Genomic DNA, 54,503 nt, shown 5'->3' with positions numbered 1-54,503 from the left:
TTTTTGGGCGAGGCTTTGACCGTCTGTGGCGCGTCCAAAAACAACAGCGTGTCCACATAACCCATGAAGCGGTTGAGGTAGTCGGGCGAGAGGTCGCGCATCAGCCCCAGCGAGCGCAGCACCAGCGAGTGCGAGTTGATGGGCCCGGCGTTTTGGGGTGCTTGGGCGATGGCTTGGGTGACTTGCTTTTGCACACTGATCTTGCCCAACTGCTGGCGAAAGGCCACGATGTGCGGCTTGTCCATGCGCCCATGGCCGCTTGGGTTCAAGGGGCGCTCTGGCGTAGGTGCTGTCATGTCCCGCAGCAATGCAGACAAGGGCGATGAGTTTGCTGTTGCTTGGCTGTGGGCGGGGGTGTTGGCGTTCTGTGGCGCAGGCAGCCTGGCCTGCAACTGAGCCAGAGCGGTGCTGAGCTTGGCCTGCAGCAGCGTTTGGGCTGGTCCTGTTTGGCTGCGGGTGCGTTCGGCCAGCACCAGGATGTAATGCCAGCCCACGGGGTCGCGTTGGGCCGCTTCTGCGGCCCAAGCAGCGCCTTCGGTTTGCAACAGGCTCAGCGCATCTGCGGGCGCTGGCTGTGCGTCAGGCGGACAGGGCGTGATGTGGCTCATGGTGCAGTTTTAGGGGCCGCGCCGGACGATGGTGTGGCCGCTGTGGTCGCATTGCTGGCTTTGGGCACCGGGGCCATTTCCACGCGGCGGTTTTGGGCCCGGGCTTGTTCGTTGGTGTTGGGCACCAGGGCTTGTTCTTGGCCAAAGGCAGCGGCGAACAGAATGGACGCAGGCATGCCTTCTTCGATCAAGGTGCGCGTGACGGTGAGGGCCCGCTGGGCCGAGAGTTCCCAGTTGTCCGCGAACCCGCGGTTGCGGCTGGTGACCGCCCGGTCGTCGGTGAAGCCGCTGACCATGAGCATTTCATCACGCGTTTGCAGATAGCTGCGCAGCGGCGGCACCAGGCTTTTGAGCAGCTGTCGGCCTTCGGGTTCGAGTTGGTCCGAGTTGAGCTTGAACAACAATTTGCCGCTGATGCCGATGCGGCCATTGTTCAGGGTGATGCGGCCACTGGCCAGCGGGATGGCCAGGGCGTTCTCAAGCGAGAGCCGTTTTTGCTCTTCAATTTGGCGCTTTTGCACCTCCACCTCCAGCTGCGAGGCCATGTCCAGCTGCGCGGCCATAACACCCACCAGCAGCAGCACAAATGCGCCCAGCAGGCCGGTCATCAGGTCGGCAAACGAGATCCAGGTGGCCGATGTGGATTCGACGTCGGCGTCGTGCTCCAGCATCATACGGCTCCTTCATTGGCCAGGTCGGTGCGGCGCTGCAGGGCGTCGAGCACGTCTTTTTGGCTGCCGATGCTCAGGTCAATGATTTCGCGGGCTTGGGCCACGTAATAGGCCAGTTGCTCGTCGCTGCGCGTCATCGATTTGCCCAGCGCCTGTTCGATGCGCTGCAGTTGGGCCATGAGTTGCTCATTGGTCTGGCTGAAGGCCCGCACGGCAAAGCCCAGGCTCTCGCCGAGGCTGGCGACGTCCACCGCGCTGGCGGTGACTTGTGCGGCGATGCTGCCCAATTTGTCGGTCTCTTGCGCGACGTGTTGCTGGAACTGCTCGCTGGTTTGCGCCAGCGAGGCCTGGCTGCTCACCAGCAGGGCGTCGATCACGCCGCGTTGCTCGGTTGACGCGTGGTTGATCGCATCCAGCAAAGTGCTGAGTGTGCCCAGAATGCGGGTGCGCTCTTCGAGCAAGGCGTTGTCGCGTGCCACGCTGACCGAGATTTCCTGGCGCAACTGGCCAATGACTTCGGCCGCCGCTTTGGGCGCTTCGGAGGCGGTTTCGATCAGGCGGGTGATGGGCGCCTCTAAGGCGGTGCCCAGAGTGCTCAGGTGGGCCGTCACGGTGCTTTGCAACTCCGCCAGGCGGGCCACGGCGGCTTGCCCGCGCGCGTCTTCGGCGTGGCGCAGGGCCGACAGTTCCTCGCGCAGCAGTGCCGAGAGTTCTTCGGCGCGCTGGCTGTGCTGGGTGGTCCACTGCGCCTCGGCGGCTATGCGTGTTTGCACCAGCGCTTCGCTGCTGGCCAGCAAACGGGTGATGTCGGCCAGGGTTTGGGTGGCCTGTGTTTGGCTGTGGGTGCTGATGTCTTGCGCGGTGCGGGCCAGGGTGTAGCAAATGCTTTGCTGATGTGTCAAGGTTTGCGCGCTGGCGCTTTGCCACTGTTGACCCAGGTTGGCGGCGGTGCTCTCCAGTGATGCCTTCCAGGCATCCAGGCGTGCTTGATCGGCGGCAGCTCGTTCATCGTGCAAGCGTGTGATGTCGGCCAAGGCCTGTTGGCTGTGCGTTTGGGCGTTCGCTTGAATGGCCTGGGCGGTCTGGTCCAAGCGGTCACAAATGGCTTGCTGCTGGGCCAGAGTCTGCGTGCCCGAGGTTTGCCATTGCTGCTGCAGCCCATCGGCCATGCGCTGCAGTGCGGTTTGCCAGCTGGCCAGGCGCTGCTGGTCGGCCAGGATTTGTTGGGCTTGCTGCTGGGTTTGGGCGCTGCCCACTTGTTCGACCAAGGCTTGTGCGCTGCGCTCGAAATTTTGGCCGAAGGCCTCCAGCGTCTGGCCTACGCGCTCGCTCATGCGGGTGCTGCTTTGTTCATGCAGGTTCAGCGTCTGGGCGCTGGTGTTGGCCAGCGTGGCGGCGGTGGCCGTGAGCTGCGTGTGCACCTCGGCCAGTTGTTGCTGGGTGTTGTGCAGCAAGCGCTCGTTCAGGGCTTGGGCCTGTTCGGCCAGTTGCGCCATGGTGTCTTGCACCACGGGGCGAATGCCGTCGCTGGCCAGTTGCAGGCTTTGGCCAAGGCTGGTGCGCAGCGATTGGTCCACCGATTGCGCGAGACCCGTGTAGGCGCTGTGCACTTCACGTTGTACCTGTTGCTGAAAACTGTGCTGGCTGGCCAGAAGTTGGGTGTGGGTTTGTTCGGTGTTGCTGGCGATCTGGCTCATCAGGGCTTGCAGCTGCTGGAGCACTTGCGGCAGGGCTTGGGCTTGCTGCTCCAGCGCCAGGTAACTTTGCTGCTGCTGGTGCGCGAGCGAAAACCGCTGCAGCTGGGTGTGGGCCAAGGTGTCCAGCTGCTGCGAAGACAGGGCCCGTTCACGCCGTGCCAGGCTGCTCATGAGGCCCAGCATGGCCGAAGTGGCCACACCCGCGACCGAGGTGCCAAAGGCCAGGCCCAGGCCTTTGATGGGTTCAGAAAACGCGGCACGCATACCCGCAATGGCGTTGGCGCCTTCGAGCGCAAACACCGCGCCGTTGAGGGTGACCACCATGCCCAAAAAAGTGCCCAACATGCCCAGCATGACCAGCAGGCCTACCAGGTAAGGAGTGAACACCGGGCCCGGCAGAGCCACGCGCTCGCCTTGCACCCGCTGGCGCACCGGGTTTTGCAAGGCCGCGGGCAAGGTGTCGAGCCAGTCGCTCAGCCGGGCCAGATCAGCCGGCACCAGGCCCAAGGCGTGGTCGAGTGCGCGTGTGGTCGCGCGGTATTGGTGCAGTTCCCAAGCGCCAAAACCATAAACAGCGCCAATCATCAGCGTCATGACCAGCACCAAAAAGTGGCTGCTGGCCACGGCCGCCGCCACCCAAATCAGGGCCAATGCGCCCAGGCCCAATGCGATCGAAAAAGAAAAGCGTTTCATTGTTTTTGTGTGGCGATAGAGGTGAGGGCTTCGAGCAGGCCGAGGGTGGGCTGCAGCCGTGTGTCGAGTTCGGCCAGCAAGGCTTGGCGAATGGTTTGGCGCAAGGGCATCAGCCAGCTGCTGGGGTCGGCCTTGGGGGTGTCGTTTGGGGCTGAGGCCATGGCGTCAATGGGGTCAGTGTCCTCATCCGTGGCCATGGCGGTTTCGGCAGCCAGAGTGACTGCCAAGGCTTGGGCCTGAACCTGCATGTGCGCCTTGAGGGCTTGCACAAAGCGCTTTTCGAGCAGCTTGGAGGTTTTGCCCAGCAAAGCCGCTTCGCGCTCGGCGAGGATGTTTTCAAAAGCTCCATCCAGTGCGGCCAGTGGCTGACCTGCGCTGGCGCGTTGACTCAGCTGCAGGCGCAACTGAGCGCGCAAGCTGCGCAGCGTGCTTTCCATTTGCCGCTGGTGTGCGGAAATAAAGCGTCGGTAGGGCTCGAAGGCGGTCTTGATCTCAACGGGTTCGTCCAAAACCGGGGCCGGCATGTCGATGCGCGCCAAGCCCGAGCCTACGGGGGCGCCCCGGGTGATGGACTCGACCAGTTGGGCACGCACTTTGTCGACATGCCTGGCGAGCGCTTCGGGGGCGATGAGTGCCATGCGACGCACATGGGGCGGCGTGGCGGCGCTTGGTTGATGGGGGGCTGTCTCAGGGTTCAGCACGCCGTGCAGGGCAATGGCCTGCCGAAAATCCAGCCAGTCGCCGAGTTTTTGCCCAACATCCTCAGCTTGACGGGCAGGGGCGAGCATGGCGTTTTCGGTCAGAAAACGCACCAAGCTGGCGCTGTAAAGGCTGGCACGCGGCAGGGCTCGCGTCATGGGTGTGTGAGGGTGTTGAATCGGACAAGCAGAGCCGAAGGCTCTTGTGGCAACGGGCGCCAAGCGCTCGCGTCAAGGACTGCGCCGAGGCGCAGAGGGCTTGAATTTTAACTGTGCGTATTGAAGTGGATTCGGGTGTTTCGAAAACCAAATGCCGCAGAAAAAAAGACGGTCAAAGTGTTTTTGGCTTGAAATCGCAAAACGCCGCCACCGCACATTGCCCGCAAAGCGGTTTGCGGGCCTGGCACACATAGCGCCCGTGCAGGATCAACCAATGGTGGGCATCGACCAAGTACTTGGCAGGAATGCGTTTGAGCAGTTTGAGCTCTACAGCCAAGGGCGTCTTGCCCGGGGCCAGCCCGGTGCGGTTGCCCATGCGAAAGATGTGCGTGTCGACCGCCATGGTGGCCTCGCCAAAGGCCGAGTTGAGCACCACATTGGCCGTTTTTCGCCCCACGCCGGGCAGGGCCTCCAAAGCTTCGCGGGTGCGGGGCACCTGGCCGCCGTGCTGCTCCACCAAAATGCGGCAGGTTTCCAGCAGGTGCTTGGCTTTGCTGCGGTACAGGCCGATGGTTTTGATGTAACTTTCCAAGCCTTCCAGGCCGAGGTCCAGAATTTTTTGCGGCGTGCCCGCCACCGGGAAGAGGCGGCGCGTGGCCTTGTTGACCCCCACGTCGGTCGCCTGGGCCGACAGCAGCACGGCGGCCAGCAGCTCGAACACGCTGGTGTATTCCAGCTCGGTCACGGGCATGGGGTTGGCGGCTTGCAGGGTGGCAAAGAAGGATTCGATCTGTGCGGGTTTCATGGAGGTTGTGAGTAAGGGTGCAGATCTTGGCAAAATGTCGGCGAAGTCAACCCGGGAAGATACACCATGCCTTTGCAATTTGCCGACCGCCTGAACAACGTCGAGACCTCCGCCATCCGCGAGCTTTTCAAACTCTTGGGCAAGCCCGGCATCATCAGTTTTGCGGGCGGCTTTCCCGACAGCGCCATGTTTGACGTGGACGGCATCCGCGAAGCGAGCAATGCGGCCCTGAGCCAAGACCCGGGTGCGGCTTTGCAATACGGCGCCACCGAAGGCTTTGGCCCGCTGCGCGAGCAACTGGCCCACTTCATGGCGCAAAAGGGCGCCAAAGATGTGGCCGCAGACCAGCTGATCGTGACCACTGGCAGCCAGCAGGGGCTCGATTTGATCGGCAAGACCATGATCAGCCCCGGCGACAAGGTGATCGTGGAGGGCCCCACATTTTTGGCCACCATCCAGTGCTTCCGTTTGTATGGGGCCGAACTCATCAGCGCCCCGGTGGACGGCCATGGCGTGAAAACCGACGAGCTGGAAAAGCTGATCGCCGAGCACAAGCCAAAGTTTGTGTACCTGATCCCCACCTTTGGCAACCCCAGCGGCGCCTTGCTCAACGCCGAGCGCCGCAGGCAGGTGCTTGAAATGGCCGTCAAGTACCAGACCCTGATCGTTGAAGACGACCCTTATGGTGATTTGTATTTTGCCGAGGCACCGCCGCCCAGCTTGCTGGCCTTGAGCAGCAGCGTGCCTGGCAGCCGCGAGCTGCTGGTGCATTGTGGCTCTTTGTCTAAAGTGCTGTCGCCCGGTCTGCGCGTGGGCTGGATGATTGCGCCAGCCGAATTGCTAGGCAAAGCCACCATGTGCAAGCAGTTCAGCGACGCGCACACCAGCACCTTTGCTCAGGCCACCGCCGCGCAGTATTTGAAAGCCGGCCGCATGCCTGCCACCCTCGACAAAGTGCGCGCTGTGTACGCAAAGCGCGCTCAGACCATGGGCGATGCGCTGCGCCGCCAATTGGGAGATGCGGTCGAGTTTGTACAGCCCGAGGGCGGCTTGTTCGTCTGGGCGCGCCTCACAGGCGCTGGTGGCAAAGTGAATGACGGTAACGTGTTTGCCAAACGCGCCATCGACAACGGCGTGGCCTTTGTGCCAGGCACGCCGTTCTTCTGCGCTCAGCCCGACCACGCCACCTTCCGCCTGAGCTTTGCCACCGTGGGCGAAGACAAGATCCTCGAAGGCGTGGCGCGTCTGGCCAAGGCGTTGTGAGCACCATCACCGTCAACGGTACCGAGGTCTGGCTGCAAGGGCAGGGCGATGAAGTCATCCTCATGCTGCACGGCTGGCCCGATACCCGCGCCCTGTGGGATGGCACTGTGGCGGCCTTGCAGGACCGCGCCACCTGCGCCCGACTGACGCTGCCCGGTTTTGAAAGCGGCCCTTCGGTCACCAGCTTGGACGACATGTGCCAGCTGCTGCGCCAGATCGTTGACCGCATCAGTCCCGATCATCCTGTGACGCTGATGCTGCATGACTGGGGTTGTATGTTTGGTTATGAATTCGCCATGCGTCACCCCGATCGGGTGGCCCGCGTGGTGGCGGTGGATGTGGGGGACCACAACTCGGGTGCCTTGTTGCGCAGCTGGGGCTTCAAAGAAAAGCTGTCTGTCTTCGGCTATCAGGTTTGGCTGGCCTTGGCGTGGAAGTTGGGTGGCAGCTTGGGCACTCGCATGACCCGCGCCATGGCTCGGTGGCTGCGCTGTCCATCCGACGCTGGTCGCATCACCCACAAGATGAACTACCCCTATGCCATGCAGTGGTTCGGTACGGCGGGCGGTTTGAAGCATGCGGCGCCCGTTGATTTGCCCATGCCGCTCTTGTTTGTCTATGGCGAGCGCAAACCCTTCATGTTCCATTCGGTCAGATGGTTGGAAAAAGTCGCTGCCCAGCCTGGCAGTGCGGTGCAAGGCTTGCCTTGTGGTCATTGGGTCATGATTTCGCGGCCCGAAGCTTTTCATGCCCGGGTCCGCAGTTGGCTGTGGGGCGAAATGTGAGGGCTGCGCCATGAAGCCCGAAGACCTGGTCAAACTGGTCACCACGCCCATGCCCTACGGCAAACACAAGGGGATGTTGATCGCCGACTTGCCTGGCAACTACCTCAACTGGTTTGCCCGTGAAGGCTTCCCCAAGGGTGAAATCGGTCAACTTTTGCAGCTGATGCAGGAGATCGACCACAACGGTTTGAGCGATTTGCTCAAACCGCTGCGTGTTCGGCCCTGACACGACCAATGGCTCTTCGACGCACTTTCATATGGAAATCGCCCGATCTCCTGGGCTGGGATGTGGCTGAGGATGTCAGGGCCGAACAACTTCAAGCAGTCGGTCGAGTCCCCCTTCATTGATCGCCACCATCGCTTGTTCGCGTACTTTCGGTTTGGCGTGGTAAGCGACTGACAAACCCGCAACGCCCATCATGGGCAGGTCGTTGGCACCGTCACCCATGGCTATAGCCTGATCGGGCGAGATACCCATCATCAGGCAAGTTTCCAAAAGGGTCTTGCGCTTTTCTTCACCGTCACAAATGTCTCCCCAGGCTTGATCCACCATACGGCCTGTGAGTTCGCCATTGGCCACTTCGAGCACGTTTGAGCGCGTCCAGTCGATGCCCAGTACATCGCGCACATGGTCAGTGAAGTAGGTGAATCCACCCGACACCAAGAGCACTTTCATCCCCGCCGCCTTGCAGGTCTTGACCAAGTTGGCAGCGCCCGGGTTCAGTTGAAGACGCTCCTGCAGCACCTGCTGCATGTGGGCCACCGTCACACCCTTGAGCAAGGCCACACGTTGCCGCAAACTTTCTTTGAAGTCGGTGATCTCGCCGCGCATGGCCGCCTCTGTGATGGCGGCCACTTCGGCCTTGCGTCCGGCCGCGTCGGCAATCTCGTCCACACACTCAATGTTGATCAAGGTGGAGTCCATGTCAAAAGCAATCAATTTGAAATGTGACAAGCCAAGGGGTGCTGTGAAGCCCTGAATGGTCAGGCCGGGGGCGTATTCGGTGGTAGGTGTCATGGGCGATAAGTGGATATCTCTGGTCTCAAGGCCCTCGATTTTGCAGCAGATGGCTTCGCATTGGGGCTGTCACTGACGGAGCCTGAGCGGCAGGGCCGGTGTTCGCCCGTCCTTGCCCGGACTCGCTTCGCATGCAGTGAGCAACAGGCGTGTCCAAGGAGCGGCAAAAACTTCTACGCCAGCAGAGGAATGTGGGACTGAGCGGACGAACATCTTCTGAAATGACACTTTTATTCAAAAATAAATAAAAAACACCATAAAAAATAGGTAAATAGTTAATTTTATAGTCATAAAATACGCCAAATAGCCAGTTTACAGGCGGCGCTGATCAAGCATCATTGCGACATGGGGTTTCAGATCAATTTGCAGCTCTAAGTTTTTGAATTCATGAAAGTTTTGGGAGGTCAACGTGGAAAAAACAAGTCGTCAGGGTTCAGCATTGCGGTCTACACATCAGATGGTTGCACGAACCTTACTTGGGGGATTGTTTTGGGTCTGTCTTGCCCCCAATGTGGCCGCTCAGTCGTCTGCCTCACCGGCCAACATCGATGCCTTTGGTGAGGTCTACACATCGGCTTTGCCTGCCCCGAGCTCCCAAACCCGAGTATTTGTGTACCGCAACCGTCAAGCTCCCAACGCCTTGCCGGTCAACATTTACCTCAATGGTCAGTACCACGCCTCCTTGTTGCGTGGCGGATTCACCGAATTTTGCGCTTCACCTGGCTCGGTCAATATCAAAGCCGCACAAGATGATTCATCGAGACTGCACACCAGCAAGCTCGATGCAGGTCAGCGCTTGGACCTCAAAGCCGGTCAAACGGTGTTCTTGAGAGTTGATGAAAGCACGCCACAAACCGTGAATCTGCTCAGTGGCACCGCTGAGCAAACCAAAGAGGATTTGCAAGCGACGCGTCGACAAATTCACACCATCTCCAGAGCCAAGGCGGCTGTGAACTGTGCCGAGCCGGCAGCAGTTGCGCCGCCTCCGCCTCCGCCGCCTCCCGCGCGCAAGCCGCCTGTACCGCGCGAGTACGCACTGGAAACAGATGCCTTGTTTGAGTTCGGCAAGGCTGAACTCCGGGCTTCTGGCTACAACGCCATTGAGTCCTTGATGCAAAGATTGCTGCAGGACTTCTCCTCGGTTGAGCGCATTCGTGTCGTGGGGTACACCGACCCGATCGGGTCGCCTGCTTTCAACAAAAAACTTTCGAAGGAACGTGCCGACGTGGTGGCGCGTCAAATTGCTTCACGCAACATCCCAGTCGAGCGAGGCATTGAAGCTGAAGGCCGAGGACCTGTCGAATTGGCGAAAACCGGTTGTGGCAACACGCCCACACCCGAAAACAAGAGTTGTCATGCGCCAAACCGCCGTGTGATGGTTGTCATCACCGGTGCGCGCCGTTGATCGCTTCTCCTTGAAACCCATTTTTGAGAGATTCACATCATGAGCAAGTCATACAAGATCAAAGTCAATCAGGGCCCAGGTGAGGCCAAGTTTGTGGACATTCCCCAAGCTGGTGCGTCGGGGAAGGCGCTTGCTGTCAAGGCAGTGCCTGGCGGCAAATACCAACTCTTGGACGCAGGCACGGGTTACGCGCCTGAAAACATCAGGGCCAGCCGGTCGGGTAAAAATCTGCAAGTCTTTTTTGAAGGCCGCAGCCAGCCAGACCTGATCATCGAAGACTATTACGAAGTCACGCCCGAAGGTTTCAACGGTCTGATCGGCGAGTCCGAATCGGGTCGCTTTTATGAATACATCCCAGAATCCGCCACGGCCAATTCGACCGTGCCATTGTTGGCGGATGGTTCTAACTTGGTGGGTATGGCCCTGGGCGGTGCAGAGATCAATGCATCCGGCGCTGCTGTGGGGGCGTTGGTGGCTGCTCCAGGCTTGAACCCCTTGCTGCTCGCTCCGCTGGCTTTGTTGGGGGGCGGTGGCGGAGGTGGAGGTGGCGGCGATAACGGAGGTGACACCCCAAACAACAACTCCGCGGGCATCAAAATCACCAAAGCCACTTTGGATACCGGTGTCAGTGACAGTGATTTTGTGACCAAAGGACCGGTGAATGAATTCAGCGGTACCTTGAGCTCATTCACAGGCACGCCAGGTGACAAGGTCAAACTCGAGTTGTTGGACAAGGATGGCAAGCCACTTGATCCGGTAATTGAGGGGACCGTTACACCAACTCAAGTCAACGGTATTTGGTCCTGGAAGTGGGTCCCAGTAGATCAAGATACAGCTACCAATTTGCCCGAGATTTTGAAGGACGGCAACTACACCCTCAAAGCCACCATCGTCACCGCTGCTGGCGTTGCATACACACACGCCACAGCCAGTACAACCCAAGCGCTTGACATTGACACTTCGCCCAATGAAGGTGACAACAACCATGATGTTGTCCTCTCCATCACCAGCGTGAGTGCCGACACCGGCACACTCAACAACGATTGGGTGACCTCAGACACAGCGCTAGTTTTCAAAGGCACGTTGAGCAAGTTTTCGCCTGCTCTGGGTGATCTGGTCATGTTGACACTGGACCCCGTCGCCGAAGGTGCCGCAAACATAGTCCAATACGTGACGCCGATTCAGAAAGACAATGTTTGGGGCTGGGAGTGGGATGCACAAACGACACCGTTTCCTGAAGGCACCTACAAATTGACAGCGACTTTGGTGGACAAAGCGGGTAATCCCTTCACCCAGCAAGGCGCTAAGGCTGAAGAGGTTTTGATCATTGATGTGACGGGGCCTGAGGGGGATAAGGGCTTGAGCATTGAGTCCATGTCGGTTGACTCAGGCGTGGGTTTAGCCACTGATTCAAGTCGCACAGACTTCAAAACGAATGACAACACACCAGTCTTTACCGGCACTTTGACTGATGACTTGCCAGAAGGCGAAAAAATTGCCATCCAGTTGATAAAAGATGGTGTCGTGGTGGAGTCCGGTTTTGCTGATGTGTCAGGCAAAGAGTGGACTTGGACCCCCAACGCACCGTTGGCTGATGCGACTTATAAATTGAACGCACAGGTGGTTGATGCAGCGGGCAACCCTGCATCTAAAGTTGTCAATGGCGATACAACGACGATCGCGCCTGCGAGCAAAGATGTCCTGATTGATACAAAAGGATCTACTGATCCAACTGACCCTAACAGTAAGTTGAAAATATCTACTATCGGCATTTCCAACGATACGGCAGCTAACGATGTCAGTAATAACGATTTCGTGACATCAGACGGTGGCAATAAAGATAAAAGTTCAGACGTCAATGACGATGACAAATTGACATTCAATGGCACTTTAAGTGCTGGTTTTACAAAAAATGGTGGAAAAGTATTGGTTCAGATTGTGGACTTGGATGGAGAAATAAAATCCAGTCGTTATGTTGAACCAACTGAAAATAAGTGGACTTATGAGCATATTGGAGCATTGGCCGAAGGTCAGTATGTTGCAAAGACGATTTTGTTTGACCATGTCGGGAACATGATCAGCGCTAAAGATCAGTCTTTCTTCATTGATGTCACTCCGTCAGAAAATATTTATTCTACAGAAATGTCAACTTTAGGTTCGGAAAAAATTACAAAATTTGAATTTGGCAATCTGGTGTCAATAGATGGCTCAAACGATTCGATGGTTTACACATATGGGACATATGAATTTAAAGGTATTACTGGTAATTATTTTGGCGGCAATTTAAATCTGAGTATTGAAGATGGTACCGTCTTTGAAAAAGGTGAATTTGTAATGACATTTTGGGATCAAGCTGGAAATAAAACAGATATTGAAAATGCAAAACAATGGGTATTTAGTAATGCCAATACAGCTTCTCTAACAGAAACAAGCGCAGGGGCTGCTTTACCGAAAGACTTTAAAGGTGGTCAACTTATTGACTCTGTCGGTGCGCATAATGTTCCCGTCAATTTTGACATGGCTACTTTGTATGATGGCATTGACACATTGGCCAATCCGGAAAAGGCCGTTACAAATCACGTGGTTTTGTCCAAAGACTCGGGAGTGACCTTGGATGTGAGCATGGGCGATGTTTTGGCCTTGGGCGTGACAAACAGCTTCAGCATTGCATCCGTTAATGGTGGCGCGCAGCACAAAGACCAAATCCAAATGCGGATTGATGGGCAATCGGACGATACGCTCAACCTAGATGGTCTAGTCAATGGCTTAAATATGACCTGGGAGAAAAGCAGTACATTATTCAAATTGAATAATGGACCAGAAGAATACGATGTGTACACCAATACTGTGCTGGGCGTGGCCTTGTTTGTTGATGATGATATAAAAGTCATTAACATTCTTTAATAACTTTCCGGGGTGAACGCATGAATAGCACCATCTGCCATGCTGCCCTGCTGATCAGCGCCATGCTGGCCGCCCTACCTGCCATGGCTGACCGTTTGCTCGACTTCACCCTGTTCAGCCCGCCCGAGGTTTCGCAGCGGCGTATTGCGGAGCCGGTGGTCAGTTGGTTGGTGCATCCGCAGGCCAGTGGTTTTTGTCAGCAGGCGAGCCCCAAGGATGGTTTTGTCAGCCGTGCTGAGGGCTGTGTTTATTGGCAGACCCAGGCCTCGCGCTGCACCATCGTGACCACTGAGCAGACCACACACTCGCAGCTGGGGCACTTGTTTGTGCATTGTTTACAGGCTCGCTGATGTTGACCTTGGCCTTGGGACCAGCTTGCCAAACCCTGCGCCGATTTGTCGGGCGGGGTTTGTTGCTTTGTGGCGTGTTCTTATTGGCCGCTTGTGAAACGACCACCATGCGCCCGCCCCAGGTGGATATGGCGCGTTTTGTGCCAGCTCCCGAATCCAAACGGGTGATTGTGCGGCCCAAGCTCAAGTATTTGGTGCGTACAGATGGCTATGAGTATTGCGCCCGCATCACGGGTATCAAAATCACGCCCATTTCGCGGCCCATGGCTTGCGCATTTTGGAATGTGCGCCGCAGGGAGTGCACCATCGTGACGCCGACGGTCACGGGCTACAACTATTTGGGTCACGAATTGCGGCATTGTTTTGAGGGGGCTTTTCATGACTGACCGGCCCGTTGTGTTTGGGGAGTTCATGACCCGCCGAAATTTTTTGTCCACGCCACTGGCTTTGTGCGCCTGCGCCACGGCTTTGCCCGTTCTGTCACAGGTTCCGATGCTGGAGGGGGGTGTGTTGCGGGTGGGGGTGTTGACTCACTACAAACCATTCAGTTTTGTGGAAGGCCAGTTGCAAGGTTTTGATGTGGATGTGCTGCGCCGCTTGGCGGCTATTTTGAAGGTGGAGCTGCAGATCCACACAGAGGGCATGGCCGTCTTGCAAAGAAAGCTGGCGGCAGGGGATATTTCGGTCATCGCCAACCAGTTGATCGCTACCCCTGAAAACCGACGCCAGTTCGATTTTGTGCGCGCCTATGCGTCCAACCAATTGGTGTGTGTGCAGCACGAGGACGATAACCGCGACTTTTTGAGTTTGGATGATTTGTATGGCAAGAAACTGGGGGTGTTGGCCAACACTGGCATAGAAGAGCAGTCGCGTGGTGCTTTGGGGAAAACCGTGTTGCCTTTTGCTTCGATTGACGTGGCGTTCAAACAATTGTCTGAAAAGAAGCTCGATGCAGTTTTGGAAGAAAGTTTGATTGCAGACTATTACATCGAGCGCGATGCTTTGCCCATCAAGGTGACGGCACCGTTTGCACCACCGTTGTCAGCAGGTTGGGCGGTTCAAAAGGGCAATAAGGCCTTGGCTTTGCGTTTGTCGGAAGCTGTGCAGATGTTGCTTCGTGATGGCAGCTTCAATCCGATTTCTAAACGGTGGTTTGGTTACGATGTGAGCCGACCTAATGTCAGCCACACATCATTGTCCCGGTAGCTTGTCTGAGGGCCCAGCGCGGGGTGGCTCGAAAATGTCCAAAATCCGGCGATCACCATCCATGACCAAGTCCAGCAGTTCAGAAAGACAAGAGCAGCCCATTTTTTCCAATACTCGGCTTCTGTGCAGTTTGACGGTCGATGGTGCTGAGCCGTTCAAGGCGGCGATCTCCTTGTTGCCATAACCTTTGACCATCCAGCTGCAAATTTCGCGTTCTTTGTCTGTCAAGCTCGCAAAACGTTCTTTGGCATTTTTGGCTTTGATTCTTTGACCCAAGGCAATTTGGTCTTGTTCAAGGGCAGAATCGATCGCTTGGACCAAGACGTTCAGTCCAAATGGTTTGATCAGAAAGTCAACTGCGCCATTTTTCATGGCCTCTATGATTTCGTTGGGTCGGCTTTCCCCCGAAATGAAAATGATGGGCGTGGTGCGTCCTTGACGGATGAGCTCAGTTTGTAGACTCAGACCGCTGGATTGCGGAATGCGAACATCCAGCAAAAGAACGGCTGGGCTGATGGGCAGAGCATCTCTTAAAAACGCTGCCGGGTTCTCAAAACTTTGAATGGAATAGCGTAATGTGCTGAGACTGAAAGTCAGACTTCTGCGGATGGATGGGTCGTCATCAATCAGATAGATGTGACCTTTGAAGTCATCAAAATTCATTCATCACCCATGCTGGATTGGTTTATTCGGAGTAGAAATTTTATCTATGAACACCTTTTGTGCTTGTTTTGTGATTACTAAAGTGTTAACAAATGCAAGCCTTTAAATTTCCTTTTCCAATTTAAAAATAGATATCTCAAGGGGGTCGTGGGGGATGAGGCTGCCAAGACTGTGGGCGCATGGTCCTGGACGTGTGGCATGCGGCATACGGCATACGGTTGTTCAGTCATGAAAAAAACGCTGCTAATCCTTGTCGGTGAAGCCCAGAGACCGACAGCCATCGCATCGCTAGGCGACCGATTCAATTGCCGTAAGACTTCATCATGCTTTCGAAGGTGCCTTTGAGGCTGGTGCGCATGCTGTTGCTGTTGCCCACAATGCTTTCCATGACGCTGAACTGGTTCATGTAACGGGTCATGAGCTTTTCCATGCGCTCTTCGAGTGCCGACATTTCGTCCTGGTACTTGGCAATTTGGGTGGTGGCGCTTTTGCTTTGGGTGTCGATGAGGCCTGTGGAAAGCAGCATTTTTTCAATGCTGTTGATGGCCCCACCGGCCAGGCCGGCTGGGGCAGGGCTGTAGATGCTTTGGTTGTTGGTGCCCGCGCTGAACATGGTCGAGACTTCGCCAAAGTTGTTTTGCAAGGCGTTGTCGAGCTTGGTTTCGTCAAGGGTGAGTTTGCCAAACCGGTCGATGCTCAAACCCACATCGCGAGCGGCTTTGATGGTGGTGCCGGGAGTGGATGAGTTGTTGGTGATCATGGCCCGCACTTGGTTGCGCACCGATTGCAGCAGGCTTTCGCCGGCCAGAACACCGCCAAACTCTTCCACCTCGCTGGCGCGGTCGCCCAGAATTTTCAGGGTTTCTTCAAAGTCGTTGTAAGCGGTGACCAAACCTTGAATGTTGTCCTTAATGCCGGCGGTGTCGCGGTTCAGGTCCAAGCGCGCCGCCAGCGGTTCGTTAGCCGCGTCTACGGCGGTTTTCGCGAAAAGCTCCAGCGTGACGCCATCGATCACGTCGTTCACGGTGTTGGTGCTGCGGGTGACGGGCAGGCCGTTGACCGTGAAGCTGGCATCGGTTGCAGTTTGAAGCGACTGTGAGAATGTGATGTCGGTGACTGGGGTAGTGGGGTTGGTCCCCGTGGTGGTCATGCTGAAGGTATTGGCCACACCCGTATCACCCGTCAACACAATTTGATGCCCGTTTCCGGTGTTGATCAGTTGAGCCGTCACGCCCAGTTTGGCCCCGTTGATGGCGCTGACCATGCCTGCTGGGGTGGTCGTTGTGACATCGATCGGGTCTTTAGACTCTGTGCCAATGGTTAAGTTCAGTTGAAAAGCCACGCCACCGTTGAGTGTGGTGTCGCGCGCCGCAAATGAGCTGCTGGCCGTGCGTTGTGCGAGGGCCGTTTGCGTCACAGCGATGCTGTAGTTGCCTGCTTCGGCACTGGTGCTGGCCGTCACACCAAAGGCCCCGGGTTGCGTGTTGCTGGCTTTGATCGAGCTGAAGTCGCTGGCGTCGTTGAGCTTGCCAAAGGCGTTTTTGAGCTCGGACAGCGCGTATTTGACGGCGCTGTAGCCAGTGATTTTGGCCTCGGACTTGGCGATCTGGGCTTCGATGCGTTCTTTGCGGGGCGTTTTTTCGGCGTCCACCAGGCTTTGGGCCAAGCTTTTCACGTCGATGCCAGAGCCGGCGCCTAGGGTGTTGACAATGCTGCTGGTGGACATGGGTGGGGGTTTCTATGTGGGAAGAAGGGTTCTCATCTCAGGCATCGGCTGCAGGCCTCAATACTTGAGCCGAGGTACCCCATCAACCCCGGATGTAATCAAAAAGTGAGAGGCCGGAGATCTTGGCAAAGCTGCCCATGGCCGCTTCCATGCCCATCATCTCCTTGTTCATGCGGGCCACGGCCTCGGCGTAGTCCAAGTCTTCGATTTCAGACAAAGTCGATTTGATGCGCAAGGTGTTCTCATCCAGCACATCGAGTTGGGACTGCACCACCACTTGGTCTGAGCCGTTTTGCGCTTGCGACAGCGTCAGGCTGTTGTGCATCTGGGTGATGTCGGCAATGCCTTGCTGGATCTTGCCTGTGCTGCTGGAATTGATGCCTTCAATCATTTGATCGAGGGCGTCAAAAAAGCCCACGGCCTGGCCGTCATCGCGCACCACGCGGCTGAACACGTCCGTGCCTGCGCGGGTGAATTGAACCGTGCGCTCCACGCCTGCCGGGATGCGGGTTTGCGTCTGGTCGCCCTGGTAGACCACGGTGCCGTTGGCGTCTTCGGCAAAGGCGGGCGTGTTGACCCGGGTGCCCGAAAACAAAAAGTTGCCACTGTCATCGCGTGTGTTGCCCAAGCTCAGCAACTGGTCGCGCAGGGCTTTCATTTCCACGCCGATGGCTTTGCGGTCGTCCGGGGCCAGGGTGTCGTTGGCGGCCTGGATGCCCAGCTCTTTCATGCGGATGAGCAAATCGTTGGAGGACGACAAAGCTGTTTCTTCGGCGGTGTAGCGGCGCATGGCCACGTCCAGCGTGCGCATGTGGCTCTCTTGGCGCTGCACTTCTCCCTTGAGGCGCTGAATGGCAGCGGCCTGGTCTGGCGCGGCGCTGGGGGCCAGGATCTGTTTGCCCACGGCCATTTGCGCTTGTGTGGTGGCCAGCTTGTTTTGGATGGTGCTCATGCGCTCGGTGGCACGGTCAAACAAAAAGGCGGTGGAAATTTTCATGGTTCAGGCCCTCAGCGCACTTGCAAGATGGTGTCAAACATGGACATGGCGGCCTGCATGACCTTGGCATTGGCTTGGTAGGCCTGCTGAAAGCGCACCAGCGCCGAGGCCTCTTCGTCCAGGCTCACGCCCGAGATGTTGTCGCGTGCTTCTTGGGCTTGGCGGTACACCACCTGCAGGGCCTGATCGGCAATGGCAGCTTGGCGGGCCACATTGCCCACCTGGTTCACGCGCTCGATGTAGGCCTCGGTGATGGTCAGCCCGCCGGGCATGAGGCGCTCGTCCTCCAGCGCCACCAGACGCAGCATGGTTTCGTTGTTGCCGATGCCGTCGCGGTTGCCGTCGATGGTGAACTGATCACCCGACTTGGGCGCAGTGGAAAACTCCAGCTTCAGGCCCCGGTAGCTGAGGCTGGGCGTGGCCGACAGCGGGTCGGGGATCAGGCTGCGCTTGGCCAGCAGGGTGTTGGTTCGGCTGTCGGTGATCTCATAGTCTTGGTCGCTGGTGAACTTGACTTGCAAGGCCGAAGTTCGCAACGCTTGTTTCATGTCGCCCTGAATGCCACTGAATTGGGCGGTGATGTCGACCACGCTGGCGCTGTCTCCGGGGCCAAGGCTGGTGTCTGTGACGAAAAGCAGCAGATCATCGGTTGTGGCGCCTTCAATGCTGATGGTGGTGTCAAACCCCAGTCGTTGCAAGTCAGCAGGGGTGCCGGATCCCATGCCCAGGCGAATGTCATCTGTGGTGTTGCCAGACGGGCGGCTCAGGACCAATTTGCCGTTTTGCGTGGATGCGGTGATGCGGCTGCTGGCTGCGTCGGCGGCTGTGGCGTTGTTGATCCAGTCGACCACATCGTCCAAAGTAATGTCGCCAGCGAGGGGGGGCATGTTTTGGCCGTTGAGGGTGAAGGCCCCATAGGCAAAGTCGACGTTGCTGCCTACAAAGGTTTTGCTGGTCAGCGAGGCGGCGGTTTTGAGGGGGGCTTGCGCCTCACCAGTCACGGAGTTGAACTGTAGGCTCAGGCCAACGCTAGCCTTGGCACCCATGAAAACATCCATGTCCAAATAGGTGTCCGGCAGCTTTGCATTGAGCGTTGCGTTGTTGTATGTCGCGCCTGCCTCCATGCCATTCGATTGTTTGACCAGCAGGCCTTGTTGTGTGCTGTTCAGGGTGCTGCCTAAAACATGGCTTCCATCGCGGGTCAGCACTTGCAGGGTTTGACCAGGGCCCGGAGATTGCAGAGTGAGGCTCAAATTTTGGGTGCCAATTGGGATCAGGCCCAGGCTGCTGAATCCTTGGCTGGAGTCGATGGAAACGTCGGTTAGGGTTGCAATCAAAGGCACTTGCGCCCGCGCCAGGTCGCCACGCAATTCAGTGGGGCCAGAGAAGTTGGGCTGGCCATAAAGAATACGGGCTTGGGCTGTGCCGCTGTTCAAAGGGTTGTCGATGACCCTGAACTGACCTGCAGCGGCCACGCGGTTGGCGTCTTGAATGAGCATAGTCATGCTGGTGGCTTTGGCGGCATGACTTTGTTCAAAGCCAAACAAATCGCTGCCCAGTTGGCCTTCCGCATCGACGCCGTCTCGGTGAACGCTGTTGATGCTCTCCACCATGGTCTTGGCCAAGCCATCCAGCGCATTGGCAGCAGGTTTGAGTACTTGGTCCCTGAAGCTCATCACGCCACCGACCTTGCCACTGGTGATGCCCGGCATGGTTTCGGGGATGCCATAGGCGTCAATGACGAATTCCAATTTGCCTGGCTCAATGCTGGACTCAAGCACACTGATGGCGCGTGAGGTGGTTTGGCTGACCAAAATGCCCTGGTCCAATGTGTCGCCAACGCTGACGGTGACGGCGCCATTGGGCTCAAAGCGGGTTTTGACGGCCACGAGGCTGGAGAGTTCGCGCAACAACAAGTCGCGCTGGTCCAAAAGTTCCGAGGGTTGGTTGGCGACGCTGCTGTGCTTGGCCAGTTGCTTGTTCATTTGAGACAACTGCTGGGTCAGCGCATTGACTTGACCGATATCGGTTTCGACCGATTGGCGGGTTTCATTGCCCAGAATTTCGAACTGTCCGGCCAGTTGCCGAAAACGGGCGGCCAGGCCATCGGCGTCGCGCAAAAAGATGCTTCGCGAGACCACCGAGGCTGGGTCGCTGGAGAGATCGCGGGCCGATTCAAAAAATCGGTTCATGGCCGTGGTCAGGCCAATGCTTTCGTCGCCCATCACATCGATCAGGCGGTTCACGTATGACAGCAGGGGCTTTTGGCTTTGCAGGTCGCTGTTGCTGTTGCGCAGGTTGGACTCGACAAAAGCGTCGTATTGGCGTTGCACCGAGTCAAAGCGTGCCCCAGTGCCCAAATAGCTGTTGCCAATTAGTCGTGGCTGGTTCGCGGTCAGCGATACATCTTGGCGGGTGTAGCCGTCGGTGTTGACGTTGGCGATGTTGTTGGACACCGTGGCCAGGGCGCGCTGGTAAGCGGTGACGCCCGAGCTGCCGATGCTGAGCAAGTCACTCATGGCTTATCTCCGAGCTTGAAGCCGCTGGGGCGATCCAAGCGGTAGGCCTCAACTGCGGCTGGTTTGAGCGACATGGGCTCGCGCGCCGGATTCAAGGGCAGGGCGGGAGCGCTGAGGCTGACAGGTTGGCGCTGGCGCAGCGCGTCTTGTGTGCTCATGGCCTGGGCTTGGTTCATCTGGCGCTCCAGCATGTCGGCCAGGCCCATGCCCCCGCGTTTGGCCATGCTCAGCGACACTTCCTTGTCCATCAGGTCCTGGTACATCTCCATGTTGCCGCCTTCGACCAGATCGCTTTTTTCGATCGAGTCGCGCATGGTCTTCATCATTTGCTGGATGAAATACGCCTCAAATTGCTCGGCGGTTTTGCGCACCGCCTTGCTGGGGTCACGCGAGGCATCGCCCTTCAACTGCGCCAGGGCGTTGAAGTCCAGATAAGAGCCAGAAGAGGTGATGTCGTTCATGGGGGGGGGCTGCGCGTTGGTGGCGTTCAAGCCATCAAATGATGATCAGCTCGGCGCGCAGGCTGCCGGTACTTTTGAGGGCTTCGAGGATGGCGATCAGGGCAGAAGGCGTGGCCCCCACTTGGTTGACCGCGTCCACCACCTGGCGCAAATCCACGCCGGGCTGGAACAGGAACATCGGGTTCTTGGGCTCGGTCACGGCGATCTCGGCGTTTTGAACCGGGGTCGTTTGGCCCTGACTCAAGGGGTTGGGTTGTGAGACTTCATTGGTGGCGGCAATGGCCACAGAGATGGTGCCGTGCGCCACGGCGGCGGCAGTCACACGCACATTGCGGCTGATGACCACGGTGCCCGTGCGCGAGTTGACCACCACGCGGGCTGGGGGCTCACCGGGCACCACGTCCAGGTTTTCCACCAGACTCATGAAAGCCACGCGCTGCGACATATCGGTCGGCGCGCGGATGGCCAGCGACATGCCGTCGATGGCGCGGGCCGTGCCTTCGCCAAAACTTTTGTTCACGGCATTCACAATGGCTGTGGTGGTGGTGAAGTCCGATTCCCGCACGTTTAAGACCACATGGTCAGAACTCTCAAAAGGGGTTTCGACCATGCGCTCGACCGTGGCGCCGTTGGGCACGCGCGATGAGGTGGGCACACCGATGCTGACCTTGGAGCCTGCTGCGTTGGCGTCGATGCCGGTGGCCGTGAGAGCACCTTGGGCGATGCCATACACCTCACCGTCCACGCCGCGCAAACTCGTCAAGAGCAAATTGCCACCGCGCAAGTTGGTGGCCTTGCCAATGGCCGAGACGTTGATGTCAATTTTCTGACCGGGCTTGGCAAATGGCGGCAGCTCGGCGGTCACCATCACGGCGGCCACGTTTTTGATGTCGATCTTGCCGGCGCTGGCGCCTTGCTCGAAGTCTGACAGTGGGCCGTCCAAGCTCACGCCCATGCGGCTGAGCATGGATTTCATGCTTTGTGCGGTGAAAGACACGTCGGCTCCGTCGCCCGTGCCTTGCAAGCCGACCACCAAACCGTAACCGATGAGTTGGTTGGTGCGGCCAGCCGCCACGCTGGCCAGGTCTTTGACGCGGTCAGCCCAGGCGCTGGCGTTCAGACCAAGCAGCAACACAAGGGTTAAGAGGGTGGTTTTCATGGGGGTCTCTTCAGGTGTCTACGACTCAGAATGGCCAGATCTTGAGCAAGGCTTTGGTGCCCCAACCGGCCTTGGCAGCGTTGGCCATGTCGCCCGTGCCTCGGTAGGCGATCTGGGCATTGGCCAGGCGGCGCGACTGCACCTCGTTATTGGGTGAGACATCGTCGGGGCGAATGATGCCGCTGACCTGAATCACCTCGGCACCTTCGGTCAGGGCCAATTGTTTTTCTCCGCGCACCATGAGGTTGCCATTGGCCATCACCTCGACCACCGTGACCGAAACTGCGCCTTTTAAGCTGGCGCTTTGACCTGCAGTCCCTGAACCGCTGCTCTCGATGCTGGATTCGTTGAGGTTGATGCCGTTGAGGACGCCACCGAGTCGGGTGCCCAGAATTTTGGTGGGCAAGGAGAAGTTGTCCACCCGCGAGGTCAGTCCGCTGGGGACGACATTGTTCTTGGCTTCACGCGCAACGCTGCCGCTGAGCTCGCGGCCTGCGCGGGTCGATTCGTCGAGCATGACTGTGATCAAGTCGCCCACACGGTAGTTGCGGCTGCGGCCAAAAAAATTGTCGCTGTGGCGGCCGTTGTAAATCGCACCCGTGGCGATGCGCGGCTGCGTGACAGCCACGGGTATAACTGGCGCAAATTCGGGGGAGTGCGCCAGTGGGGCAGAGGGCGTGGCACAACCGACCAAGCCCAAGGCCAGCAAACTGGGCACCAACAGGCGCGTGATGAACGTGGTGTGAGGTGTCATGGGGCTCTTACATGTTGTTGTTCAAGAAGCGCAACATGCCGTCCACGGCAGAGATGGCTTTGGAGTTGATTTCGTAGGCGCGTTGGGTCTCGATCATGTTGACCATTTCTTCCACCACGTTCACGTTAGAGGCTTCGAGTGCGCCTTGCATGAGCTGGCCCGCACCGCCTTGTCCCGCTTGCCCCACGATGGGTGCACCGCTGGCCGTGGTTTCTTTCAACAAGTTTTGCCCCATGGCCTGCAAGCCGGCCGGATTGGCAAAGCGCGCGATCTGAATTTGTCCCAGCACCTGTGCACCGCCACCGGCTGCGGTTTCGATCGACACGGTGCCATCTTGTCCAATTGAAATGCTGGCCACGTTGGGCGGGATGGTGATGGCGGGCTGCAAAGGTGCGCCGTTGGGCGTCACCAGCTGTCCAGTTGCCGACAGTTTGAATGCGCCGTCTCGTGTGTAGGCAATCGTGCCGTCGGCTTGCGCAATTTGGAAGAAACCTTCCCCTTGAACGGCCAGGTCCAAAGCGTTTTTTGTCGTGACCAAGCTGCCCTGGGTATGGGTCTTTTCGGTGGAAACGATGCGCACACCCGTGCCCAGCATCAAGCCCGTGGGGGCTTGCGCGTCGGCGCCTACCTGGGCGCCTGGCTGGCGCAGGTTTTGGTAGAGCATGTCCTCGAAGCTGGCACGGTCGCGCTTGAAGCCCGTCGTGTTGACGTTGGCCAAGTTGTTCGAGATGACCGACATGCGCGTTTGCTGCGCATCCAGGCCGGTCTTGGCAATCCACATTGAGGCATCCATGGGGTGCTCCTGTCAGGTTTAAGCGGCTTTCATCATGGAAGAGCCGGACTCGTCGAGTCCCTTCATTTCCTTGATGACGCGAATTTGGGTTTCAAAACTGCGCGAGTGATCGATCAAGCGGGTCATGGCTTCAATGGCGCTGACATTGCTTCCCTCCAGGGCTTGCGGAATCACTTTGGGCAGTTGGTCAGTTAAAGCAATGTCTGTGCCATCGGGTTTTTCCGACACCTTGAACAGGCCATCTTCTCGGCGTGCCAGGCTCACGTTGGAGGCATCACGAAGTCGCAGTTGACCCACCAGAACGTCGGCGGCGGCCCCCACCTGGGCGGGGTCGCGTGCGTAAATGCTGCCATCGGGGTTGATGCTGACCTGCAGACCCGGCGGAATGGCAATGGGGCCGCCTTCGCCCAACACCAAATGGCCAGAGCCGTTTTCGAGCTGCCCTTGAATATTGACCTTGAGGTCTCCACGGCGCGTGAAGGCCTGGTCGCCATTGGGTGCTTGTACCGTGAGCACGGCGCTGCCAGCCATGGCCACGTCCATGGGGCGGCCCGTGGCCATGACGGGGCCGGGGTCCATGCGAATCAGGTCGCGCGCCAAGCTTTGGGCTTGGTAGCGGGTGTCAAAACCCGCACCCTCGACCTTGACCGATTGCAATGCCACGTCGTAACTGCTTTTGAAGCCTGTTGTGGACACGTTGGCCAGGTCGTTGACCAACACCTGGCGTGCCGTGGCCTGCTCTTTGATGGTGGCGTTCGATGTAAAGACAAGGCGGTCCATGGTGGTGCTCTCAGGGTTTCAGTCAGGTGAAATTCAGGGGATCAAGAACGGATGTTGATGATGGCGCTGGTCATGGTGGAGCTGGTTTCAATCGCTTTGGCGTTGGCCTGGAAATTTCGTTGTGCGGTGATCAGGTCGACCAGTTCTTGGGTCAAGTCCACGTTGGCACGTTCGGTGGCACCCGCACGGATCGAGCCGAAGCCAGCAGAACCGGCTTCACCGATTTTTGCAATACCCGATGTGGCTGAAGAAAGGTAACTTGCGTCACCTACTTGTCGCAAACCAGAGGGGCTGGAGAAGTTGGCCAGCACGATCTTGCCCAACGAAACTTGAGAGCCGTTGGAGTAGGTGGCATTGACCAGGCCGTCTACCCCGATGTTCAGGCCCATCAGTTCACCCTCAGGCGCACCATCTTGAGATTGAGAGAGGACAGCAAAGGCGCTCGAATATTGCGTCGATTGGGTGAAGTCAATCGACATGGTCAGAGCACCTTTACCACCGTCCAAGAAGGCTGTCTCGAAAGGCATTTTGGTCAAGGGTGACAACGGCTTACCGGTCAGGTCAAAGCTCAGCTCGCCTCGGTCCAGGTACACGGGCCACCATTGGGTTTTTGTAGAAAGGTCGGTGATGTCTTCGGTTTGCTCTCCGTTTTTAACGTATTGAGGCACGCCGTTTTGTGTGAATTGCTTGAGCTCAATCCATTGATTGTTGGCGCCGTAAGCCATTTCTGTATTCGCGAGTCCCCAGTCGGGTGAACCTGAAATTTGAAGCGATACCGCCTCACCGGTTTCCCCAGTTGTGAAGCTCAGGCGTTTGGCTGTAGAGTCCCAGCTCACACTGATGCCACTGACTTTCAAGCCGGTGGTGGTGTCTACCAAGGTGTTGATGGCGTCTTGTAAGGCGACGGCAAATTTCTCCATGCTGGCATAGCTGCCAGGGTCCAGCTCAACCGTTCCCGAGATGTTCCCTACCGTGACAAAGAAGTCTTTGTTGGTTGAGCTGACGCGAACAGCCCCCGAGGTGTTGGAAGTCATCACGTCACCCTTGAGGATGGCGGGCGAGCTGGCTTTGCCGCGGATAGCTTCTGTGATGCTGGGGTCAACGCGCAATTCAGTGGGCAACGGATCGGCGGCGTCAGGGTCGGGCAAACCCAGAATGGCCTGTGCATCTTCTGAGGCCTCACCAATGACGATGGCTGAGTTGTCACCCGTGGTGCCCGATGAAAACTTGAAAGAGTTGGTTTCAGCTTCGAAAGAGACCCTGACCCCGTAGCGAGGATCGGAGTTAGTGCTTTTACCCAGCTCATTGTTGATGAAAATACCCAGATTTCTCGCCAAAACAATGGGGTCGCTGTCATCTTCCAACAGTTCATATTCGATTCGCATGGCACTGCCCATTTCATCGATGTTGATATCAAATGCCAGTTTGTTTGCTGATGAAAAAGCACCATCTCGCACATCTATCAAGTCATCGCTGAGGTCACCAGTGGTTCCTGTGCCAGTGGTCTCTATCAGGGTCACGCCTGTCCGGTTTGAGATTTGGAAACTAGGGCTTCTCGCAGGTGCGGCAGCAGGATCACCGGAATCCCATTCGAGTTTCACGCGCGCTGTTTCGCCTTTGGATATCAGCTTGTCATTGATCAAGTTTTCAATGTTTTTAGCCAGTGCCTCTGGGTAACGGTCGGCCACAGTCATGTTGTAGGTGACGGTATAGACCGAAGTGCCTTGGGTGATCTCAAGACTGATGGACCCTTCACCTGAGGCCGCTCCTGCACCAGTTGTTTTAGCAGCCAGTTCAGCCGAGTTGTAGGCGGCACCTGTAACACTGGCTGTCTCAGAAATCTTCTTGTTCGACTGCTGGTCCAGAGAGTACATTTCCATCGTGCCAGAGGAGGGGATCACACGAGAATCGCTCTTTGGCAAAACATCGCCGTATTTATTCACATAAAGTGGACTCCCGGTCATATTGGTCGATTGCTGCAGCGCAGGGTTAACCAGGGTGTCACCTACGTAAAAATAGGTCTGCCATTTACTTTGTGGGCTGGCCTGGCTGGCATTTTGTGTCTTGACGTAGTAGACAGTTGCCAGGTAACCGTTGCCACCGCTGTCGTAGACAGTCAGTGCCGTGCTTTTGTTAAAAGTGCTGGGATTGGTGCGGTCAAAATCTGCATCAATCACTGCCGAATCGGCGGGCAGGTTCAGCCCCAACTGAATTTGTGTTGTCTCGACCGCTTCGCCGGATGTTTTTGGCGGAATCGTCAAGGCATTCAGATTTGTCAAGTCGGCCTTGCCGGACGAGTCGACCGATGCAGCCATCAGGCGTTGGCCGGTGGAGTTGACCACGTTGTTTTGGTCGTTCAGGGTGAAGGAGCCGTTGCGGGTATAAATGTCTTGCAGACCGTCAGGCGTTTTTAGGGGGAAGAAGCCGTCACCTGTGATGGCCAAATCGAGCGAGTTGCCCGAGGTGGAGATGTTGCCCTGGCTGAATTCCTGGCTCACTTGCTTGAGCGAAACGCCCTGGCCGATGTTGCTCGACGACTTTTGCAAAGGCGAGGTCGAGAAGATGTCGCCAAAGTCGGCCCGTGAGCGCTTGAAGCCCGAGGTGCCCACGTTGGCGATGTTGTTGGAGGTGACGGCCAATTGGGCCGTGGCCGAGTTCAGTCCGGTGAGCGAGGTATAGAACGACATGCTGGATGGCTCCTGTTTGAATGGGGGTGTTGGGGGCTGCGGCGGTTTAGATGCCGACGCGTTTGACGTCTGTCAGCAGCATGGTTTTGCCGCCGTCAACTTCGACGCTGACGCTGCCATCGGCTGGGTTGCTGGAGATGGCGCGCACGGTGGACAAGGTACTGACGGGAACCGGTGTGTTTTGGCCGTTGACCACGGCGGTGGCGCTCAGTCGGTACAGGCCGCTGGGCACGGGGTTGTCTGCGGCGTCCTTGCCGTCCCACGAAATTGGGGTCGTGCCAGGCATTTGTGGTCCAGCGATCAGTTCTTGCACCAGGCGACCTTGGCTGTCGAACACACTGACCTGAACCCCACTGGCGCCCATGGGCAGGTCGATGCTGCCATCGATCGCGCCGCCCGAAGTCAGCTGGGTGGGGGTGTCGGTCACGGCGACTTTTTTTCCGATGAGCGAGGCACTGCCCAGCATGCGCTCACCCGACATGGAGGTGACAAAACTGTCCAGCGAAGACTGCATATTGGTCAGCGCTTCCAGTTGGGAGAACTGCGCCAGCTGGGCCACAAAAGCTTCGTTCTTCACGGGCTCCAGTGGGTTCTGGTTTTGCAGTTGCGCGGTGAACAAGGTCAGGAAATCCTGCTTGCCCATGTCCTCGCTGGTTTTCTTGGCGGCGTCTTTCACGTCTTCGTAGCGCGAGACGTTTTGAAGCAGGCTGGACGATGTCACGTTAGGGGTGGCCATGGGTTGCTTTCAGGTCAGGCCTTGGAGATGTCCAGCGTGCGCATCATCAGTTGACGCGCCGTGTTGATCACTTCGACGTTGTTTTGGTAGGAGCGTGCGGCGGCCATCATCTCGACCATCTCGGTGACTTCGCTCACGTTCGATTGGTAGACATAACCGTCCTTGTCGGCTAAGGGGTTTTTGGGGTCTGAGACGCGGCGCGGTGGAGAGGCGTCGTCGGCCATGCGATCAATCTTCACGCCGCCTACGTAGGGCGCCCCGTTGTGTGTCATCTGCTCGTCAACCAAAGCTTTGAACACCGGGCGTTTGGCGCGAAAAGCGTCTTGCTCGTTGGTGGACACCGTGCCTGCGTTGGCCAGGTTGGAAGCGGTGGCGTTCATGCGGGTGAGCTGCGCGTTGAGCGCCGTGCCCGCAATGCCAAAAATATTGTCCATGGCCATGGTCAGTCTCCTCTAAGGGCTTTGCGCACGCTGCTCACGCGGCTTTCCAGAAAGTTCAGCGTGGCCTGGTAGTCGGCGGCGGCTTTACCGTACTGGGCTTGTTCGACGCTCATCTCAACCGTGTTGCCGTCAAAGGCGGTGTTGAATGGGGTGCGGTAACGCATGCCATCGGCGTCGAGCCCCTGGCCCACCGCAAAATGCCCTTGGCTGGTGGTCTTCATGGCGCTTTCTTGGTGTTGCGTCTCTTTCATCACGGCCTTGAAGTCAATGTCCCGCGCTTTGTAGTGCGGCGTGTCCGCGTTGGCGATGTTTTGCGCCAACACTTCAAGGCGGCGGCTTTTGACTTGCAAAGCTTGTTCGTGCACGCCGAGTGCCTGGTTCAACAAATTCATCTGGACTCCTGTGGTCGCGGGTTGAAGGGACAAGGATCGTCAACTTTTTGACGAAAGGGGCTCAAGTTGAGCGGCTTGTGGTCGATAGCAGCAAAAGCCGTGCCAGTTGAATCTGAACGCTTTGGGGGTAAGCCCCATCCCGCTTGCCGGGGGGAGCGGCAATTTGCCGTCAGCGGCAATGTGCTGCGGCCAAAATTTGCCGATGCTCAGCGCAAGGCCGTGGGCAGAGTGCTGGCCACTTCGTCGTACAGACGGGTCAAGTTGCCTTTGCCCGCAGAGCCGACGGCGGTTGTGGCGGTTGTGGCGGCTGTGGCGGCTCGGGGGGGCAGCAGGGCGTTGGTCAGGTTGTGCAGCCCGGCCAAAATGGAGTTGCGCGTGATGGGGCCGCGCGTGTCTTGCCCCACATGGAGGTAGCGGGCCTGGGGTCCGGCAATCGGCAAAGGCGCATCGGGCCGGGTTTCTTGGCGGGCGGCTGGGGTCAGCACGGTGAGGTACAAATCATCCAACCCGACAGGTGGGCCTTTGACGCGCAGACCGGCTTGCGAGAAGTAGCGGTCCACCAAGTCCAGTTGCTGCAACAGGCCCATACCCAAAATCGCACGCGGGTTGTCCTTGAGGCCCACAGAGGCGGCCCCGCGGTTGGGTCCATCACAAAACTGGATGATGCCGTGGCAGTTGCCATTGCTGGCTTGGGGGTTCATGCCGCCGCTCTCCATGAGGCTCAGGCGTGCAAAGTCGTCAGGTTGAAAGTTGAAGCGGTCGGCCAAGGCCAGGATCCTGTCCTTCACGGCGCTCACTTCGGCCGCCGGGACAAAGCCCTTGGCCACGGCCCGTTCCAGCGTTTTGTCCAGCACTGGGTGCTGACCCGATGCATCTGGGGCGCGGGTCCAGGCCACAGGGCGGCTGGCCAAGGCATTGGCCGTCAGGGGGGCAGGGCTGGCCAGTTGCGCGACCGAGCGTGCGTTGCGCGGGTTCAAGTCCAGTGGTCCGGCGGACTCGCTGCGGGCCAGGGCAGGCATTTGCAGGCTGGAGAAATCAATTTTTTGACCGGTCAGGATCAGGTTCGGGTCACCAATTTGGTTGCGCGCGGCTATTTGGTGGGCCAGGCGCATGGCCTGCTGCTCGGTGATCGGCTGCTGGTTTTGTCGGTAATGGGCCTTGACCAGACCAATCAAGGTGTCACCTTCCTGTGCTTGCACCGTGCCACTGCGGATGGCCACATCGGCCAGCATTTGGCCGAAGGCCCCTGAGCGGCCTGACGCATGCAGCAGCGCCCCGCTGCCCGATGGGGCAGTGGGGCTCAGCGCGGGCAGGCTGGGCAAGGGGCTCAACAGGTTGCTCATGTCACAAGCGGGTATTTCAGTGGGCTGGTCTCGTTTTTGCTTGGTAGATGGAAATGATGAACACTGTCAAAACTTCCACACTTATGAAACCTTCCATGCAAATGCTGTGCCGACTTCTGGATCAGCTCACCATTCGTGGCCTTTGGTTCGGAGCGGTTTTCTGTTTGAGCAGCGCGTCTGCCTTGGCGGCGGCCCCGGCCACGCCTGCCGCGACAATGCAAAAAGCCGTGGTTGACTGGGTGGTGCAAACCCAATCTGTGCCCGCCGAATCGGTGGTGCTCGCCCCGATGGACCCACGCCTGCAAGTCAAGGCCTGCGCCAACCCCTTGTCCATGGACCTGCCTTTTGCCAGTCCCGACACGATCCGAGTGCGTTGTGCCCAGCCGATGTGGCAGCTGTTTGTGCGCGTGTCCGTGAGCGGACGTGCGGCCACCGCCGCAACGGCCAAGGCTGAACCTGCCCCGGTGGAAAAACGCCAGGTTCTGGTGGCTGCGGTTCCTTTGCAGCGCGGCATGACTTTGACGCCGGCTCATGTTCGGCTGGCCGAGGTCGATACATCGGGTGTGCCAGTCAATGTGCTTGAACAAGTCTCCCAAGTGTTGCACGCTGAGGTGGTGCGCGATGTGCGCCCCGACACACCGCTGCGCAGCCAAGACATTCGGCCGACCATCTTGGTCAAAAGGGGGCAAATGGTGCTGATGTCGATCGGACAAGCCCAAGGCTTTCAGATTTCGGCCCGCGTAGAAGCCCAGCAAGATGGTCGCTATGGCGAGCAAATCAAGCTCAAAAACCGCGATTCTGGGCGTATGCTTACAGGATTGGTCAAAGGCCCGAACCAGGTTCAAGGCCTTTGAAACACCAGATCATGAAATTCATGAAAATAATGACCTGTTGGGCTCAAGTTCTAGAATCAGCTGTCGATTCTGAATACGAGCAAGGTCTCAGCTCATTGATAAGAGACCAGAAAAGAGAACCATCATGACTGATCCCATCTCTAGTTTTCGCCGGGTTGCCCAAATGGACTCGTCCAATCGCCAAGCGGCTGCGAAGGCTCAAGAGCGCACGTCTGACGCTGCGCCAGAAGGCCTGACCAAGGCCCTGGCGCCCCAGACCGACGAAGTCAAACTGAGCGCCGTTGCGCAAAAAGCCATGCAAGAGCCAGAATTCGACCGGGCCAAAGTCGAGGCCATCAAGCTCGCCATTCAACAGGGTCAATACCCCTTGGATTCGCGCCGAATCGCTGAAAACTTCTTGGCCATCGAAAAAATGATCAAGGAATAAATCTGGCATGAGCCTCATCCCGCCAACCCACGCGATCCCTGCCCATGACGGCAGCTTGGATGCCGTGTTTGCCGAAGCAGCCCAAGATACGGCTCGCCTGGGTGAGTTGCTTGCGCAAGAATTTGAAATGCTCAAAACCCGCGATATGGCGGGTTTTGAAACCTTACAAGACGAAAGAAACCAGCTTTTGCAGCGACTGGCCCAAGTCGCCCAATGGGCCACAGCTCAAGACCCCGTGCCGGTGCCGTGGCAAAACCTGCAACCTCCGCTGCTGCAGTGCAAACAAGACCACTTGCGCAACATCCAGTTGCTTCAGCGTCAATTGCAAGCCGTCAAGGGCGCCTTGCAAGCTCTTCAAGGTGAGTCGGCCTCCACCATCGACCTCTATGACCGCCTCGGTCAAGTTTCACGCCGCCACAGCATCAGTCCCTTTTTGGACGCCTGATCGGCCACCCCGGCGTCTGTCTGGGTCTGGCCGGTGCCGGACTTCAGGTTCGATAGGCCCAATGGCGCCGCTTAAAAATATCGCTTCATAAAAAAGGCCCTCGGACCGCAAGGTATCGACAACGCCCATTACATGCTTGTTGATCAACTCTTTGCCTTTACTGTGCTTTGAGCAGGGTGAACGAAAAGTTCATATTTTCTCGTCGCCTGGTCGCATGCCCTTGAGCCAATACACCCACGACAGGATCACCGCCACGGCGGTGTAGAGCTCGGGGGGGATTTCCTTGTCCAGATCGATGCGGCTGAGCAGGGCCAGCAGCTGGGGGTCTTCGGCCACATACACGCCGTGGCGCTGAGCCTCGTCGATGATGCGTTGGGCCAGTTCGTCCTCGCCTTTGGCGCTGATGATGGGGGTTTTGCGCTTGCCGTACTCCAGGGCAATCGCTTCCTTGAGCGGTGCTTTCATGTTTTGACATCCAGCAAGCTGCCGGTCTCGGGGGTGTTCCAAGGCATGGGTTCGCTCGGGCCGGGGCCGTGGATGACTTGCAGCCGGGTCATGTTCAGGCCCGCACTGTCGAGTTCTTCGGCCAGGTTGGGCGACAGGTCACGGGCGCGTTTGACCACGTCCTCGCGCAGCGCCCACATGACCATGTCGACCTCGGTCTCACCGCTGATGCGGGTTTGCAACCAGACTTCGCCCAAGTCGCGGTTGCGTGTGTGCAGATGGATGACCAGGGGTGCTTTTTCTTCACCTGGTTGGCGGCGGCCGCGCACAAAGCGCAGGGCCACGGGCTCGGCATCAGAAAACGGCAGCATCATCGACAGCACCCACTCACGGCCTGTCACGGTTTCGGCCGCAGTCAGCTGTCGCGACTCGATGTCGTCGATGGCGTCTTGCACGCGGCCAGAGGCTTCGTGGCTGGTGGTTTGCAGCAAGCGAAGCAACTGACGCAGGCCCGATTTCAGGTCCACAACGCCACTGCCTTGTCCTTGTGCCAGCAAGGCTTCGGTCATCAGCCCGCTGCGCTGCATGAGTTGCTGGAGTTTTTCTGGGGTCAGCTGCGCCATGCTGGGGCGCAGGCGTTGCCATTGCTGGAGTGCAGCCATCTCTGGCGAAGCCGAGCCCAGGCCTTGCAGCAAGCTGTCGAGGCCGCCCGGTCGCAGCAGCATGGCCAACGCGTTCATGTCTGGTGGCCTAAAGCTCAGCTGTTGCAGCCGGTTGGGCATTTGCGCCAGTGGTGCGGCCGCCGCGGCTTGGGCCGCGTTTTGGGCTTGCAGCGGGCGCAGCCAGATCGAGCCATCGGTTTGCAACTGCACCCGGAACAAGGCCGTGTCGCCTGAGGCCAGGCGCAGTCCGGCGGGCAGGTCTTTGGGCAAGTCGATGAAACGCCCGGCTTGGGCGGGTTCTTGCAAGTTCAGTCGCAGCCGGTCCAGTCGCGCCTCAACCGTGGCTTGGACCACTTGGCCGTCGCGCAAACCCAGATCGGCGGCGGTGCGCTCGACCACCAAGGGCAAACGCCCCTCCAGATAAATGGTCGGGGTTTTGGGGCTGAGGTGGGCAGTTTCAGCCCCAGTGATCATGCGGCGGCCTGCGCTGCGATCAGGGAAAACGCACCCAGCTGCGCTGATCGCTCGGATCAACCGAGCCAGCGTGGTTGGCTCGTGCATCGCCGCCTTGCAGCAAAGCCGCCGAGCTGGGGTGCTGGCTCAGCATCATCTGACGCAAAGCGGCCATGCTGGGCACTTGCATACTGGCCCCCGCAAGCATCCTGTTGGGCGATCCCGAGGGGAAGACCCGCGGGTTCAAGCTCACAAAGGCCTTGCGCAAAAAGTCGGGGTGCAAAGGCACGCCAGGTAAGGTGCGGCGAATCAGACGGTCCAGCGTCTCGCCGCGCTGCACCGTGACTGTGCTGCCCACCATGCCAGAGGCCGAGGACAAGCCCGTAGAAGCAGCCCCGATGGCCGAAGCGCCAGCGGGATAATGTGATCCGGCCGAGTGAGCAGGCGTGGGCGGCAGCCCTCCTGATTGCTGAAACGCTGCTTGCGGACCCAGCAGCGCCTTGAGTGCCAAGGCTGCAGCGGTGTCGGCCGACCAGGCCGCCGCGCTCCAGCTGGCCAGCGCGCAGCCGCCGAGCAACCAGATGGCCAATCGATGTGGGGTGAAAACGGCAATGTTCATGGTGTCATTCTGTTGCAGGTTGAGCGGGCTCACAAGGGCAGGGCCATCCAGGCACCATGCGAAGCCAGTGCTGGGCCGGCCAGTTGTTGCAGCTCGGTGCGGTGCGGACCGACCTTGACCACTTGGGCCAAAGCCAGGTGCTGGGCCACACCGGGCTCCAGCATGCGGGCAGGCACATGGGCGGGGTCCATCAAAAGAACACGGTCACCGGGGCGCAAGCCGCTGCCATAGCCAGCTTGCAATTCCAGCGCAGGTGTGCCCTGGCGACGCACATGGAACTGCACCGGCTCGCACTCAGTCAGTTTGTCCAGTTGGGCCACCCATTGGCGCATGCGATCTTGCAGAAGTCCTTGCATCTGCTGCGCCCAAGCCGAGGGGCTTTGGACCAGCGCCAAAGGGTCAAGCGAGACGATCTGTTCAATGTGCCACTGCGGCACCAGGCGCGCAGTGGGGCTGAGCTTTTGGCCCAGGCGCACGCTCAGCGTCCAGCGCCACGGCGGGGCGGTTTCGCTCAGGCTCTGGCTCACGCGCTCAGTCCACGAACGAGGGGCCTCGGCCGGCGCGTGTGGCTGCAGCGAGATCTCGGCCATCCAGCCACTGCGCTCCTCGGTCTGGCCTGTCAGGGCGCGCAGGTAGGCGTTGTCGGACTGTGGCGCGGGCTGCGCCACGCTGTGCGTGCGCCAGCGCTGCGACTGCTGCATGTTCTGGCCCCAGGCCTCTTGGGCCAGGTCCAGCAGGGTCTGGCTGGCAAACAGCTGCGGGCCGCTGAACCCCTCGGGCATCACCAGTTGCACGCCCAAAGGCAAACGCCAAGGCCGGGGTGGGGCCTTGCAGCTTTGGTTGGCCCCTACGGCTTTCCAGCCCCAAGGCAGCACCTCGGCACTGACCTGGGTCACGGGCTCATCGCCTTGCAAATAAGACAAGACCCGCACACCGCGCACCTGCGCCTCGGAGTGGAAATGGGCGCTCTCATGCAAAGCGCCCTTGTCGTCCACCCAGGCCGTGCTGACCACCCGTGTGGGTCGCTCCAGCGTGGCGTCCAAAATCGCCTGGCGGATGGCGGCCAACTGCGCGTCGTATTCTTTTTGCGGGTTTTTTGCGCTCGCCTTGGCCGATTGGCCTTGGGCGCTCAAGAGCGCTTGCACCGGGGCCGAAGCCAGTGCCTTGGCCGCCAACTCGGCGGGGCTGGGGCTTTGGGCGGCCGCCGTGGTGACCAGAGCACAGCCCACCACGGCGGCGCTCATGCGCAGCCAAGCCAAGCCAGCGCCACAGTGGCCGGGCAGGGCAGGGCGGGGCAGGTTCACAAGGGCCAGCATGGGGTCATCCAATCCGAGTTGATTTGAAAGAGGCGATCAGCGGCGACGCGAAGCCATCTGACCCAGGTACAAGGCGCGCAAATCGCGCACCAAATGTTGGTCCAGCGACAAGGTGGTTTCGTAAGTGTCGTCACCCACAGGTGTGATGCTGACCATGGTGGCCCCATAAATCACGCCTTCGACCTTGGCGCGAAAGGTGTCGCTCATCACCGTCATGTCGGCCACTGTGGTGCTGGCGTCCAGCTGCTGGCCATACACCTGCTCGGTCAAGGAGCGGTAAGCGTCGAGCTTCGAGGCGCGGATGGCCAGCAAACGCTGCTGAGCCGGGTTTTTGTGATTTTGCACGCTGATCACCGCATAGCCAGTGGCCACAAGGGTTTCGCGCTTTTCGACCAAGGGCCCGATCATGGAGGGCGCCTGCGCTGCAGGTTCTGTTTTATCTTGCGCCATGCTGTTCACGGGCAAGGCGTGGCAGCCGGCCAAGGCCAAGCTGGCTAAAAGCGCTGCAGTCAGTGATCGGGTACGGGTCATTGTGCTTCTCCATGAACGGGCACCCACGTCTGCCAAAGCGGCGCGTGGATGTGGTGTGACTTGTTGCATACATCGGCAGCATGGACCAAGTCTTGAGCTGAAGACGCGCATTCCCGTTGGTTTTGAAGACCTCTGCAAAATAGTGAAACCCTAAATACGCAAATAAATTGTGAAATTTGATGATAAAACTGTATTTTTCAGTAAATACTTGCTAAGATCGCATTTGTTAATTTATAAACAGACAAGTGGATAAATTAACAAAAATTTTTCAATTGCCCCGTGTAGACACCAGCGCCACCTGCCCGATCGGCATGGCCTGAACGCCACAGGGCCTCACCAGACACCGGATGGACATGAAAGCCAGCGCCAAAACCCAAATCATTGGACAAAGCCGAGCCACGCAGTTTCTGCGCGAGCTCATCCAAACTTTGGCGGCTTCATCCTCTACGGCCTTGGTGACAGGCGAAAGCGGTACAGGCAAAGAGCTGGTGGCCCAGGCCCTGCATGCCCAAGGCCCCCGCGCCAGCGGCCCCTTCGTGCCCATCAACTGCGGTGCCATCCCCCGTGAGTTGATCGAAAGCGAACTGTTCGGACACCGAAAAGGCACCTTCACCGGTGCCGTGGCCGACCGCCTAGGCCGCTTTGAGCTGGCCCACGGCGGCACACTGTTCCTCGACGAAATCGGCGACCTGCCCATGGACATGCAAGTCAAACTGCTGCGTGTCCTGCAAGAGCGCTGCATCTTGCCCGTGGGCGCCTCGCGCGAAGTGCCGGTGGATGTGCGCGTGGTCGCAGCCACCCACAAAAACCTCGAAGCCGAGGTCGCAGCCGGGCGCTTCCGTGAAGACCTGTACTACCGCATCAACGTCCTGCCCATCTCCACCACCGCCTTGCGCGAGAGGCCCGACGACATTGCATCCTTGCTGCAGTTCTATGCCGAAAAGCACACCTTGCCCGGCAACCGCCCCCTGAAATTCGCACCCGACATGCTGCAGATGCTCAAGGCCTATGCTTGGCCTGGCAATGTGCGCGAGCTGTCCAACCTGGTCGACCGTTTCTCGACCCTGTTTCCTTCGCAAACCCTGCAAGTGCACACCGTGCCTGCATGCATGATGCCCTCGGGTTTGGCCGCGCTGCAGGCCCAGTGCCTGAGCCAAATGCCTGGCCCAGCCCAGCAGCCGTCTTTGTTTGGCAGCGCCAATGCCGGCGCAGTGCCGCAAGCGGCCGTGGCCTTGGACGAGCCCAGCTGGAGCCCTGCAGCCACGGCCTCAACCGACAGCCCCTGGGCGGACAGCGACCCCCTGAGCCACTTGTTGGCCAGCAGCGACAGCGACGCCGCCGCGCGCACAACGTCCCGGCCCGCCATGGCCCCCATGCCCCTGTCCGCCTCGAATGATGAGATGAGTTCGGTAGAAGAGGTCATCTTGCTCGCTCAAGGCATTCAAACTCTGCCGCCGGACGGCATCTCGCTCAAGCAACACCTGATCGACATCGAGCGCAATCTGATTGAGCAAGCGCTCAGCCGCACGCAAGGGAACGTTTCGCAAACGGCCCGTTTGCTGCAACTGCAGCGCACCACCTTGATCGAAAAAATCAACAAGTACGAACTGCGTTCCTTCGGGTGAACATCCAGTGCACGTCCACTTCAGGGCTTGGCATCCATGACCAACAAAAAGGGGCGTTTTTGCGTCACCACCTCTTTGCAAATCGAGTTGCCATTGAAGGTGTACACGGTGCAGCCCATCGAGGGGCCATTGAGGCTGGTCGACGAGGTCCAGTAATTGGTGATCTGAATGCTCGGAAACACACGGGTGTCCAGCGCCGGGTTGGTGCAATGGTCTTGCTTGAGCGTGGCCATCTCACCCACCGTGGGCAAGCGCCAAGGCTGGCCCGCACGGGCGGCAAACTCGGTGGCATAAGCCAGCGCTTCTTGGCGCGGCAACTCGATGGCATCGCCCACACACTGTGCGTTGGAAAAGCGTTGCCCTGCGCTGCAGCGGTACCAGCGCAGGCCCTCGGCCTTGTCCAGGGCGCTGCCGTTGGGGTCGAGTTGCAGGGTTACCGGGTGCCCTGTGTCCAGAAAGCTGCTGCACTGGGGCAAGCTTTCATAACGCTCACAGCCAGCCAGCAGCAGCAGGGGCAGTGCGGAGACGGTCAGGATTTTGAACATGGATTTGAGCAATGCAACTGAATAGAAGGATCGACATGAAACACCACAACTTGAGTGCGCTTTTCTTGCAGCATACCGTCAAGAAACTTGCGCTGCTGCCGATACGCTTTATGCCATGATGCCCACCACGCGCAAACAGGGTTTGCGCTGAGCCTCAACCGAATCAATCACTTACAGACAACATCAATATATGGACCTCGCAACCATCGTGGGCTTTGTGGCCACCTTCGCGCTGATTTTTCTGGCCATGGGCGACCCGGGGCCGTTCATTGACATGCCTTCGGTTTACATCGTGATCGGTGGCACTTTGATGGCCGTTTTGGCCCGAAGTTCATTTCCTGAGTTCATAGGCTCCATCGGTGTGGCGCTCAAAACCGTCAAGTTCAAAATCGACCCACCCGAGACCCTGATCGAAAAGCTGGTCGAATTGGGCACCATCGCACGCAAGGACGGCATGATCGCCCTCGAAGGTCAGGACATCGCCAACAAATTCATGGCCAGTGGCATCCGCATGCTGGTTGACGGCTCCGAGCCCGCCATGATTCGCGCCACCTTGGAGCGCGAGATGGACATGATCAAAAAGCGCAACACTGAAGGCATGGCCTTCATCGCTTCGGCGCAGGAAATCGCGCCTGCCATGGGCATGATTGGTACTTTGGTCGGTCTGGTGCTGATGCTGGGCAACATGAGTGACCCCAAGGCCATTGGTCCGGCCATGGCGGTGGCCTTGCTCACCACCTTGTACGGCGCGATCATCGCCAACGTGATCTGCATCCCCCTGAACCAAAAATTGGCCAAACTCGACCTGGCCGAATCGCTCAACCACGAGCTGATCATTGAGGGCGTGATGTTCATCCAAAGCGGCGGCAACCCCCGTATGCTGCCCGACCTGTTGATGCCTTTCGTCAACCCCAAGGCCCGCGCCAAAATGGAAGCAGCTGCTTCTTGATCGAAGGGGTCAGACGTGGCTGATAACAAACCGGCAGAAGGCGAAGAAGAAGCCGCCCCCGCCAAACCAGAAAAATCCTTTGGGCCGGACGACTGCCCCAAATGCGAAGAATGCCCGCCCTGTAAAGCCGGAGCCCCCGGCTGGATGGCCACCTTCGCCGACATGGCGACCCTGCTCATGGCCTTCTTCGTGCTTTTGCTGTCCTTTGCCGAGATGAACGTGCCCAAGTTCAAGCAAATCAACGGCTCCATGAAGAACTCCTTCGGAGTACAGCGCATCATCCCCACGGTGGAGCCGCCCAAGGCCCAAAGCCTGATCGCGCAACACTTCACCCCCTCGGTGGCCGAACCCACGCCCATCAAAACGGTGCAGCAAGAAACCACCGACGACCGCAAGGAAAACGTCGAACTCAAAACCGACGTGGCCCCGCAAGCCCAGCAAGCCCTTGAAGCCACCAAACAAGCCTTGGCTCAGGAAATCAGCCGAGGCGAAGCCCAAGTCAAGATGGAGGCAGGCAAAGTCGTGGTCGAAATGACCGCCACGCCATCGTCTGGCGGCGGTGCAGGGCCCTCGGGTCAGCAAAAAGGCGGCGCAGGATCATCGGGCACCAACCAAGGCGGTAGCGCATCTTCGGGCTCGCAAAGCGCTGGAGCCTCGGCTTCGGGTGCCGCAGCTGGCGGCGCATCAGCCACGGGTTCTGCCGCAGGCGGCGCGTCTGCCTCTGGCGCTCAGGCCTCGGGTGCGGCGGCACAAGGCGCCAAACAAGCGGGCACCGTGTCGCAAGGTGAGATCGAATTCTTTGCCAAAGTGGCCGACGTGCAATCCAAAGTGCAAGCCCCGGTGGAAGTGCGCGACGTGCGTGCAGGTGCAACCGACAGTGCAGGCGGTGCTGGCAAAGCCGGTAGCGCAGGTGGTGGCAGCGGCAAAATGGACGCCGACGCCGAACTCCAACGCATTCGCCAGGACCTGGCCAAAGAGATCAATGCTGGTAAAGCCGAAGTCATGCGCGACGGCGCCAAGATCATCATCCGCTTGGCCGAACAAGGCTCCTTCCGATCGGGCAACGCCGACCTGCAGCCTGGCTTCATGTCCCTGCTCGGCGAAGTCAGCAAAACCGTCAGCAGCAGCAAAGGCCGCGTCTTCATTGAAGGCCACACCGACAACGTGCCGGTCGTCTTCAACGAACGGTTCCGCTCCAACTGGGACCTGTCCGGTGCCCGGGCTGGCGCAGTGGCCGACTACATGTCCACCCAAGGTGGCCTGGGAGCAGGGCGTCTGAGTGTCTCCGGCTTTGCCGACACCAAACCGATTGACAGCAACGATTCCGCTGCAGGCAGAGGCCGCAACCGCCGCATCGAAATCATCATCGACGGTGCAGGCTAAGCCAATGCACGTTCAGCGTATCGGGCGTTGTTGGGAAAAGAGGCCGGCCTTGATCTGAAGGGATCGGGGGAAACAAGCGCTGTGAACAGCCACGGGTCACCGTGAAAGTTCACAGCAATTGGATTTGAAGCTGCAAGCCAACAAGATCGAGGTTTGCAAAAGTCACCGTCAGCGGGATGAGCATCCTGATTTGAACGCCAACGGCCCCTTGCTTGGCGTTGCTATTTCTGCGCAGCCAGGTGTTGAAGCCGCTGGTGCGTTCTCGCCCACTTGTTTGGGTTTCTGCGCCTTTGCCTGGGCGCTGAGGAAAAGCAACGCCACAAACAAAACCCCACACGCAATCCGCATACCCACCAAAACAGATCTCATGGTCAATTCTTGCTATGGGACCTCAACGGGCCCGTCAAATTTTTTCAAAATTCTAGTGGCAAAAAATCCATGAATTGAATGGATATGTGTCGGTATGTTTCTTTGACGATGCATGTGGCATGCTGGTTTGAGGGTGAGCTGGCCAGTCTTGCGTTGGGGCGTGGGTTAGCATCAAAGCAATGAGCACCCAATACGAATGTCTGAAAAGTCCTGACCTTTACGCGGAGGCCTTTGGTATCGACCCACCCGTCGTCCTCTTGGGTCAGGAAGTCTGGCCACGCCAGCCGGGTTTTTTCATTCGAAAAGCCGTCTGTGCGGCTGAGTCCATCCCAGTCCCAAAGGGCGATGACGTGGCCTCGACCCACACAGAGGACGAGCGGGTTATTCCCGTGGCCGAAGCACCGCTGTCGATGGAACTGATGCAAGGCCAATTTGGTCTTGTGCCCACTTGGGTCAAATCGGCATCCGACGCGAAACTGCGATCGACCAAACTGGCGGTGACCCGCTACGAAACCATGAGCACCGCCACGGCCACGCGTGAAAGTTGGCTCAAAGGGCAACGGTGCATCATTCCCATGCAAGCTTTTGTGGAAGACGACTGGCGCAGCCGCAAGGCCGTGCCAACCCGTATCGCCCGCGTGGATGGAAAGCCCATGGGCGTGGCCGGTTTGTGGGCGCAATGGATCCAAGGCGATGAAGAAATCATCAGCTTCACGCTGCTCACGGTGAACGCCAACAGCCATGCGCTGATGAACCGCTACGGACAAAATGGCAACGAAAAACGCATGCCAGCCATCCTCAACGAAGGCGCTTATGGGGCTTGGCTCAGCGCCCCCGTGGACAAAGCGCGGGAGTTCATGCGGGCCTATCCGGCGCAATTGCTCCTGGCCAATCCGATTCAAAAAAAGAAATAAGTGGGCATTTTTCGCCTGTAACGCCTCGCTCCGAAGGGCCACATACCCCGGGTGCTGTTTTGGCGATGGCTTGCACACCTGGCTTTTTGAATGGGTGGTGTCAAGGTCTGTGGTCTTTCGTGGTGCTGGATCAGTGGGTTGTATTGTTAAAAATTGTTAATGAAAATGATTTTATTTTTTTGATCGAATCATAATTTTTTGATTGTTACGGATAATTAAAAAACCTATCGATGGGGTGTGCTTACCCCCCTATATCCGGAACCGACTGCCATGACCGACCAGACACACAGTCCTTTTGACGCCTCGCTCAGCGCTGCATTCTTGGACATCTCCGTCAAGTTCGAAGTCGGTTGCCGGTTCAGCATCCGCGGCTCAGCAATGGGTTTTGCCAATGGCACTGAAGTGGCCATCCAGGTCGTTGACACCCAAAGCAACTACAAGACTTTGACGGCCACCGTCACAGACGGCGTTTTCGAGGTGCGCCATCTGGACGAACGCGTTTTTGCGCCCGGTATTTTGACCATCACAGCCAGCGCTGGCGATCAGATGGCGCAGCAGTCTTTGGTGCTGCAGGCCAGGCCCGATCTGGACCCCATCGTCATCGACCAGCAGCCTGTGCTCAATGCGCTCAACCAACTCAGTATCCAGGGCAAAGCGCCTACCCTGACGTCTCGTGATGAACTGCAGCTGGTGATCCGCGACGTCGATGGCAACAGCGTCTTCGCGTCCGCGGTGGTGCAGTCCGATGGCCGCTTCAGCGTGCACGGCATCAGCACAAATGGCCTGATGGACGGTACCTTGTTCATTGATGTCAAGGCCCAAACCCATGCTGGTGCCATCAGCGTGGTGAATGCGTCCAACCTGGAGCAGCTGAGTACTGCGCCCGAGGTCCCTGTCCAGAACTTGGCGCCGGCCGAGGACTCATCTTTGGCGCTGACCATGGCTGTAGCCGATGCGGCCTTTGCGCACCATGGTGTGCCGGAGCTGGACTTGGCTGGATTTGTGGCAAAAGTCAGGTCAGACAAGGCCAAGGAGGCGTCCTTACTGGATGCGCAAGGCAGCGTGAAGGTCTTCCTCTACGACACGCTCCAAGACGAACAGACGGCCGTGCACGAATTGTTTGCCACAGCTGACAGTGGCGTCACGGCAGACCAGGGCTCAGTCATGCCGGGCTTGGGCATGGATTTGCTGGCCGAACACATCATGCGACAGAGCCAGGGTTGAGCTTCTGGGCGGTGTCCGTCAGGGGCACCCTGGATTGACGCTGAGCCTGCTCAGGCTGAGAGCAGGGTTGGCTTCAGAGGCGTTCAGCCCTCAGTGCAGCGTGCCGAGAGGGTGGTATCAATGACCCCAGCGCGCACGGTGCCGCGCGATTTGCGAGCGCACCTGTGCTGGCGCTGTGCCGCCCAAGGTGTTGCGGGCGTTCATCGAGCCTTGCAGACTGAGCGGCCCAAACACATCGGTTTCGATGCGGTTGTCGAACTTTTGCAGGGTTTCCAGGGGCAGCTCTGACAGGTCTACACCCAGGCCCTGCGCGGTTTTGACCGCGTGGGCCACCACCTCGTGGGCATCGCGGAAAGGCAAACCTTTTTTCACCAGGTAGTCGGCTAAGTCGGTGGCGGTGGCGTAACCCTTCTTCACAGCCGCTTCCATGGCCGCGGCGTTGACGGTGATGCCGCCTTCTTTGACGCCCGTGGCGGGGTTGACCTGACCGCCCACCATCTCGCAGAAGATACGCAGCGTGTCTTTGAGCGTGTCCACCGTGTCGAACAGCGGCTCTTTGTCTTCCTGGTTGTCTTTGTTGTAGGCCAGGGGCTGGCCCTTCATCAGGGTGATCAGGCCCATCAGGTGGCCGACCACACGACCGGTTTTGCCGCGTGCGAGTTCGGGCACGTCGGGGTTTTTCTTCTGCGGCATGATGCTCGAGCCGGTGGTGAAGCGGTCGGCGATGCGCACAAAACCAAAGTTCTGGCTCATCCACAAGATCAACTCTTCCGAGAAGCGGCTGATGTGGACCATGCACAACGACGCGGCGGCGGTGAATTCGATGGCGAAGTCGCGGTCGCTCACGCCGTCCAAGCTGTTTTGGCTGACCTGTGGGTGGCCGTGGTCATCGACCATGCCCAGGGTGCGGGCCACGCGCTCGCGGTCCAGCGGGTAGGTGGTGCCGGCCAAGGCGGCGCTGCCCAGCGGCAGGCGGTTGGTACGGCGGCGCACATCGACCATGCGCTCGGCGTCGCGGCTGAACATTTCCACATAGGCCAAGAGGTGGTGCGCAAAGCTCACGGGTTGCGCCACTTGCAGGTGGGTGAAGCCGGGCATGATGACCTCGACGTTGCGCTCGGCCACATCCACGAGGGACTTTTGCAGGTCGGCCAACAACTCGATGATCAGGTCCATCTCGCCGCGCAACCACAGGCGCACGTCGGTGGCGACTTGGTCGTTGCGGCTGCGGCCGGTGTGCAGGCGCTTGCCGGCGTCGCCCACCAGCTGGGTCAGGCGCGCTTCGATGTTCAGGTGCACGTCTTCCAGGTCGAGCTTCCATTCAAAAGCGCCAGATTCGATCTCTTGCCAGATTTGCGCCATGCCGCGCTGAATGTCGGCCAGGTCTTGGGCGGCGATGATGTTTTGCGCGGCCAGCATCTCGGCGTGGGCCAGGCTGCCAGTGATGTCGGCTTGCCACAGGCGCTTGTCAAAGAACACGCTGGCGGTGTAGCGCTTGACCAACTCGCTCATGGGTTCAGAAAAGAGGGCGGACCAGGCTTGGGATTTTTTGTCGAGTTGGTTTGTCATAAGCCGGCAATTTTATCGGGCTTCGATTCGGCTTGGATTTCAAGCCCGCAGGCCAGCAAGGCGAGCGCCAAGGGTGCGCAGTCTTGGGCCGCAGGAAGTAAATTCATCTGGGGTGAAAGCTTGCAGTTTGGCTGGGTTGCCGGTTCACGACCGAGTTAAGACCGGTTTGGGGCGCGAGGCGCTCTGTAGGCCTCAAAGGCCTGGGCACTCGACTTGTTGGGTGTGTAGCCAAAGTGCGTTTTGAGTGCCGTGTTCAGCAGCACAGGCCGGTAGCGTAAGAAGTCCAGTTGTTCGGGGCCGTAGCGGCTCAGTCCTAATGTGCTGCCCAGCCACAAAGCGGTTTTCAAGAGCCAAGCGGGCAGCACTCGGGTGGGTTTGTTCATGCGTTGCGCGATTTCACGCACCGTCAAAGCCCCGTCACCCGCCAAATTAAAGCAGCCGCTGGGTGCCTCGCCGCTCAGGGCGTGCGCGATGGCCCCTATGACGTCTTCGTCCCAAATGAACACGAAAGGGCTGTCGCTGCCTTGCACGGCCAGCAGGCGGGGTTTTTCAAACAGGGCGGTGATCTGGTTGTTGACGTGCTCGCCCAAGATGGTGCCAATGCGCAGCACGGTTTGCTGCAGCTGCGGGTGAGTTTGGCGGTATTGCGCCAGCATTTCTTCGACCAGACGCTTGTGGTGCGAATAGGCAAAGCTTTCGTTGCCGCGCAGCGGCATGTCTTCGGTGAGCCACGCGGGGTTGTCGGCGTGGTAGCCGTAGGCTGCGCCGCTGGAGGAGACCACGATGTGCTGCACGCCATGCGCCACGCAGGCCTGCAATACGTTGCGCGCGCCCTCCACATCGACCGAGTATTCGAAGGCGCGGTGGCTGTCTTTGCCGGGCGTGACGATGGCCGCCAAGTGCACCACCGTGTCGATGTGGTGCGCAGCCACAGTCTCGGCCAAGGCCGGATCGCGCACGTCTTGCGTCAGGTAGGTGATGCCCGGCAGGCGCTGAGCCTCGGGCACCTCACGCACATCCACTGCGATCACGGCCTCGCACTCGCCTTGGCGGGCGAGTTGGTCGATCAGGCCTTGGCCCAAAAAACCTGCTGCGCCTGTGACCAACACGCGCTGTGCACGCGGCGTGTTGTGCATGGACTCTGCGCTCATGCGTTTGGGTCCTTGAGCGGGCGGCGTGCCCACCAGCCTGCCAGCACCAGTCCGGCGATGATGTCCCAAAAGCCCCAAACGCCCGCCACCACGGCCATGCCGCCCAGGCCGTCAAAGAAGCTGAAGATCAGCACCAGGCCCAGGCCCGCGTTGCGGATGCCGACTTCGATCGACAAGGCGCGGCTGTCGTAGTCGGACAAGCGGGCGGCTTTGGCGCAAAACCAACCGGTGCCAAAAGCCAGCGCGTCATGCAAGATGACGGCCACCAGCACCAGGCCCACATAGTCCAAAAAGTAGCGCCAGTTGCCCGCAATGGCGGCCAAGATGAAGCCAATCAGTGCCACAAAGCTGATGATGCGCAGGGGTTTTTTGAAGCGCTCGGTCCAGACGGGCAAATAGCGGATGCACAGCAGGCCCAACACAAAGGGCAGGCCGATGATGAGCAGGATGTGCGCAAACATTTGCATCGGGTCTAAGGCGATGTCGGCCAACAACTGGGAGCCCGTGGGGTGCAAGCCGCCCCAAAACGCGAAGTTCAGCGGCATGGCCACCACCGCGATGGCATTCGACACGGCGGTCATCGACACACTCAGCGCCACATTGCCCTTGGCCCGGTGCGTGAGGATGTTGCTCACATTGCCCGGCGGGCAGCAGGCCACCAAGATCATGCCCAAAGCGATGCTGGGCGCGGGCTGCAGCACCAGCGTCAAAACAAAGGTGATGGCAGGCAAGAGCAGGAACTGCGCCCCAATGCCCACCGCAAAAGCCATGGGCATGCGCAGCAGGCGACGAAAGTCTTCGGCCCGGGTGTCCAACGCGATGCCGAACATCAAAAATGCCAGCACGCCGTTGAGCAGGGCCAGTGAAGCGGGGTTGAAGTTCAGGCGGATTTCATCAACAGGCAGCATGGGGGCTTTCGTGAGGGGACGGGCTCAGGCCAGCTCGGCGGCAGTTTGGCGCATGGTGTCGCGGTACACGTCTTTGTTGACGTAGCAAGCCATGCGCTCCACCTTCAGGTAGCGGTAGCCGGCCGACAAATCAGGTGATGGGCCTTGCCGCGCTTTGGAAAATGCCAAGGCCTTGACCTGACCCGCATCCAGGCCTTTGAAATACCGCGCCAAGACTTCGGCCTGCTCGGCCCGGCCTTCCCAGCCCAGGCCTGCGGCTTCGACCATGCCCAGCACAGCCAGGCGGTCAAAGCGCGGCGCAAAGATGTTCAGGTACAGCTGGGGCGACATGCCTTGCCAGTTGAGCAACGCGTTGTTGATGAAGGGGTAGTGCAGCTTGTAGCCGGTGGCTGTCATGACCAGGTCGTAGTCGGCTTGGCTGCCGTCCTTGAAGTGCACGGTGTGGCCGTCGAGCCGTGCCACGTCGGGCCGCACCTTCACGTCGCCGTGGCCAATGTGGTGCAAGATGAGCGAGTTCACGATGGGGTGCGATTCGTACATTTTGTAGTCGGGTTTGGGAAAACCAAAGCGCACCGGGTCGCCGGTGAACCACTTGAGCAGCGTGCTGTCGACTTTTTGTTTGAGCCAGCGTGGCAATTTGGTTTTTCCCCCCACCGTGTCGGCGGGCACGCCGAACACATATTTGGGCACGAAGTAATAGCCCCGGCGCACCGAAATGTCCACGCTTTGGGCGTGGTGCACCGCGTCTACGGCAATGTCACAGCCCGAGTTGCCCGCACCCACAATCAGCACGCGCTGGCCCTTGAACTGCTCGGCTTTTTTGTAGGCCGAGGTGTGCAGCAACTGTCCGCTGAACTGCCCGGGCCACTCGGGCTTGTTCGGTTCGGCCAAGATGCCGTTGGCGATCACCACACCTTTGAACGCATGCGTTTCCGGTTGGCCCCCTCCTGCATCCAGGGTCACCCGCCACAGCGTGTCGGGCGCATCATTCACGGGCTCCACACGCAGCACGCGCACACCAAAACGGTAATGGCGCTTCAGGTCAAAGTGCTTTGCATAGGCTTTGAAGTAGTCCAGCAGCTCACGGTGACTGGGGTAATCGGCCGTGCCCTCTGGCATGGGGAATTCTTTGAATTCGGTGGTGCGCTTGCTGGAGATCAGGTGGGCCGATTCGTAGACGGTGGAGCGTTCGTTGCCAATGTTCCACAAACCGCCCACGTCGGTGTGGGCTTCGAAGCCCTGAAACGCGATGCCGTGTTTGGACAGAGCCCTTGCCCCGGCCAGGCCCGAGGGGCCTGCGCCAATCAGCGCGATCTGGTGGTGTGTGGGTGTCTGAGTGTCTTGGCTCATGTCTTGTCTTGTGGATGCGAGAGTCCGGGAATGGGGGTGGCACCTGCTTGGTGGGCGCGGGGTTTGCGGGGCTGGCCCAGCAAAATGCGGTCGTGCCAGCGTGCAGGCAGCAGTGACAACGCCCGCGACAGCCAGCCGATGCGGCGCGGCAAAACAATGTGTTCGCGGCCTTGCGCCACGCCGCGCAGCAAATCGCGAGCGGCCTCATCCGGTCCCATCAGCCCCGGCATGGCGAAGGTGTTGCCTGCAGTGAGCGCCGTGCGCAAATAACCAGGGCTGATGGTGTGCACCGTGAGCCGGGTGGGGCGCAGCTCAGCCCGCAGGCTTTGCAAATAAGCGATCAGGCCGGCCTTGCTCGCGCAATACGCCCCGTTGCCCGGCATGCCGCGCCAGCCCGCCACACTGGCCACGCCGACCAAAGCGCCTCTTTGGCCGCTGCCTTGCATGGCGCTTAAGAAGGGTTGGAAGGTGGTGGCCACGCCCAGCAGATTGATCTCCAGCATGCGGCGCATCACCGCCAGATCGGCCGGGTCGGCGGTCTCAAAGCCGCCTGCAACTCCCGCATTGGCGATCACCAAATCGGGCACGCCCCAGTGCTGCAAACAGTCGGCGGCCATGGCTTGCATGGCTTGCGCGTTGGACACGTCCGGGGTGTAAATTCGGCAGCGCTCGGGCGCCATGGTCTGCAGGGCCTGCAATGCCTGAAGGTTCAGACCGACCAGCACGACTTGCGCACCCGAGTCCAACAGCTGCCGCGCCAAGCTTTGCCCCAAGCCGCCGCAGGCTCCAGTGATGACGGCGCGTTGGAACGGGGGCATGGTTAACGGGCTTGAATGCTCGGCAGTGGATGAGCGTTCAATTCTGGCACGCTCCAACCCGCACGTGCCTCGGTGAAGACCCTTGCGGGACGCCCTGTTTCAGCGCAAGCCCTGGCCCGCCGCGTACTCGGCCCGCTGGATCAGCTCGACCTTGTAGCCGTCCGGGTCGGTCACAAAAGCGATCACCGTTGTGCCACCTTTGACAGGGCCGGCTTCGCGGGTGACCTTGCCGCCAGCGGCTTTGATTTTTTCGCAAGCGGCATAGGCATCGGGCACGCCCAGGGCGATGTGGCCGTAGGCCGTGCCCATCTCGTAGCTTTCAACGCCCCAGTTGTAGGTCAGCTCCAGCTCGGCGTGGTCGGGGTTGTTGCCATAGCCCACAAAGGCCAGCGAGTATTTGTACTCGGGGTTTTCCGAGGTGCGCAGCAGCTTCATGCCCATCACGTTGGTGTAGAAGTCGATGGAGCGTTGCAGGTCGCCCACGCGCAGCATGGTGTGAAGGAGTCTCATGGTTTCTTTCCGAGGGTTGAGGGGATTTCAAAAACAAGGCAAGCGGTGCTGGCGTGCGCGTACAGCGTGCCGTCCGGGCCGACCAATTGGGCTTCGGCAGTGGCCAGCTGGCGGCCGCAGTGCAGCACTTTGGCAACGGCTCGCACACGCTGAACTTTGGGCGTGATGGCCTTGACCAGTTTCACGCTCAAGTCGGCGGTGGTGTAGCCACGCCCGGGCGGCATCATGGTGTGCACCGCGCAGCCCAGGGCCGAGTCGAGCAGGCTGGCAAACCAGCCGCCATGCACCGTGCCCAGCGGGTTCAGGTGCTGCACACCAGGCGTGCCCTGAAAAATGGCCATGCCAGGGCCGACCTCGATCATCATGAAGTCCAGGGTCTTGGCCATGTGCGCATGGGGCAGCTCCCCGGCCAGCAGGCCTTGCATGACCTGCAGGCCCGTCTTGCCAGCCACCTGCTCGGGGCGGGCCACGCCGGGGCCGACGCCGGCATCCATGCGTGCGCGCACCTGGCGCTCCAGGGTCAGCCAGGCCTCTAAATCGTTGGGGCGTGTGTCGGTCGTGGTGCTCATCAAAGAGGTTTCTCTCAAGCTGTGATCAAACGGGTACGGTGTAGTTCAGCGCCATGCGACCGCCGTCCACGGTGACGATTTCACCCGTGATGTAGCTGGCCGCATCGCTGGCCAAAAAGGCCACCACTTTGGCCACTTCGTCGGGTTCGCCCAGGCGCTTCATGGGGGTGCGCATCATGATTTTCTTTTCGGCCGCCTCGCTGGTCAGCACCGCTTGGCGGGCCAGTTCGGTGGCAATGGTGCCGGGGGCCACGGCATTCACACGGATGCCAAAGTCGGCCAAGGCCAAAGCCATGGCCCGCGTCAGCTGGTTGATGCCGCCCTTGCTCACGTTGTAGCTGGCGATGTTGGGGATGGCCATCACCCCGTTGACCGAGCTCATGTTGACGATGGCGCCGCCCCCAGTGCTCTTCATGGCGCGGGCTGCGGCCTGGCCCATCAAAAAAGAGCCTTTGATGTTCACGTTGATCACGGCATCAAAGTCTTCTTCGGTCACGTCCAGAAAATCGGCCGCCTTGAAGATGCCCGCGTTGTTGACCAGCACGTCGACGCGGCCAAAGGCCTGGAGCACATGGTCCACCAAGGCATCGACATCTGCTTTGCGCGAGACGTCGCAGACCATGAAACCGGCGCTGTGGCCTTCGCTGCGCAATTGGGCTGCCACGGCAGTGCCGCGTTCGCTGTTCACGTCGGCCAGCACCACATGGGCGCCCTCACCAGCAAAACGGCAGGCGCAGGCCTCGCCAATGCCGTTAGCTGCGCCGGTGACGATCACCACGCGGCCTTGCAGGCCAAACGAGAGGCCATTGGACAGTGCATTGGACAGGGTGGGGGGTGTTGACATGTTCAAGACTCCTTGCGGTTGCGTCAAATAGGGGGGCATGCTGCCACAGTCTGCACAGGCGGTCTGTCACCTGCAAGCGGGAGCGGCGACAATGCAGGCATCGCCCCCGCAGGCATTGTCCAGGAATCCCCACTTTATGACCCCGACATTCCCCAACGCGTCCAAGCGCTCCACCCCCGATTTGTGCGAACCCTGCGCTGGCATTCAGCGCCACTGGCGCAAAGCCCCTGGTCACGCCGAACTGGTGCAAGGCACGCATCAACGCGAAGACCGTGGCAACGGCCAAGCCAGCTTCACCCGTTACCGCTGCGACCGCTGCGGCGCGGCCTGGGAATACGAAAACAACAAGGCCAACCAGCATGCAGGCTGGGCGTTGCTTGAACACTGAAGCCACCGCATGAAAGCACCACCGAGGCTCCAGACCCTGGTCGAAGAGGGCCTGATCGACACCGTGGTGCGCCAACTCATGAGTGGCAAAGAGGCCATGGTGTTTGTGGTGCGCAGCGGCGAAGAGACCCGCTGCGCCAAGATCTACAAAGAGGCCACCCACCGCAGCTTTCGGCAAGCGGTGGACTACACCGAAAACCGCAAGGTCAAGAACTCGCGCTCAGCCCGCGCCATGGCCAAGGGCAGCAAGTTTGGCCGCCAGGAGCAAGAAGCCGCCTGGCAAAGCGCCGAGGTGGATGCGCTCTACCGCCTGGCCGCGGCTGGTGTGCGCGTGCCCCGGCCGTTCAACTTTTTTGACGGTGTGTTGCTCATGGAGCTGGTGACCGATGCCCACGGCGACGCCGCCCCGCGCCTGAACGATGTGGCCTTCACCCCCTTGCAAGCCCTGCAGCACCACACCACCTTGATTGGCGAAGTGGTGCGCATGCTGTGCGCAGGCGTGGTGCACGGTGACTTGTCGGAGTTCAACATCTTGTTGGCGCACATTCCCGGTGAGGGGGATTTGCCCGGTGTGGACGAGCCCGTCATCATCGATTTGCCCCAAGCGGTGGACGCGGCGGGCAACAACCACGCCCAGCGCATGCTGCTGCGCGATGTGGGCAACCTGCGCGATTTTTTTGGGCAATTTGCGCCCGAGTTACGCCAGACCGAGTACGGCCCCGAAATCTGGAGCCTGTACCAAGCAGGCTTGCTGAGCAACGAAACAGTGCTGACGGGGCGTTTTGAACGTTCGACGGCCGATGTGGACATGCAGGCCGTGCTGCGCGAGATCGACGATGCCCGCGACGAAGAGGCGGCCCGCCGACTGCGAATGGCCACGCCCTCAGTCTGATGTCTGCGTCGACCCCGAAACTGCCCCACGCCGTCTCGCGCCTGCGCACAGAGCGCCTGGCCCGCAGCGCCAAGCCCTTTTTGGCCCGTGGCGGCATCAAGGGCGAGCGCTGCCCCGGCTGCCGTTTGGTGCCCAGCCACTGCATCTGCGTCTTGCACCCCGAAGTGTCCACGCCCGTGGGCATGTGTTTGCTGATGGCCGACATCGAGCCCCTTAAACCCAGCAACACCGGTTGGTTGATCGCCGATGTGGTGCCAGACACCTTTGCCTTTGGCTGGGCCCGCACCGAGGTGGACCCGGCCTTGCTGGCGCTGCTGGCCGATCCGCAGTGGCAGCCGTATGTGGTGTTTCCGGGGGAGTTTGTGGAGCCTGAAAGGGTGGTGCACGCGGTCCAGCCCCTGCCCGCCGGTCAGCGCCCGCTGTTCATCCTGCTGGATGCCACTTGGCCCGAAGCACGCAAGATGTTCCGCAAAAGCCCCTACCTCAACCATTTGCCAGTGCTCAGCTTGAACCCCGAACAGGTTTCGCGCTACCAACTGCGCCGCTCCAAGCGCGACGATCACTTTTGCACCAGCGAAGTGGCTTCGCTGTGCTTGGAGCTGGCCGGCGAGCCGCATGCGGCCGAGACCCTGCAGGCCTATCTGGACGTCTACACCCACCACTACCTGCAGGCCAAACACCAGTTGCCGCCCAATTTGCAGGGGCCTGCGCACGAACTCTGGCAGAGCTTGAAGAAGTCTTGACTCAGCCAGGCTGAACGGTATCCGCTACGATGACTGCTCAACAATTTTGCCCGGCAACGGGTCTATGAGGAGCGCGCAATGTTCAGTCATGTGATGGTGGGTGTGAAAGATCTGGAAGTGTCTAAAAAGTTTTACGACGCCGTGTTGGGCACCTTGGGTTATGGCCCGGGCGTGGCCAACAACAACCGTTATTTCTACCGCAGCCCCACGGGCACGTTTGGCATCACCACGCCCATCAACGGCGAGCCCGCTTGCCACGGCAACGGCAGCACGATTGGCTTCACCGTCAAATCTCCGGAGCAGGGCGATGCCTTTCACGCAGCAGGAGTGGCCAACGGCGGCGTCACCTGTGAAAACCCACCCGGCTTTCGCGAAGGCCCGGCAGGCAAGCTCTACCTGGCCTACCTGCGCGACCCCGACGGCAACAAAATTTGCGCCTTGCACCGGCCCGGTTGATCGACTGGTTTTTTGACAAGGAGAGGATGTGACTCAAACTGCCCACCCCCACGCCGTGAACGTTTCGCGCACCATTGAACGCCTGGTCACCGGCCAGGCCACGTCAGACGGCGCGGGCGTCAAGCTCAGCCGCATCCTCACGCAAGATCTGCAGCACCGGCTCGACCCGTTTTTGATGCTGGACGCTTTTGGCAGCGATAAGCCCGACGACTACATCGCTGGTTTCCCGGACCACCCGCATCGGGGTTTTGAAACCGTGACCTACATGATTGCCGGGCGCATGCTGCACCGCGACAGCGCGGGCAACGAAGGCCTTTTGCAAAACGGTGGCGTGCAATGGATGACCGCGGGTAAGGGGGTGATCCACTCCGAAATCCCGCAGCAAGCCGATGGCGTGATGGAGGGCTTTCAGCTCTGGCTGAACCTCCACAGCTCCGAGAAGATGAACGCGCCGTGGTACCGCGATTTTCAAAACGACCAGCTGCCGCAGTTCCAGACCCCACAAGGCGTGGCCGTGACGGTGATCGCCGGGGCCAGCCACGGCGTGCAAGGCGCGGTGAGCCGCAGCATCACCCAGCCGATTTATCTGGACGTGCACATGCCCGCAGGCTCACGTTTTGAGCAAACCCTGCCCGCCGGGCACAACGCCTTTGTTTACGTGTACCGGGGCGAGGTGCACATTGCAGGCCAGGCCGTACCCTTGCAGCGCATGGCCATTTTGAAAAACACACCGCAGGCCGACGGGGTGGTGATCGAGGCCAGTGCCGATGCCAAGCTGATTTTGGTGGCGGGCCAACCGCTCAAAGAGCCCATCGTGCAATACGGCCCCTTTGTGATGAACACCAAAGAAGAGATCTATCAGGCCTTGCAGGATTTTCGGGACGGACGGTTGGGCGAGAAAGCCTGAGCCCTTGATGTCGCTCAGTTGGGCGATGTTCATCTCCGTAGGAGCCCACCCCGTGGGCGATGAGAGGGTTTCATGTCCACTGGGGATCTCACAGTGTCAAAGCCCTTCAATCCCAGGACTTTGTATTTCAAACTCATCGCCCGCGTGCGATCAAGTTCTGAAGGCCAAGACAAACGACTTGGCTTGTAGGCGCACCTCTTGCGCCGATCTCCCCGGCGCATACAAGGCCGATCCCAAACCGAATCCTGAAGCGCCTGCCGTGCGGTAGGCCGCCATGTTGTCGGGCGTGATGCCCCCCACCGGCATCAAGGCCGCTGTTTTGGGCAGCACGGCGCGCAGGGCTTTGACGGTGGCAGGCGAGATCATCTCGGCCGGGAAGAGTTTGAGGCCGTGCGCGCCTGCGTCGAGCGCGGCAAAGGCCTCGGTGGGCGTGGCCACGCCGGGCAGCACCACCATGTCCAGGGCCAGTGCTTGCGCCACCACAGCGGGGTTGAAGTTGGGGGCCACGACCAAGCGGCCGCCTGCTGCGTGAACATCCTTGACTTGCTCAGCGTTCAGCACCGTGCCTGCGCCGATCAGGGTTTGCGGAAATTGCCGAGTCAGTGCGGCGATGCTCTTTAACGGCTCGGGCGAGTTGAGCGGGACCTCGATGATGGCAAAGCCGCTGCTGACCAGCGCCTCGCCGATGGCGGGTGCTTCGGCAGGGGTGAGGCCGCGCAAGATGGCGATCAAGGGCAGTTGGGCCAGGGCTTGTGCCAGGGTTTGATCGGGTTTGGTGGGCTGTGTCATGGCGGGGTGTTAATGAATGTTTCTGGGCGTGTACCACGCCCATCGCCCACGGGGTGGGCTCCTACAGGGAGGCGCCTCAAAGGATGGCGATTGGCGAAGTTCAGCATGCCGATGCGAGCGCAAACAAGCCCGCCCAAG

The 54,503-nt window shown here is 59.3% G+C and carries 58 protein-coding genes (2 of these 58 only partly in view); 22 read left to right on the top strand and 36 right to left on the bottom strand.

The genetic code is table 11. The features are described from left to right. The 5 genes from B9Z50_RS09245 to nth form a co-directional block, all read right to left on the bottom strand. Positions 1–608, bottom strand: the 5' portion of a protein-coding gene (locus B9Z50_RS09245) for a DUF2894 domain-containing protein (protein ID WP_108363477.1). The gene continues 31 nt to the left of window position 1, outside the view; the window shows 608 of its 639 coding nt (coding positions 1–608); the start codon lies at positions 606–608; its stop codon lies off the left edge, out of view. Further along, entirely contained in the window at positions 605–1,279 is a 675-nt protein-coding gene (locus B9Z50_RS09240; RefSeq protein ID WP_108363739.1) for an OmpA family protein, read from the bottom strand. Before B9Z50_RS09240 ends, B9Z50_RS09245 begins: the two co-directional genes overlap by 4 nt. Next, positions 1,279–3,669, bottom strand: a complete 2,391-nt coding sequence (locus B9Z50_RS09235; RefSeq protein WP_108363475.1) for a DUF802 domain-containing protein — start codon at positions 3,667–3,669, stop codon at positions 1,279–1,281. The genes B9Z50_RS09240 and B9Z50_RS09235 overlap by 1 nt, the downstream gene beginning before the upstream one ends. Further along, entirely contained in the window at positions 3,666–4,526 is an 861-nt protein-coding gene (locus B9Z50_RS09230; protein ID WP_108363473.1) for a DUF3348 family protein, read from the bottom strand. Before B9Z50_RS09230 ends, B9Z50_RS09235 begins: the two co-directional genes overlap by 4 nt. A 172-nt stretch (positions 4,527–4,698) precedes the next feature. Then, the gene (gene nth / locus B9Z50_RS09225; protein WP_108363471.1) at positions 4,699–5,331 is read right to left on the bottom strand and encodes an endonuclease III; all 633 of its coding nucleotides are present in this window, start codon (positions 5,329–5,331) and stop codon (positions 4,699–4,701) included. 66 nt (positions 5,332–5,397) lie between these two features. On the opposite strand from nth, the gene B9Z50_RS09220 reads away from it, so the two are divergent. Genes B9Z50_RS09220 through B9Z50_RS09210 form a run of 3 tightly spaced genes read left to right on the top strand, consistent with a single transcriptional unit; the run spans position 5,398 to position 7,605 of the window. Next, positions 5,398–6,594, top strand: a complete 1,197-nt coding sequence (locus B9Z50_RS09220; RefSeq protein WP_108363469.1) for a PLP-dependent aminotransferase family protein — start codon at positions 5,398–5,400, stop codon at positions 6,592–6,594. Continuing rightward, a complete protein-coding gene (locus tag B9Z50_RS09215; protein WP_108363467.1) occupies positions 6,591–7,379 on the top strand; it encodes an alpha/beta fold hydrolase in 789 nt (262 codons plus the stop codon). Before B9Z50_RS09220 ends, B9Z50_RS09215 begins: the two co-directional genes overlap by 4 nt. 10 nt (positions 7,380–7,389) lie before the next feature. Continuing rightward, positions 7,390–7,605 carry a DUF3820 family protein gene (locus B9Z50_RS09210; RefSeq protein WP_108363465.1) on the top strand — a complete coding sequence of 72 codons (216 nt, stop codon included), beginning with the start codon at positions 7,390–7,392 and terminating at the stop codon, positions 7,603–7,605. A gap of 75 nt (positions 7,606–7,680) precedes the next feature. Here the strand turns inward: B9Z50_RS09210 and serB are convergent, their stop codons facing one another. After that, the gene (gene serB, locus B9Z50_RS09205; protein ID WP_108363463.1) at positions 7,681–8,397 is read right to left on the bottom strand and encodes a phosphoserine phosphatase SerB; all 717 of its coding nucleotides are present in this window, start codon (positions 8,395–8,397) and stop codon (positions 7,681–7,683) included. Between the two features lie 511 nt (positions 8,398–8,908). Between serB and B9Z50_RS09200 the strand changes: the two genes are divergently transcribed. The 5 genes from B9Z50_RS09200 to B9Z50_RS09180 all read left to right on the top strand — a co-directional run bounded on the left by B9Z50_RS09200 (position 8,909) and on the right by B9Z50_RS09180 (position 14,262). Next, on the top strand, positions 8,909–9,802 hold the full coding sequence (locus tag B9Z50_RS09200) for an OmpA family protein (RefSeq protein WP_158270654.1): 894 nt from the start codon (positions 8,909–8,911) through the stop codon (positions 9,800–9,802). A gap of 39 nt (positions 9,803–9,841) precedes the next feature. Continuing rightward, the gene (locus tag B9Z50_RS09195; protein WP_108363459.1) at positions 9,842–12,706 is read left to right on the top strand and encodes an Ig-like domain-containing protein; all 2,865 of its coding nucleotides are present in this window, start codon (positions 9,842–9,844) and stop codon (positions 12,704–12,706) included. Between the two features lie 20 nt (positions 12,707–12,726). After that, entirely contained in the window at positions 12,727–13,056 is a 330-nt protein-coding gene (locus tag B9Z50_RS09190; RefSeq protein ID WP_108363457.1) for a hypothetical protein, read from the top strand. Positions 13,057–13,163: 107 nt separating this feature from the next. Further along, positions 13,164–13,442: a hypothetical protein gene (locus tag B9Z50_RS09185; protein WP_146183191.1), complete on the top strand. Its 279-nt coding sequence runs from the start codon at positions 13,164–13,166 to the stop codon at positions 13,440–13,442. Positions 13,443–13,467: 25 nt separating this feature from the next. Then, a complete protein-coding gene (locus B9Z50_RS09180) occupies positions 13,468–14,262 on the top strand; it encodes a transporter substrate-binding domain-containing protein (RefSeq protein WP_158270653.1) in 795 nt (264 codons plus the stop codon). Here B9Z50_RS09180 and B9Z50_RS09175 read toward each other — a convergent pair. The 14 genes from B9Z50_RS09175 to B9Z50_RS09110 all read right to left on the bottom strand — a co-directional run bounded on the left by B9Z50_RS09175 (position 14,248) and on the right by B9Z50_RS09110 (position 29,712). Beyond that, positions 14,248–14,925 carry a response regulator transcription factor gene (locus B9Z50_RS09175; protein WP_108363451.1) on the bottom strand — a complete coding sequence of 226 codons (678 nt, stop codon included), beginning with the start codon at positions 14,923–14,925 and terminating at the stop codon, positions 14,248–14,250. The two genes, B9Z50_RS09180 and B9Z50_RS09175, sit on opposite strands and share 15 nt — an antisense overlap. A gap of 301 nt (positions 14,926–15,226) precedes the next feature. Beyond that, positions 15,227–16,651 (bottom strand): flagellar filament capping protein FliD, encoded by a 1,425-nt coding sequence (gene fliD / locus B9Z50_RS09170; protein ID WP_108363449.1) that lies wholly within the window; start codon positions 16,649–16,651, stop codon positions 15,227–15,229. An 82-nt stretch (positions 16,652–16,733) separates the two neighbouring features. Next, positions 16,734–17,648, bottom strand: a complete 915-nt coding sequence (gene flgL, locus B9Z50_RS09165) for a flagellar hook-associated protein FlgL (protein WP_108363447.1) — start codon at positions 17,646–17,648, stop codon at positions 16,734–16,736. Positions 17,649–17,659: 11 nt separating this feature from the next. Beyond that, positions 17,660–20,167, bottom strand: a complete 2,508-nt coding sequence (flgK, locus tag B9Z50_RS09160; protein ID WP_108363445.1) for a flagellar hook-associated protein FlgK — start codon at positions 20,165–20,167, stop codon at positions 17,660–17,662. Further along, a complete protein-coding gene (locus B9Z50_RS09155) occupies positions 20,164–20,628 on the bottom strand; it encodes a rod-binding protein (protein ID WP_108363737.1) in 465 nt (154 codons plus the stop codon). The genes flgK and B9Z50_RS09155 overlap by 4 nt, the downstream gene beginning before the upstream one ends. 34 nt (positions 20,629–20,662) lie before the next feature. Beyond that, the gene (locus B9Z50_RS09150) at positions 20,663–21,787 is read right to left on the bottom strand and encodes a flagellar basal body P-ring protein FlgI (protein ID WP_108363443.1); all 1,125 of its coding nucleotides are present in this window, start codon (positions 21,785–21,787) and stop codon (positions 20,663–20,665) included. A gap of 25 nt (positions 21,788–21,812) precedes the next feature. Beyond that, on the bottom strand, positions 21,813–22,541 hold the full coding sequence (locus tag B9Z50_RS09145) for a flagellar basal body L-ring protein FlgH (RefSeq protein ID WP_108363441.1): 729 nt from the start codon (positions 22,539–22,541) through the stop codon (positions 21,813–21,815). Positions 22,542–22,548: 7 nt separating this feature from the next. Continuing rightward, positions 22,549–23,334 (bottom strand): flagellar basal-body rod protein FlgG, encoded by a 786-nt coding sequence (gene flgG / locus B9Z50_RS09140; RefSeq protein WP_199221700.1) that lies wholly within the window; start codon positions 23,332–23,334, stop codon positions 22,549–22,551. A gap of 18 nt (positions 23,335–23,352) precedes the next feature. Then, complete coding sequence (locus B9Z50_RS09135) at positions 23,353–24,114, bottom strand: flagellar basal body rod protein FlgF (RefSeq protein ID WP_108363437.1); 762 nt, start codon at positions 24,112–24,114, stop codon at positions 23,353–23,355. Between the two features lie 41 nt (positions 24,115–24,155). Continuing rightward, the gene (locus B9Z50_RS09130; protein WP_108363435.1) at positions 24,156–26,801 is read right to left on the bottom strand and encodes a flagellar hook-basal body complex protein; all 2,646 of its coding nucleotides are present in this window, start codon (positions 26,799–26,801) and stop codon (positions 24,156–24,158) included. 46 nt (positions 26,802–26,847) lie between these two features. Beyond that, positions 26,848–27,537 (bottom strand): flagellar hook assembly protein FlgD, encoded by a 690-nt coding sequence (locus B9Z50_RS09125; RefSeq protein ID WP_108363433.1) that lies wholly within the window; start codon positions 27,535–27,537, stop codon positions 26,848–26,850. A 14-nt stretch (positions 27,538–27,551) separates the two neighbouring features. After that, positions 27,552–27,977, bottom strand: a complete 426-nt coding sequence (flgC, locus tag B9Z50_RS09120; protein WP_108363431.1) for a flagellar basal body rod protein FlgC — start codon at positions 27,975–27,977, stop codon at positions 27,552–27,554. A 2-nt stretch (positions 27,978–27,979) separates the two neighbouring features. Beyond that, the gene (gene flgB, locus B9Z50_RS09115) at positions 27,980–28,369 is read right to left on the bottom strand and encodes a flagellar basal body rod protein FlgB (protein WP_108363429.1); all 390 of its coding nucleotides are present in this window, start codon (positions 28,367–28,369) and stop codon (positions 27,980–27,982) included. 206 nt (positions 28,370–28,575) lie between these two features. Further along, positions 28,576–29,712: a hypothetical protein gene (locus B9Z50_RS09110; protein WP_108363427.1), complete on the bottom strand. Its 1,137-nt coding sequence runs from the start codon at positions 29,710–29,712 to the stop codon at positions 28,576–28,578. Positions 29,713–29,876: 164 nt separating this feature from the next. Between B9Z50_RS09110 and flgA the strand changes: the two genes are divergently transcribed. The 3 genes from flgA (at position 29,877) to B9Z50_RS09095 (ending at position 31,438) form a co-directional block, all read left to right on the top strand. Further along, on the top strand, positions 29,877–30,566 hold the full coding sequence (gene flgA / locus B9Z50_RS09105) for a flagellar basal body P-ring formation chaperone FlgA (RefSeq protein WP_233249816.1): 690 nt from the start codon (positions 29,877–29,879) through the stop codon (positions 30,564–30,566). Positions 30,567–30,690: 124 nt separating this feature from the next. After that, the gene (flgM, locus tag B9Z50_RS09100) at positions 30,691–30,993 is read left to right on the top strand and encodes a flagellar biosynthesis anti-sigma factor FlgM (protein ID WP_233249815.1); all 303 of its coding nucleotides are present in this window, start codon (positions 30,691–30,693) and stop codon (positions 30,991–30,993) included. A gap of 7 nt (positions 30,994–31,000) precedes the next feature. After that, the gene (locus B9Z50_RS09095; RefSeq protein WP_108363423.1) at positions 31,001–31,438 is read left to right on the top strand and encodes a flagellar protein FlgN; all 438 of its coding nucleotides are present in this window, start codon (positions 31,001–31,003) and stop codon (positions 31,436–31,438) included. Between the two features lie 189 nt (positions 31,439–31,627). Here B9Z50_RS09095 and B9Z50_RS09090 read toward each other — a convergent pair whose 3' ends face one another. The 5 genes from B9Z50_RS09090 to B9Z50_RS09070 are packed head-to-tail and all read right to left on the bottom strand — an operon-like array spanning position 31,628 to position 35,463. Further along, complete coding sequence (locus B9Z50_RS09090) at positions 31,628–31,903, bottom strand: EscU/YscU/HrcU family type III secretion system export apparatus switch protein (protein ID WP_108363421.1); 276 nt, start codon at positions 31,901–31,903, stop codon at positions 31,628–31,630. Continuing rightward, positions 31,900–33,018, bottom strand: coding sequence for a hypothetical protein (locus B9Z50_RS09085; protein ID WP_108363419.1), 1,119 nt, complete (start codon positions 33,016–33,018; stop codon positions 31,900–31,902). Before B9Z50_RS09085 ends, B9Z50_RS09090 begins: the two co-directional genes overlap by 4 nt. A 19-nt stretch (positions 33,019–33,037) precedes the next feature. Next, positions 33,038–33,616: a FimV family protein gene (locus B9Z50_RS09080; protein ID WP_146183190.1), complete on the bottom strand. Its 579-nt coding sequence runs from the start codon at positions 33,614–33,616 to the stop codon at positions 33,038–33,040. Positions 33,617–33,645: 29 nt separating this feature from the next. After that, positions 33,646–34,932, bottom strand: a complete 1,287-nt coding sequence (locus tag B9Z50_RS09075; protein ID WP_146183189.1) for a hypothetical protein — start codon at positions 34,930–34,932, stop codon at positions 33,646–33,648. Between the two features lie 36 nt (positions 34,933–34,968). Then, entirely contained in the window at positions 34,969–35,463 is a 495-nt protein-coding gene (locus tag B9Z50_RS09070) for an LPP20 family lipoprotein (RefSeq protein WP_108363413.1), read from the bottom strand. Positions 35,464–35,816: 353 nt separating this feature from the next. Here B9Z50_RS09070 and B9Z50_RS09065 point away from each other — a divergent pair, with 353 nt between their 5' ends. After that, positions 35,817–37,088: a sigma-54-dependent Fis family transcriptional regulator gene (locus tag B9Z50_RS09065; RefSeq protein WP_108363733.1), complete on the top strand. Its 1,272-nt coding sequence runs from the start codon at positions 35,817–35,819 to the stop codon at positions 37,086–37,088. A 20-nt stretch (positions 37,089–37,108) separates the two neighbouring features. On the opposite strand, the gene B9Z50_RS09060 is transcribed toward B9Z50_RS09065, so the two are convergent. Further along, positions 37,109–37,633, bottom strand: a complete 525-nt coding sequence (locus tag B9Z50_RS09060; protein ID WP_146183188.1) for a DUF1566 domain-containing protein — start codon at positions 37,631–37,633, stop codon at positions 37,109–37,111. 190 nt (positions 37,634–37,823) lie between these two features. Here B9Z50_RS09060 and B9Z50_RS09055 point away from each other — a divergent pair, with 190 nt between their 5' ends. From B9Z50_RS09055 to B9Z50_RS09035, 5 genes are all read left to right on the top strand, one after another. Further along, positions 37,824–38,582 carry a MotA/TolQ/ExbB proton channel family protein gene (locus B9Z50_RS09055; RefSeq protein ID WP_108363409.1) on the top strand — a complete coding sequence of 253 codons (759 nt, stop codon included), beginning with the start codon at positions 37,824–37,826 and terminating at the stop codon, positions 38,580–38,582. A 15-nt stretch (positions 38,583–38,597) separates the two neighbouring features. Continuing rightward, entirely contained in the window at positions 38,598–39,965 is a 1,368-nt protein-coding gene (locus B9Z50_RS18105) for a flagellar motor protein MotB (RefSeq protein WP_108363407.1), read from the top strand. Positions 39,966–40,089: 124 nt separating this feature from the next. Further along, complete coding sequence (locus B9Z50_RS17430) at positions 40,090–40,407, top strand: hypothetical protein (protein WP_146183187.1); 318 nt, start codon at positions 40,090–40,092, stop codon at positions 40,405–40,407. A 106-nt stretch (positions 40,408–40,513) separates the two neighbouring features. Continuing rightward, entirely contained in the window at positions 40,514–41,248 is a 735-nt protein-coding gene (locus B9Z50_RS09040) for an SOS response-associated peptidase family protein (protein WP_108363403.1), read from the top strand. A 270-nt stretch (positions 41,249–41,518) separates the two neighbouring features. Next, positions 41,519–42,472: a hypothetical protein gene (locus tag B9Z50_RS09035; RefSeq protein WP_108363401.1), complete on the top strand. Its 954-nt coding sequence runs from the start codon at positions 41,519–41,521 to the stop codon at positions 42,470–42,472. A gap of 117 nt (positions 42,473–42,589) precedes the next feature. Here B9Z50_RS09035 and argH read toward each other — a convergent pair whose 3' ends face one another. From argH to B9Z50_RS08995, 8 genes are all read right to left on the bottom strand, one after another. Next, complete coding sequence (gene argH, locus B9Z50_RS09030) at positions 42,590–44,041, bottom strand: argininosuccinate lyase (protein ID WP_108363399.1); 1,452 nt, start codon at positions 44,039–44,041, stop codon at positions 42,590–42,592. Positions 44,042–44,196: 155 nt separating this feature from the next. Then, positions 44,197–45,192 carry an SDR family oxidoreductase gene (locus B9Z50_RS09025; RefSeq protein ID WP_108363731.1) on the bottom strand — a complete coding sequence of 332 codons (996 nt, stop codon included), beginning with the start codon at positions 45,190–45,192 and terminating at the stop codon, positions 44,197–44,199. Next, entirely contained in the window at positions 45,189–46,100 is a 912-nt protein-coding gene (locus tag B9Z50_RS09020) for a bile acid:sodium symporter family protein (protein ID WP_108363397.1), read from the bottom strand. The genes B9Z50_RS09025 and B9Z50_RS09020 overlap by 4 nt, the downstream gene beginning before the upstream one ends. Positions 46,101–46,124: 24 nt before the next feature. Continuing rightward, entirely contained in the window at positions 46,125–47,450 is a 1,326-nt protein-coding gene (locus B9Z50_RS09015; RefSeq protein ID WP_108363395.1) for an NAD(P)/FAD-dependent oxidoreductase, read from the bottom strand. Next, the gene (locus B9Z50_RS09010; RefSeq protein WP_108363393.1) at positions 47,447–48,268 is read right to left on the bottom strand and encodes an SDR family oxidoreductase; all 822 of its coding nucleotides are present in this window, start codon (positions 48,266–48,268) and stop codon (positions 47,447–47,449) included. Before B9Z50_RS09010 ends, B9Z50_RS09015 begins: the two co-directional genes overlap by 4 nt. Positions 48,269–48,367: 99 nt before the next feature. After that, on the bottom strand, positions 48,368–48,778 hold the full coding sequence (gloA, locus tag B9Z50_RS09005; RefSeq protein ID WP_108363391.1) for a lactoylglutathione lyase: 411 nt from the start codon (positions 48,776–48,778) through the stop codon (positions 48,368–48,370). Continuing rightward, complete coding sequence (locus B9Z50_RS09000) at positions 48,775–49,347, bottom strand: PaaI family thioesterase (protein WP_108363389.1); 573 nt, start codon at positions 49,345–49,347, stop codon at positions 48,775–48,777. The genes gloA and B9Z50_RS09000 overlap by 4 nt, the downstream gene beginning before the upstream one ends. A 25-nt stretch (positions 49,348–49,372) precedes the next feature. After that, entirely contained in the window at positions 49,373–50,191 is an 819-nt protein-coding gene (locus tag B9Z50_RS08995) for an SDR family NAD(P)-dependent oxidoreductase (RefSeq protein ID WP_108363729.1), read from the bottom strand. 136 nt (positions 50,192–50,327) lie between these two features. Between B9Z50_RS08995 and B9Z50_RS08990 the strand changes: the two genes are divergently transcribed. The 5 genes from B9Z50_RS08990 (at position 50,328) to B9Z50_RS08970 (ending at position 53,576) form a co-directional block, all read left to right on the top strand. Further along, complete coding sequence (locus B9Z50_RS08990) at positions 50,328–50,579, top strand: hypothetical protein (protein WP_108363387.1); 252 nt, start codon at positions 50,328–50,330, stop codon at positions 50,577–50,579. Between the two features lie 9 nt (positions 50,580–50,588). Then, the gene (locus B9Z50_RS08985) at positions 50,589–51,470 is read left to right on the top strand and encodes a PA4780 family RIO1-like protein kinase (protein WP_108363385.1); all 882 of its coding nucleotides are present in this window, start codon (positions 50,589–50,591) and stop codon (positions 51,468–51,470) included. Next, complete coding sequence (locus B9Z50_RS08980) at positions 51,470–52,213, top strand: tRNA-uridine aminocarboxypropyltransferase (protein WP_199221699.1); 744 nt, start codon at positions 51,470–51,472, stop codon at positions 52,211–52,213. Before B9Z50_RS08985 ends, B9Z50_RS08980 begins: the two co-directional genes overlap by 1 nt. A gap of 78 nt (positions 52,214–52,291) precedes the next feature. Further along, positions 52,292–52,669 (top strand): VOC family protein, encoded by a 378-nt coding sequence (locus B9Z50_RS08975; protein ID WP_108363383.1) that lies wholly within the window; start codon positions 52,292–52,294, stop codon positions 52,667–52,669. A gap of 28 nt (positions 52,670–52,697) precedes the next feature. Further along, entirely contained in the window at positions 52,698–53,576 is an 879-nt protein-coding gene (locus tag B9Z50_RS08970; RefSeq protein ID WP_108363381.1) for a pirin family protein, read from the top strand. A gap of 150 nt (positions 53,577–53,726) precedes the next feature. On the opposite strand, the gene B9Z50_RS08965 is transcribed toward B9Z50_RS08970, so the two are convergent. Further along, positions 53,727–54,365: a 2-dehydro-3-deoxy-6-phosphogalactonate aldolase gene (locus tag B9Z50_RS08965; protein WP_108363379.1), complete on the bottom strand. Its 639-nt coding sequence runs from the start codon at positions 54,363–54,365 to the stop codon at positions 53,727–53,729. Positions 54,366–54,465: 100 nt separating this feature from the next. Further along, positions 54,466–54,503, bottom strand: the final stretch of a protein-coding gene (locus B9Z50_RS08960; RefSeq protein WP_108363377.1) for a 2-dehydro-3-deoxygalactonokinase. Its footprint extends 862 nt past the window's final position; 38 of the gene's 900 nt are visible here — the last part of the coding sequence; the start codon falls outside the window, past its right edge — the gene reads right to left on this strand; the stop codon is at positions 54,466–54,468.

Source organism: Limnohabitans sp. Bal53 (genome assembly GCF_003063355.1).
Classification (GTDB): Bacteria; Pseudomonadota; Gammaproteobacteria; order Burkholderiales; family Burkholderiaceae_C; genus Limnohabitans_A.
Note: the sequence above shows the minus strand (reverse complement) of the source record. Positions and strands in the feature narration are given on the sequence as shown.

Coding starts and splice junctions, on each gene's coding strand:
- nth (WP_108363471.1), bottom strand. CDS start 5,331: ATGAAACCCGCACAGATCGAATCCTTCTTTGCCACCCTGCAAGCCGCC.
- B9Z50_RS09150 (WP_108363443.1), bottom strand. CDS start 21,787: ATGAAAACCACCCTCTTAACCCTTGTGTTGCTGCTTGGTCTGAACGCC.
- B9Z50_RS09220 (WP_108363469.1), top strand. CDS start 5,398: ATGCCTTTGCAATTTGCCGACCGCCTGAACAACGTCGAGACCTCCGCC.
- B9Z50_RS08980 (WP_199221699.1), top strand. CDS start 51,470: ATGTCTGCGTCGACCCCGAAACTGCCCCACGCCGTCTCGCGCCTGCGC.
- flgK (WP_108363445.1), bottom strand. CDS start 20,167: ATGAGTGACTTGCTCAGCATCGGCAGCTCGGGCGTCACCGCTTACCAG.
- B9Z50_RS09025 (WP_108363731.1), bottom strand. CDS start 45,192: ATGAGCGCAGAGTCCATGCACAACACGCCGCGTGCACAGCGCGTGTTG.
- B9Z50_RS09075 (WP_146183189.1), bottom strand. CDS start 34,932: ATGCTGGCCCTTGTGAACCTGCCCCGCCCTGCCCTGCCCGGCCACTGT.
- serB (WP_108363463.1), bottom strand. CDS start 8,397: ATGACACCTACCACCGAATACGCCCCCGGCCTGACCATTCAGGGCTTC.
- B9Z50_RS09035 (WP_108363401.1), top strand. CDS start 41,519: ATGACCGACCAGACACACAGTCCTTTTGACGCCTCGCTCAGCGCTGCA.
- flgG (WP_199221700.1), bottom strand. CDS start 23,334: ATGGATGCCTCAATGTGGATTGCCAAGACCGGCCTGGATGCGCAGCAA.
- B9Z50_RS08975 (WP_108363383.1), top strand. CDS start 52,292: ATGTTCAGTCATGTGATGGTGGGTGTGAAAGATCTGGAAGTGTCTAAA.
- B9Z50_RS09180 (WP_158270653.1), top strand. CDS start 13,468: ATGACCCGCCGAAATTTTTTGTCCACGCCACTGGCTTTGTGCGCCTGC.
- B9Z50_RS09155 (WP_108363737.1), bottom strand. CDS start 20,628: ATGAACGACATCACCTCTTCTGGCTCTTATCTGGACTTCAACGCCCTG.
- flgL (WP_108363447.1), bottom strand. CDS start 17,648: ATGAAAATTTCCACCGCCTTTTTGTTTGACCGTGCCACCGAGCGCATG.
- B9Z50_RS09145 (WP_108363441.1), bottom strand. CDS start 22,541: ATGACACCTCACACCACGTTCATCACGCGCCTGTTGGTGCCCAGTTTG.
- B9Z50_RS09015 (WP_108363395.1), bottom strand. CDS start 47,450: ATGAGCCAAGACACTCAGACACCCACACACCACCAGATCGCGCTGATT.
- flgM (WP_233249815.1), top strand. CDS start 30,691: ATGACTGATCCCATCTCTAGTTTTCGCCGGGTTGCCCAAATGGACTCG.
- B9Z50_RS09135 (WP_108363437.1), bottom strand. CDS start 24,114: ATGGACCGCCTTGTCTTTACATCGAACGCCACCATCAAAGAGCAGGCC.
- B9Z50_RS09090 (WP_108363421.1), bottom strand. CDS start 31,903: ATGAAAGCACCGCTCAAGGAAGCGATTGCCCTGGAGTACGGCAAGCGC.
- B9Z50_RS09070 (WP_108363413.1), bottom strand. CDS start 35,463: ATGACCCGTACCCGATCACTGACTGCAGCGCTTTTAGCCAGCTTGGCC.
- B9Z50_RS09080 (WP_146183190.1), bottom strand. CDS start 33,616: ATGAACATTGCCGTTTTCACCCCACATCGATTGGCCATCTGGTTGCTC.
- B9Z50_RS09230 (WP_108363473.1), bottom strand. CDS start 4,526: ATGACGCGAGCCCTGCCGCGTGCCAGCCTTTACAGCGCCAGCTTGGTG.
- B9Z50_RS09190 (WP_108363457.1), top strand. CDS start 12,727: ATGAATAGCACCATCTGCCATGCTGCCCTGCTGATCAGCGCCATGCTG.
- B9Z50_RS09240 (WP_108363739.1), bottom strand. CDS start 1,279: ATGCTGGAGCACGACGCCGACGTCGAATCCACATCGGCCACCTGGATC.
- B9Z50_RS09085 (WP_108363419.1), bottom strand. CDS start 33,018: ATGATCACTGGGGCTGAAACTGCCCACCTCAGCCCCAAAACCCCGACC.
- argH (WP_108363399.1), bottom strand. CDS start 44,041: ATGACAAACCAACTCGACAAAAAATCCCAAGCCTGGTCCGCCCTCTTT.
- B9Z50_RS09055 (WP_108363409.1), top strand. CDS start 37,824: ATGGACCTCGCAACCATCGTGGGCTTTGTGGCCACCTTCGCGCTGATT.
- flgB (WP_108363429.1), bottom strand. CDS start 28,369: ATGAATTTGTTGAACCAGGCACTCGGCGTGCACGAACAAGCTTTGCAA.
- B9Z50_RS09195 (WP_108363459.1), top strand. CDS start 9,842: ATGAGCAAGTCATACAAGATCAAAGTCAATCAGGGCCCAGGTGAGGCC.
- B9Z50_RS09060 (WP_146183188.1), bottom strand. CDS start 37,633: ATGTTCAAAATCCTGACCGTCTCCGCACTGCCCCTGCTGCTGCTGGCT.
- B9Z50_RS08965 (WP_108363379.1), bottom strand. CDS start 54,365: ATGACACAGCCCACCAAACCCGATCAAACCCTGGCACAAGCCCTGGCC.
- B9Z50_RS08995 (WP_108363729.1), bottom strand. CDS start 50,191: ATGTCAACACCCCCCACCCTGTCCAATGCACTGTCCAATGGCCTCTCG.
- B9Z50_RS09130 (WP_108363435.1), bottom strand. CDS start 26,801: ATGTCGTTCTATACCTCGCTCACCGGACTGAACTCGGCCACGGCCCAA.
- B9Z50_RS09235 (WP_108363475.1), bottom strand. CDS start 3,669: ATGAAACGCTTTTCTTTTTCGATCGCATTGGGCCTGGGCGCATTGGCC.
- B9Z50_RS09065 (WP_108363733.1), top strand. CDS start 35,817: ATGAAAGCCAGCGCCAAAACCCAAATCATTGGACAAAGCCGAGCCACG.
- B9Z50_RS09210 (WP_108363465.1), top strand. CDS start 7,390: ATGAAGCCCGAAGACCTGGTCAAACTGGTCACCACGCCCATGCCCTAC.
- B9Z50_RS09000 (WP_108363389.1), bottom strand. CDS start 49,347: ATGAGCACCACGACCGACACACGCCCCAACGATTTAGAGGCCTGGCTG.
- B9Z50_RS08990 (WP_108363387.1), top strand. CDS start 50,328: ATGACCCCGACATTCCCCAACGCGTCCAAGCGCTCCACCCCCGATTTG.
- B9Z50_RS09095 (WP_108363423.1), top strand. CDS start 31,001: ATGAGCCTCATCCCGCCAACCCACGCGATCCCTGCCCATGACGGCAGC.
- B9Z50_RS09010 (WP_108363393.1), bottom strand. CDS start 48,268: ATGCCCCCGTTCCAACGCGCCGTCATCACTGGAGCCTGCGGCGGCTTG.
- B9Z50_RS09020 (WP_108363397.1), bottom strand. CDS start 46,100: ATGCTGCCTGTTGATGAAATCCGCCTGAACTTCAACCCCGCTTCACTG.
- B9Z50_RS09185 (WP_146183191.1), top strand. CDS start 13,164: ATGCGCCCGCCCCAGGTGGATATGGCGCGTTTTGTGCCAGCTCCCGAA.
- B9Z50_RS09125 (WP_108363433.1), bottom strand. CDS start 27,537: ATGGCCACCCCTAACGTGACATCGTCCAGCCTGCTTCAAAACGTCTCG.
- fliD (WP_108363449.1), bottom strand. CDS start 16,651: ATGTCCACCAGCAGCATTGTCAACACCCTAGGCGCCGGCTCTGGCATC.
- B9Z50_RS09175 (WP_108363451.1), bottom strand. CDS start 14,925: ATGAATTTTGATGACTTCAAAGGTCACATCTATCTGATTGATGACGAC.
- B9Z50_RS09040 (WP_108363403.1), top strand. CDS start 40,514: ATGAGCACCCAATACGAATGTCTGAAAAGTCCTGACCTTTACGCGGAG.
- B9Z50_RS09110 (WP_108363427.1), bottom strand. CDS start 29,712: ATGAGCAACCTGTTGAGCCCCTTGCCCAGCCTGCCCGCGCTGAGCCCC.
- B9Z50_RS08985 (WP_108363385.1), top strand. CDS start 50,589: ATGAAAGCACCACCGAGGCTCCAGACCCTGGTCGAAGAGGGCCTGATC.
- flgC (WP_108363431.1), bottom strand. CDS start 27,977: ATGGCCATGGACAATATTTTTGGCATTGCGGGCACGGCGCTCAACGCG.
- gloA (WP_108363391.1), bottom strand. CDS start 48,778: ATGAGACTCCTTCACACCATGCTGCGCGTGGGCGACCTGCAACGCTCC.